Source organism: Kribbella sp. NPDC049584 (assembly GCF_040675555.1).
GTDB lineage: Bacteria > Actinomycetota > Actinomycetes > Propionibacteriales > Kribbellaceae > Kribbella.
The window spans coordinates 404054-458891 of the sequence record NZ_JBFAPF010000004.1 but is presented as its reverse complement, the minus strand read 5'-3'; the positions used below and the strand labels follow the sequence as shown (position 1 = coordinate 458891).

The window sequence follows — 54838 nt, the reverse complement described above, 5'->3', positions numbered from 1 at the left end:
CGGTCATCGGCCTGGTGATCTTCGCCGCGCTGACGGCCTTCGACTTCCAGCGCCTGCGCCGATCCACCGACATCGCCTCGGCGCCGCTGATGGCCGCCTCGATCTTCCTCGACATCCTCAACGTCTTCCTCTTCTTCCTCCAACTCTTCACCCGCAACAACCAGTCGTGAACACCGTTGTCGCCCCCGGCCTGACCCGCGTCAGGCCGGGGGCGGCGACTACGAATTCCAGATTTGGAATTCGGAGAGTTGGCCTGCCGGCCAGGTTGTGTTTGCGGTGAGGTTGAGGCGGATGTAGCGCTGGGTGGTCGGGCTGAAGGTGATGGTCACCGTGTTGTTGTTGCCGGGGGCAAACGAGTAGTTGGCGGAAGGTACGACGGTGGTGAACGTGCTGCCGTTGGTGCTGCCAACGACGGAGAGCGTCTCGGTCCGGGCTCCCCAGCCGGCGGGCAGCTGCAGCACGATCCGGCCGGCGCTGACGGCTGAGCCGAGGTCCACCTGGACCCATTGCGGGAAGGCGTTGTTGGCGCTCTCCCAGTACGTCGACTGGTTGCCGTCGGTCACGTTGCTGGACGGGTAGACGTCATTGTGGCTCGACTCGCTGGTGGGCTTACCCGCGGCGAGGTTGGTGTTGGTTACGCCGGCACCCGTGCCGGACAGCGCAACGGTGTTGCTGTTCACCGTCAGCGTTCCGGTGCGGGTGCCGGCGGCGGTCGGGCGGAAAGTGACGTTGACAGTGCAGGACGCGTTCGCCCCGAGAGTGCCGCAGTTGTTGGTCTGGCTGTAGTCACCGGTGATGCTGACGTTGACCGAGGTGGCTGCCGTGCCGGTGTTGGTCACGGTGACCGGCTGCGCCGCGCTGTTGGTGTTGAGCGCTTGCGAGGCGAAGGTGAGCGACGACGGGTTGGTGGTGAGCCCCGGAGCCGCACCGCCGCTCGGATACACCTCGAACTCCGACACCTGTCCGGCCGGCCAACCGCTGTTGGCCGTGATGTTGACCCGCACATAACGCGCGTTCGTGGCCGGCACGGTGATGTTCACGACGTTCGTCGGCGAAGTGAACGTGTACGTCGCGGACCCGACGACCGTGCTGTACGACGACCCGTCGGTGCTTGTCTGGACCGACAGCGTCTGCGTCCGCGTGCCCCATGCCCCCGAAGGCGGCAGCTTCAGCGTCACCTTGCCGATGCTCTGCGCCGTACCGAGGTCGACCTGCAACCACTGCGGGAAGGCGTTGTTCGCGCTTTCCCAATAGGTGTTCGCGTCGCCGTCGGTCGCCGTGGCCGGGGTCTGCGTGCCGTTGACCTGGCTGCTGGCTGATGCCGGCTTGCCGCGCGCGAGGTTGGTGTCGGTCCCGATGCCGTTACCTGTCAGGGAAATCGACGTCGGGCTGTTGTTGGCGTTGCCGCTCACCGCCACAGCGCCGGTGCGCGATCCGGATGCGGTCGGCCGGAAGGTCACCGTGACCGTGCAGGAAGCCCCGACGGCGAGCGTCGAGCAGTTGTTCGTCTGGCTGAAGTCGCCCGTAGCGGTCACGCCCGACACGGTCGCTGACGTCGTACCCGAGTTGGTTACGGCGACGGTCTGAGCCGACGAGGAGCTGCCGACCAGGGTGTCCGGGAAGGACAGGCTGCCCGGATTCGCGTTGATGATCGGACCGGGTGCGACGCCGGTGCCCGAGAGCGGGACAGTGTTCGTGATGCCGGAGGCGTTGACGGTCAGGTTCCCAAACCGGCTGCCCGCCGCCGTCGGCCGGAAGGTGACGTTGACCGTGCACGAAGCGCCGGCCGCGATGCTCGAGCCGCAGTTGTTGGTCTGACTGAAGTCACCGCTGGTGGCGATTGCGCTGACCGGCGCCGCCGCAGTACCGCTGTTCGTGACCGTGACGGCTTGCGGGGAGCTCGATCCGCCGGTCGCGACGGAGCCGAAGCTGAGGGCGGTCGGGCTGATCGAGATCTGCGAGCCGTTGTCCGGCAGGTAGGGCGGGAACGTCGGCGACGTGATGTTCTGGCACTGCGCCGGAGCGAAGATGCCCGAGTTGCCGCCGCCGTCGGTGAGGGTGAAACCGACGCCACAGCTGTAGATCGGTCCCGGCGCCTGCGTGCCGGTGGCGGTGCTGTTGGTGATCGTCGCCGATCCGCCGACCTGCTCCTGCACCACCCAGGTCCCGGTGTTCTGGATCGTCGCGTTGTTGATGTGGACGTTGCTGATGTTCGAGCCCGAGACGAACTGGATCGCCTCGAACGGGCTCTGCTGGATCAGGATGTTGTCGATGTTGGTCAGGCCGGACATCGCGCCGTCGCGGGCGTCGAACCACAGCGCGCCAACGCCGAACTGCCAGTTCGGGTCGAGGCTGCCGGAGCGGATGATCGTGTTCCGCAGTACGTCGGTGCGCCCGAGCGTCGTCGAGCCGAACCGCTGGGCGACGTGGATCCCGCCGCCCTGGGTGAGGCCGGCGTCGATCACCCGGTTGTCGGTGACGAAGTTGTCGTGGCCGCCGTAGATCGCGATGCCGTTGGCAAGGATCGGGTACTGCACGGTGTTGTGGTCGAACGAGTCGTTCGCGTCGGCGTTCTGCTCGGCCCAGGTCGCCAGGCCGTCGTCGCCGAGGTTGCGCAGATCGCTGTTGGTGACCTTGGAGTTGGTGACGCCGTTGTGGAAGTTCACGCCGTCGGCGGTGACGTTCCGGATCCGCAGACCGCTCATCACCAGGTTGGTGAACGGGCCGTCCATCCAGGCGCCGACCTTCTCGTGCTCGATCCACACCCGGTCCACCGTGGAGTTGTTCAAGGCACCGCCGATGCCGTTCACCTGTGCGCCGTCGTTACGCTCCTGGACGTCGCCGAAGATCGCGAAGTCGGCCAGGTGTACGCCGCTACTCGCGTTCGGCGCGTAGTTGCCGTAGAAGCCCGGCGCCGCACCGACGACCGTCGAGCGCCACATCCCCGCGCCCTTGATCGTGATGTTGTTCAGGATCAGATGGCCCGGGATCTTGAATGTCCCCTCCGGAATCCACACCGTGCCACCGGCGCCGGCCGCGGCGATCGCGGAGTTGAACGCGGCGGTCGAGTCGGCCGCACCCGTCGGGTCCGCGCCCTGGCTCGTCACCGAGACCGAGCCGGACGGCTGCGACAGCGCACCCGCGACGTTCTCGAAGTCGGCGAAGTCGATCGTGTACGACGAAGCGGTGTCCTCGGCGTCGACCTGCAGCCGGAACTTCGTGCCGGCCGGATAGGTGGTCGGGAACAGCCGGTGCACCTCGTCGTAGAAGTGGTGCGGGTTGCTCCCCGGCTGGTTCGTGAACGGATAGCCGCCGTAGTACCAGCTGTAGGCGTTGGTCAGGGTGAAGTTGGGCTGCTTGGTCCCGTTGACGTACAGGGACAGCTGCGGCGTGTAGACCGACCCGGACCCGGTGTCCGGGATGCTGTAACGGAAGACGATCGAGTTCGTCGCCGCGGGCGTCGTGAACTCGACGAACTTCCCGCTCCCCTGCAACGTGACGGCCTTCCGGTACGACGCCTCGGCCGCCAGCGTGTTGTACGCCGCGCTCGGGCCGATCACCGTCCCGTTCGTGGACGCGTTCTCGGCCTGCACTTCGACGTACGGCAGCGTGGCGCCGACACCACCGGACGCCGCGGCCCACGCGGGCGTGGATCCGAGGACGGCAAGGCTCGCGGCGACCAGCGCGCCGCAGACGGAGAGCACGCCGGCTCTCCAGGATTTCACTGACCGGATCATGCGCGACTCACTCTCAACGGGGCGGTTTGCGCCAGACCGTAACCCCGTAGACACGTGCACGCAATATCTCGATCGATTATTGCAAGAAGTAGACGACCAGCCGCGTGGGGATCGGATGTATCTGGTGGAGTTCGGAGCAGGTCCGTCCAGGTAAGAGCGCTCTGGTGAGTGGGGCGCCTACTTGGGGGGAACCCGAAATGACAGCAGATCCCAACTTCGACGGCCTCGCCGGTCTCGAAGGCTCGGTGACCGCGGTAGCGATCATCGATCACGACGGCAATCCGAACCGCGTCCTCGACGACGACTTCCCGTTCGACGTCACGATCCAGTGGACGGTCCAGCCGCCGGCCACGGCCGTGCTGCTCGACGGCAACTGGACCGTCAAGGCGTACGCCGAATCGATGGGCCCCGGTCCCGAGGTGCTCATCGGCAGCAAGGTCGTGCCGGCCAACGGCGGTCCGGCGTACGCCGCGAAGATCACCGTCCCGGCCAACACGCTGCGGCCGGACAAGGCGCCGGACTCCGGCGTGTACAAGCTCGTCGTGGTCATCACCTACCGCACCGCGCTGAACGTGCTGACGGAGATGGCCGCCTTCAGCGAGGGCCCGACGTTCCTGCTCCGCGAGCCCTGAGCCTGCGGACCCGGAACACCATGGACGCACGCCACCGCAGGGGGGATCGGTGGCGTGCACCCCTCGCGCCGAAGCATCACGTACCAACCCGGGAGCGGGAATGGAACAGGATGTCTCACCAGTCACCGCACTTGTGGTCACCGCGGCCGCGGGCGATCAACAGGCATGGCGGGAGCTCGTCGACCGCTATGCGCCCCTGCTCGTATCGGTCATTCGCGGGTTCCGGCTGACGCCGGCCGAGACCGAGGACGTCGCACAGACGGTCTGGCTGCGGCTCGTCGAGCACCTCGACAGCCTGCAGGAACCGCGAGCGATCCCCGGCTGGCTGGTCACGACCGCGCGCCGGGAGTCGATCCGCTATCTGTCCTCGCAACACCACCGGAGGATGAGTGACCCGTTGAACGCCGACCAGCCACCGGTCGCGGTCGAGGTTCCCGATCCGGACGAACGACTCGTCCGGTCCGAGCGGCACCAGGTGCTGCTCGCCGGGCTGGCCGAGCTACCGAGCCGGCAACGCGAACTGCTGTTGCTGCTGATGACCGACCCGCAGCCGTCGTACGACGAAATCAGGCGGCGGACCGGGATCCCGGTCGGCAGCATCGGTCCGACCCGGGCCCGTGCGCTCGAACGGCTGCGCAGAACGCCGGCCGTCAGAAGGTACGTCGCATCCGACCTGTCAGGAGGTGATCGGCATGACGCGGCATCGCTGGGATGACGATGACCATCTCCTCGAGGATCTCGCGGCGGCCGTCCGTGCCACCGAGCCGTTGGCACACACGATCGCCGAGCACGCCGAAGGCGCCCTGTCGTGGCGCACGATCGACGACGACCTGCTGCTGGCGAGCCTGACCTTCGACTCGTCGATGGCGTCGGCCGCGGAGGTCCGGGCCGAGTCGAACGCGGACCGGGTGCTGGTGTTCACCTCGACGCCGCTGTCCGTGGAGTTGGAGGTGGTGCGCTCCGAAGTCGTCGGTCAGATCCTGCCGCCCAGCGCGGCCGAGATCCGCGTCGAAACCGCGGACGGCACGACGTACGACATCGTGGTCGACGAATCGGGCTTCTTCGAACTGCCGACCCTGCCTGCCGGCGCGATGCGCTTGCGCTGTGACACGGCGACCGGCCGCGTCGTAACGGACTGGGTGCAGTTGTGACCGGCCCTCACGCGCCGAGAGCGATGAAGGACCGGGCGGTCGCGTCGTCCGAATCATGGGTCCGAGCGAGCGCTTCCGCGAGCCCGTCGCCGGCGCGCAGCTGTTCGTGCAGGCGCAGCATCAGCGGAACGGTCGCAGGGTCGGACACAGGTACGACGCTCGCGACGACTCCGGCCGATCCGAGCGCCACCAACGCGCTGACCAGACCCACGAGCTCGTCGGCACCGCTCGGTCCACCGAGCGCCGAGCTGCAACTGGACAGCACCATGCGGTGCGGCGCTCGCTTCAAGCGTTCGAAGTCGTACACCGTGAGTGGGCCGTCATCCAGCTCGATCGCGGAGAACAGCGGGCTGTCCGCGCGGAACGTGCCGTGCGCCGCCACATGCACCAGCGATGCCCCGTCGATCGCCTCCAGTACGGCGTCCGCCGTCGCGCTGCCGTCCGCGAGCACGACAGCATCCGGGTACAGCTCGGCAAGCCGTCGTACTTCGTCCCGGCCGGCCGTCAGGTGCGGTCCGCCGACCAGTACGACTCTGTCCGTGCCAGGAGGCTTCGCCCGCATCGCGCGTACCCACGCGGCGGCTGACGGGACCACCGACGTCGGACGGGTTCGCAACGAGGGCAGAAGACTCCAAGGAACCGCATGCAACCGGCCGGTCGGTACGACGACGACCGGTCCGTCGTCGAGGCGCTGCAACGTGTCGCCCAGCAGAGCCGATTCGAGCCGCGCCCCGATCGGGTCGAGCAGGAGCTCGTGCCGGCCGCGCCGGGCGTTCTCGCGGCGGAGGGCGAACAAGGCATGCGAGAGGGCATGAGTGGCCACCGAGGTCGGACCGATCGGCCGCAGGCGGACCTGCCGGTGCGAAGCCACCACGGCGTACAGCTGGTCCTCGAGGTCGACAAGTTCCACCAGCGTCCGGTCACCGAGCTGTTCGAGCAGCTCGGTGATCCGAAGCCGCTCGCGCCGTACGTCGAGTTGCCCCGGCGTCAGCAGAACCCGCCGTCGTACGGCGGACTCGAGCCGCTCGCGTTCGCGATGCTGGTGACTGGTGCCCGGCCCGCGATCGTGGCTCGACTCCATCCGCTGAGTGAGATCGCGCAGTGCGGCGAGATCCGCGACGAGTCCGTCATCAGCTGGCGGCCGCACCGGTGGTATCGCCAGCACCGTTGCGCGCCAACGCTCGCTCCACTCGAGCACTTGGCGACCGCTGCCGTGCTCGACGGCGTACCGAAGTGCCATGGCTGCGAGTTCCGCGCCCTGAGCTGTGGCGAGTGCGCGCAGTTCGGTCGCGCCCAGAGTCCGCACGTAGATCTCGATGAGGCTCAGGCCCTGGCGGCACGCGCCGAGCATGCCGCGCGACCGGCCGCTGTCCTGATGCAGCAGTGCTTGGGCGAGCCAGCCGGCACCGCGCGTTCGCAGGCCACGCTTGCGTGCCCTGGCCGCGATGCTCAGATGGCGTACCGCTTCGGCGCTGTCGTTGCGTGCGAGTGCGATCCGGCCGGTCAACAGGTGTGCCTCCGCGGCGAGATCCCGATCGAGCTCGTCGAGCAGCGCGCTGATGCGTTGGCCGGCGCGAAGCAGCGGCGCCGTCCGGCCGCCATTCGCAAAGCGGGTCTGCAGCAACGCGAGCTCTGCTCGTGCCGCCCACCAAGGACGCTGCTGCCGACGGAACAGCCTGATCGCATCGCGGTTGCGGCGTTCGGCCAAGTCGAACGCGCCGGCCGCGTGCGCCGCCAAACCGGCGCACAGCAACAGCTCCGCGTGCCGGGCCGACGAGCCACGCTGCGCCTCGATCCGTTCCAGCGCACTGTTGATCTCGACGAGGGCTTCGTGTGTCAGGCCGGCCGCCAGCAGCATCAAGCACTTGTTGGCGTACAGATCGGGCTCCAGCACGCCGAGCCGCTCGACGAGTTGCTGCGCGTCGTCCAAGAGCTGCATGGCGGTCGGCAGGTCCCCGCGGGCGAACGCTGCGGCACCGCGAGCCTGTCGCGCGTCGGCGTACTCGACCTCCTGGCCGGACTTCGCGAACAGCTCCTCGCTGCGGGCGAAGTCATTGTCGGCGCGATCGATCACGCCCATCGCGAGCAGCACCATTGCCCGCATCTGGAACGCGCGCGCCTCCCAGATCAGGTCCCCGGTGTCGGCCAGGGACTCGACCGCCTGTTCAGCATCCGCGAGGGCCTCGGCGTACCGCCCGAGCAGCGCTCCGAGGACCCAGGAACGCCGGATCAGCAACCGGCCGGCGAGCACTCCGGTCCGGCCGGGTACGACGGCGTCGAGCGCGGCCAGCCCGCGCTCGGTCTGACCACCCATCACCAGAGCCACGCCGAGCGTCGCGAGAATCTCGTCCTCGCGGTCGCGATCGGTCGTCCTGCGAATCGATCGGTACGCCGCCCTCAGCTCCGCGACCGCCTCGCGGATGTCGCCGAAATCGCGATGGACGAGACCTGCGGCGTGGTGGGCCGCCGCGGCCTCGGCGTCGGACGGCGTCCCTGCCAGCACCTCGTGAGCGATCCGCAGGGCCTCGGTGGGCCGCGACAAAGCAAGCGCATGCAAGTCGTCGGCGTCCATCGCAGCACCCGCCCTCCCAAACGCGGACAAGTCCGATCGTAGTACCGCAATTTCCATGGCAAGGGAGGGTGCAACATGTCAGAACAACAACGCCTCGAGGAAGCCGTCGACCTGATCCTGGAACGGGACGATCGAGCCGCCGCCTACCCGCCGAGCTGGCGCGAAGACGGGCGCGTCGAGTACTTCTACCGCCGCAACAGCATCCTGGTCCGCACGGCTGACGCCGAGCAGGTCCGGGAGACGCTGCGCGGGATCCTCTCGCAAGGCGACGAGAGCGCTCAGCGGGCCGAGGTCGGTCACGTGCCGGTGATCGCCGGCGTCGTCAAGCTGGAGTGGTCCGGCGACGACTTCTCGACGCCGGAGATCCTCGAACAGTTGGACGAGTTGCACGGAGTCGGAACGGCGACTCCGGTCCACGGCCTCTCGCTGTGTCCCAACAGCGGTCACCCCTGCCCGGCGACCGAGCCTGCCGTCATCGCCTCCAAGTCGTTCAGTCCGGTGCCGCCGGTGAGTGACGGGATCTGCTGCGGCACCCACGGTTGGGATGGTGATGGTGTCGTGGTGGGCGTCGTGGACGACGGTCTGTTCCAGGAGGCGCCGAAGATGTGGCCGTGGATGGCGGGTGTCTCCGGCGATCCCGAGAACCCGTACGACGCCAACAAGTTCATCGAGCCGTACGCCGGTCACGGGACCTTCGTCGCCGGATGCGTACGGTCCGTCGCGCCGCACGCGGCCGTCCAGGTGAAGCGGGCGGAGGAGCTCGCGGGGCTGGCGTACGAGGACGAGATCATCCGGCGGATGATCGAGGTGATGGACGGCGGTGCGGACGTCATCGTCTGCGAGTTCGACGGGATCACCCGGCTGCATCTGCCGATGCTCACCTTCAGCGCCTTCTACGACGAGTATCTGCGGCACGTGAACGTGGTCGTCGTCGCCCCGGCCGGCAACGACACGAGCCGGCTCCCGACGTACCCGGCGGCGTACTCGTGGGTGGTCGGGGTCGGTGCCCTGTCGGCGAACGCGACCTATCGGGCCGACTTCTCCAACTACGGCGGCTGGGTCGACGTGTACGCACCCGGCGTGGATCTCGTCAATGCCTTCGTGGTCGGCGAGTACAGGACCATCCACGAGCACCCGCAGCAGATCCGGCACTTCGACGGTCTGTGCAACTGGAGCGGGACGTCGTTCTCGGCCCCGTTGGTGGCCGGGATGATCGCGGCGCGGATGTCTGCGACCGGCGAGAACGCACCTCAAGCGGCCGACGCACTCCTGCGGTTCGCCCGCAGCCAGGCTGTCCCAGGAGTCGGACCGGTGTTGTTACCCGACCAGGTGTGCGGTACGCCGCAGGAACCCCGCCGGACCGGATGCGATTGCGCGTGTGGGTGAGCGGTGCTGTGATGAAGGATGGCCAGAACACATCGGATGGACTGCACGGTGAGCCCGGCCGGCTTGCTTTTCGAGTGTCTTGACGGCTGCGGCCGTCGCGTCGTGGTCGACGGGATGAGCGGAGACCTCACCATCATCGACCACGGTGACCGTACGGCGCTGCACCGGAGCTCGAACGGAGGCGTCGGACTGACCTCGACCCGCGTCGACTGAGGACCCGCGTCACGACCGCGTGGCGGACCGGAGCGACAGGCTCATCACGCCGTCGCCCTCGACGTGCACGTAGACATCGAGCCGCATTCCGTCGTCGACGTACACGCTGCCGTGTCCGGTGGCGTCCGCCTCCTGACGTACGCCGTCGGCGTCCAGCCAGGCAATCGTCCCGTCCAGCACGTAGTCGTAGTTCCCGGCCGACGTCGCCGTCACCTGCTGGGTCACGATCGGGTCGTCGACGCTCGCGTACAGCGAGGCGACCTTCGATCCCTCGAGTACGACGTCGATCCGCTCCTCCAGCGCACCCTCGGTGAGCTGGTCGGACAGGGTGAGGGCGACGTCCTGGGCAACCGGCGTCGACGACGGCGTCGAGCTCGGCGGAGTCTCGATACTCGAGCTGGACGGCTGCGTCGCCGGCTGGGTCGCCGGCTGGGTCGGCGGCTGGGTCGGGCTGACCTGGATGATCTTGCTGGCGCCGCCGGCATCGAACGCGTCGGTTGCCACCAACACCGGCACCAGAGCGCTCACCAGGCCGATCACCGCGGTCAGGATCTGGCCGAACGTCCCCAGCCGGCTCCACAGGCCCTCCGGCCGGTCGTCACCCCGCCTGGGTTCTTCGGTATTCACGGTGCCTCCTGCGGTCGACAAAGATGCTCTCTATCTCGGACCGCAGGTCGGCGGACGGTGATACCTCAGCTGTTGGCGATGAAACTGACGACCTCGGCACTGCCATCGGTGACGAAGAAGCCGACGTGGCGCGGGCCGGGGTCGTCGCAGCGGAAGGACAGGGCGACGCGGTTGTCGAGGATGGCCTGTCCGGTGGTGCCCCGGAGCAGGACTTGAAGAGTGTGGCGACCGGGCGGGAGCGGACACGGACGTTCGAGATCGACAGCGTGCGGGATGTCGCCGTCGACCTGCCACTGGGCGGGACCTGTGCGGCCTCGGGGCCAGGTGTCAAGGACGACCCGGTTCTGCTGGGGTTCCAGGCGGATGACGGTGGCCTGCTCGCCGTCGGCCGAGGCGTGCAGCAGCAGACCTAGAGATTGGGTGCCTGGGGCAACATCTACCGTCAGCTCGACGAGACAGTCGGCCGGGATCGGGTCGGCCATCCAGGCGGCGTACCGGTCGATCGCACCTTGGCCCGGCTCGGTGGCCGCGCCGTCGACCGGCTTCAACGAGACCTGCTGTACGTCGGCGTACGACGCGCGGAGCTCTTCAGGCAGTGTGAACGCGAGCGTGCCGTCGTCCTCCTGATGGGCTTCGAGTACGGCGAGGTCGCCGGCCCACTGCCATGCACCGTCCTGTTTTGTGGGGATCCAGCCTATGAAGAAGCGGCGGTCGTTGTGTTCGACGGACTTGGCTGCGTAGAACGCTCGACCGTCGACGGTGTCGCGGGCGGGGGCAAGCCAGGGGCCGTCCGGGTCGCGGGAGATGCGGTAGCGGGTCTGGAAGGCGTCGCTGAATTCGGAGTACACCAGGTACCACCAGTCGCCCCACTGGAAGACGTCGGGACATTCCTGGGTGATGTAGCGGTGCGGCTCCCACAGCGGTCGCGCCAGAGTCCATTGCTCCAGGTCGGTCGACGTCAGGCGGGCAACGACACCGCATCGACGGTCGGGTCGGTCGGCGTACCGGGCGGCGAGGACCATCTGCCATGGCTGATCCGGCGCCACCCTGTAAACAAAGGGATCTCGCCAGTCCTGCGGAACGTAACCATCGGGCGCGCCGAACGTGAGGTCAGGCAGCTTGGTCCAGCGCGTCGGGTCGCCCTCGCTGACGGCATGGCAGACCACCTGGAACGAGCCATCGGCATCCCCGCGCCGCGGATTGTGGCCCGTGTAGAACAGATGCAACTGCGAGCCGTCCGCGATCACGCTGCCCGTGTAGCAGTCGAAGTCGACGGCGTCGCGGTCGCCGGCAGGCAGTACGACGCCATGGTCGACGTACTCGACGAAGTCGGTCGTGGACACGAGCGCCCACGGCATGCCAGTCGGCTCATCCAATCGCTCGTCGAGCAAGTAGAACAACCAGATCCGGCCGTCATAGCTGAACGGAATGACGTCACCGACGTACCCGCTCATCGACGACGCCTCGGCGGCGCGGCGACCGAGTCGCGTTCGATCAGTTCACAGTCGACGACGATCCGTTCGGGTGCGTCCTCCGGCGAGCCGAGCACGAGTTCGCCGGCGCGACGGCCGAGCATCAGGTGCGGCAACGCCGCCGTGGTCAACCCCGGACGCACCTGGTCGGCGACATCGGGCTGATCATCGAAGCCGACGATGCTGACGTCCTTCGGGCAGTCCAGCCCGAGCGCATGCAGGGCAAGCAGCGCCCCGATCGCCATCCGGTCGTTGCCGCAGACCAGAGCGGTCGACCCGTGCTCGGTCACGACCTCGGTCGCCAGGTCGTAGCCCGACCCGATCTGGTAGTTGCCGTACCGATGCACGAGGTCGGCGGGACGGAGACCGGCCGCGCGGGCGGCGTCGTCGAACCCGCGCCGACGCTCCTTGCAGGCGTAGTCGTTGCGCATGCCGCCGAGGAACGCCACCTCGCGATGCCCGCGCTCGAACACCGAGGCCGCAGCGGCGCGACCACCGGCGTACTCGTCGGCCAGCAGGACGGTGTCGGCCTTGCCCTCCTCCGGCCAGCAGTTGACGAAGATCGTCCGGATCCCGTCGAGTCGCGGACTGCGATGGAGCGGCTTCGGCGAGAGTGATGCGTACACGATCGCGGCGACCCCCTGGCCCACCAGGCTGGCGACCGCATCGTCGCCCTCGCCCGGATCGCCGGTCGTGTCGACGACCATGCAGACGTAGCCGGCAGGCTGGACCACCTGCTGGAGACCGAGCACGATCAGACCGGCGTACGGCTGGGAGACGATGCCGCTGGTCACGACGCCCACCGTGAACGACTTGTTCGACCGCAGCAGCTGGGCCGCCCGGTTCGGCACGAAATCGAGCTCGGCCGCGGCCTCCAGCACGCGCCGCCGCGTCTCCTCGGCCACCGCGACGTCGCGGCGATCGTTGAGCACGAACGACACGGTGGGCTGGGACACCCCGGCGCGCCGGGCGACATCGGTCATCGTGACGCGCTTCGGGCCGCCGGCCGGCTGCTTCGCCATGGTCCCCCTTAACGGTGAGCGGCCGTGTGGCCGCAGCCAATTTTCTATCACAGTTAGACCCAATACGTATTGCGTCCCACCGTACACCGCTGCTACCGTCCCGAGTCAATACGTATTGGGTGGCTCGCCGGGCTACCCGAGCGGCCAAGGAGGAACCCCATGACAGGCATCCATCCCCCCGGTGGCCCGATCGCCCGCCGCACCGTGCTGAAGGCCGGGGCGGCCGGTGGACTCGGGCTCGCAGCGCTGGCCGACCTGGCCGCCTGCGGCAACAGCGGCGGCGGCTCGTCGTCGAAGTCACTGAAGATGCTGTACTTCGGAGAGCAGGCGGCGGCGACCCAGCTGCAGAACCGGTTGCAGCCGCAGATCTCCAAGCTCGACCCGAGCATCAAGTTCGAGATCTCGGCCATCAACGGCACCGACTGGAACGACTTCCTCGCGAAGGTCCTGACCCAGATCGCGGCCGGGACCCCGCCCGACATCATCAGCGTCGCGACCGAGGGCCTGCAGCTGATGGCGTCCAAGGAGCTCGCGATCCCGCTCGACGACTACGTCACCAAGGATCTGTCCGCGCTGAAGGAGTACTTCGCCGACATCCACCCCGCGCTGGTCGAGTCGATGATGTACCAGGGCCACCTGTGGGAGCTGCCGGACAGCTTCAACGCCGGGAACATGTTCTACAGCACCGAGCTGTTCCAGCGGGCCGGCGTCGTACCGCCGAGCGAGAACTGGACCCTCGACGACTTCGAGGCCGCGGCGACGAAGATCGCCAAGTTCAAGGGCATCAACGCCTTCGGCTGGGTGGTCCGCCTGTGGGGCAGCTGGACGTCGTTCATGTACGCCAACAACGCGAACCTGCTCGAAGAGGGCAAGTACGACGGCGGCGACTGGCTGTGGAACAAGGCGTACGCCGGTGATCCGGCCGCCGCGGGCCGCAAGGGTGGCTGGAAATGGGGCGCGCCGACCGCGAACTCCGAGGGCACCGTCGAGGCCCTGAACTACATGATCGAGCTGACCAAGAAGGGCCTGTCGCCGTCACCAGACGTCGGCGGGGGCGGCACGCTCCAGGGCCTGTTCGCCTCGAACCGGATCGGCATGTCGATCGGCGGCGGGTTCTGGGCCGGCGGGTTGACCAACGCCGGGATGAAGAACGGGAGCTTCGACGTACAGCTGTTCCCGAAGTGGAAGAGCCAGCGGCACCTGTTCGGCGCCGGCGGATACGCGATCTTCAAGTCGTCGAAGAAGAAGGATCTCGCCTGGGAGGTTCTGAAGCTACTGGTCAAGCCGGACACGTTCGACCTGGTCTTCCCGGGCAACGTGACCACGCCCGGCCGCAAGTCCCTGGTGACGGCCGCGCGCTACGCGAAGACGGGACCGAAGCACTGGTCGGTCTTCTACGACACGCTGACCAAGCACCCGGAGACGGCGCCGATCCCGGCCCCGCCGTACTACAACGCACTCGCGACCGCCCTCAACCAGCGCACGACGCAGGCGATCTCGTCCGGCGACGCGAAGGCTGCCCTGGACGGATTGCAGTCCGACCTCGAGAAGGCAGCGGGGGCGAGCTGATGTCCGCCGCCACCGCTGACGTGCCGGCTGCCCTCACCAAGCGCCGCCGGCACCCGTCGTCGCATCGGGAGGCTCCGTTCGGCTTCGCGATGATCGGGCTGTCGTGTCTGTTCGTCGCGGTCTTCACCGCGATCCCGATCGTCGCGTCGCTGGGGTTGTCGTTCTTCTCCTGGGACGTCATCTCGAGCCCGCAGTTCGTCGGGGTGGAGAACTACCAGCGGCTGTTCACCGACGGTCCGGTGCTCAAGTCGTTCGGCGTGACGCTGGGCATGGCGCTCGCCATCGTCGTACTCCAGCTGACCCTCGGTCTGGCGCTGGCAGTCCTCGTCAACCAACGCAAGCTGGTCTGGATCCGAACCCTCTTCCGTACTGCGTTCTACCTGCCGCTGCTCGCGTCGACGGCCGCCGTGTCGATCTTCATGGGCTACCTGTTCGACTACAAGTTCGGCGTCGTGAACTACTACCTCGGACTGCTCGGCATCCCGAACATACCGTGGCTGACCAGTGGTTTCGGAGCGGCCGCGACGATCGTGCTGATCGCGGTGTGGCAGCAGGTCGGATTCACGTTCGTGCTGTTCGTCGCCTCGTTGATGTCGGTACCGACCGATGTCCTCGAGGCCGCGCAGATCGACGGGGCCGGCCCGTTCCGAACGCTGTTCCGGATCAAGGTCCCGCTGATCAGCCCGACCATCCTGTTCGCCGCGGTCGTTGCCTTGATCAACGCGATGCAGCTGTTCGACCAGCCGTACATCATGACCAAGGGCGGCCCGGGTTCGGCGACCACCACAGTCACGATCTCCATGTACCAGAAGGGCTTCCAGAACCTGCAGTTCGGCTACGGCTCGGCGATCGCGATCGTGCTGCTGGTGGCGATCCTGATCATCACCGGGTTGCAGTTCCTGGCCGCACGGAAGTTGGTGTTCTACCAATGACATACTCCACCGGAACCCTCGCGCGGATCGGCCGGATCACCGGCATCGTCGTCCTGGTCCTCGCCGCAATGGTTGCTCTTGGCCCGCTTCTCTGGACGATCACGACCTCGCTGCGGACACCGGCCGAGGCGTTCAGCAACCCGCCGCAGTGGATCCCGCTGCACCCGGACTTCTCCAACTACAGCGCGGTGTTCGACAAGATCCCGATCGGCCGGTTCTTCTTCAACAGCGTGATCGTGACCGGGCTGATCGTGGTCGGCCAGACCATCACCTGCACGCTGTCTGGCTACGCGTTCGCGATGGTCAGCTTCCCCGGCCGCTCGGTGATCTTCGGGATCTTCCTGGCCACGATGATGGTGCCGCTGCAGACGATCATCATCCCGGTGTTCGTGATCATCCGGTACCTCGGCCTGTCGGACAGCCCGTTGTCGCTGGTGGTCTCGGCGCTGGGCAGTGCGTTCGGCACGTTCCTGATGCGCCAGTACTTCATGCAGATGCCTCGCGAGCTGGGTGAGGCCGCACGGATCGACGGCGCCGGGCATTTCCAGACGTTCCTGATGATCTACGCCAAGATGGCCGGCCCGGCGATCGCCACCCTCGCGATCCTGAACTTCTCCGGTTTCTGGGCGGAGTTCTACCGGCCGCTGATCTTCCTGCAGACCCAGGACAACTTCACGCTGCCGCTGGGCCTGGTCGGCCTGCAGGGAAACCTCGGCACGGGTTCGATCTCGGTGGTGCTGGCCGGCGTCGTGCTGGCGATCCTGCCGAGCGTAGTGCTGTTCATCTTCGCCCAGCGGTACTTCATCGCAGGCATCACGGCAGGAGCTTCACGGTGACCCAGACCCAACCTCAGATCAATTCTGGACACCGGTCGACCGGGACGGTGGCACACCTCCGCCCCGCGTACCACGTCCGGCCGCCCAGCGGATACCTCAACGACCCCAACGGGCCGATCGAGCACGGCAGCGACGTACACCTGTATTTCCAGTCGCGGCCGACTCTCGACCTGCAGGCCCCAGTCGAATGGGGGCATGCCACCTCGCCCGACTACGTGCGCTGGACGCTGCACCGGCCCGCGATGGCGCCGCAGCCGGGCGGGCCGGACACCGACGGCTGCTGGTCCGGAAATACCGTGCTGGATGACGGGCGGATCCGTGCCTTCTACTCGGGCCGGGTGGAGGGTAGCCCGTACCAGTCCGTTCTCACGGCCGTCTCGGACGACGGCGGCGCGTCGTTCGGGCCGGCGCACCAAGTCGTCCCGGATCCGGACGAGGCGGTCATGTTCCGGGATCCCTTTGTCTGGAAGGAGAACGGGACCTGGTGGATGGTCGTCGGCGCGGGGTACGTCGACCGCGGTGCGAGCATGGCGCTGTATCGGTCGCCGGACCTGTCGGAGTGGACGGCCGTCGATCCGCTCGCCGAGCTCCCTCGTACGCAGTCGGACGGGGAGGACACCGGGTCCGCGTGGGAATGTCCGCAGGTGCTCACGATCGACGGACGGCGGATCGCCGTGATTGCTTCGTGGTCGCCCGAGGGCGGCCCGGGCGAGGTGTTGTCATTCGATGTCGACGTACCACCGGCTCCGCAGCGGGTGGATCACGGCACCAACTTCTACGCGGCGTCAGCGTTGCGCGAGAGCCGGTTCGGTCCGCTGTTGTTCGGCTGGCTACCCGAAGGACGCGACCGACCGGGCTGGAACGACGGCTGGGCCGGGGTGATCTCACTCCCCCGCATGGTCTGGCTGGGCGCGGACTCGTCGCTGCGGAGTGCTCCGGTGCCGACGATGGACACCCTTCGATCGGGCTCGGCTTCGCCCACCGCGATCGGCGCCCAATGCGAGATCGTCGTACCGGAAGGGGTTGGAGACGTCACCCTGCACTTCGGGGAGCAGGAACGCCTGCACATCGAACTGACCGACACCACGATCACGATCGACCGCAGCCACGCCAGCCTCGCCCCGCATGCCCACGGCGGGCGAATGGTCGCGACCGACGCCTTCGATCCGTCGTCTGGCCGTCCCGCGGTGCGGATCTTCCTGGACGGTTCAGTCGTCGAGGCCTTCACCAGCGCGGGCCGTGTGCTCAGCACCCGCGTCTACCCGACCACCCCACCCCCGTGGCGCATCGAGGCCCCAGCAAACACGCAGTGCTGGGGCCTCGCTCGCTGATGGAACTACTACTCGCCGACCAGCTGGTCGTAGTGCGTGGTGAGCGAGACGTGGTCCACGCCGTTGAAGACAGCCCCCGGGACCTTGCCGTAGTTCGTCATGGCGGTCGCAGCGCCGTTGAACTTGCTGAACGCGTACTGGGTGGCGGTCTGCGTGGCGTTGTCGACGGCGGTCACCAGGGTGCCGTTGCGGGTGCCGCAGCCCTGGGCGACCAGCGACTCGTAGTCAGCGAAGCCCGAAGAGCGGATCAGTTTCATCACCGGCTTCGCGCCGGCCGCGATCGGGATGTGCGCTGTCCAGAGCGCACCGGCGGTGGTGGTCATCAGCAGCGTGTCGTACGTCGCGGACTCGCTGACCACCGTCATCGTCTTGAAGCCACGGAAGCCCGGGATGGGGCCGAGCGCCTTGAAGCCCGCGCCGACGATCTGGTAGCGGTACAGGCTGTTGTTGGTGTTCAGGCCGTACAGGTAGGCGTGCCGCGGGTTCGCGACGCTGTAGTTGGAGGTGGCGATGGACTTGAAGTTGGTCCAGCCCGTGCCGACCTTCTTGAACGTCGGGACCGGCGGCTTCTCGTCCGGCAGGTACGTCGTCTGGCGGTACAGGCTCGCGCCCTGCAGCATCAGGCCGTAGTAATAGTACTGCGTGCCGGCAGCGTTCACCGCGCCGTACCAGGTCGCGTTCGCGCGGGTGGAGACGTAGTTGAACGGCTCCCACGACACCGCGGACGGGTGCGTGCCCGGCGTCACGTCGATCTCCTGCATCGTGCCCGCGGCGGTCGGCACGCCGACGTAGTTGATGCACGGGCCACCGGCGGCCAGTGTCTTCACGGCCCCCGGATGGGCGACCTTGTCAGAGAAATGAGGCTTCGGGTCGGTCTTTCCGGCGAAGGCCGGAACCGACGAGACAGACGCGCCCAGCAGGCCGATCCCGGCCAGCGCGAGCGCAAAACGCTGCAACTTCATAAGGAGTTCCCCCTCCAGTGTGGTCCCGATCATCTCGAGATCGCGCCGACTATAGCCGAGGAAAGGGAGCAATAGTGCATATATTGCCGCTAGATGCAAATCACCCCGCTCCACCGCCCAGGTGATTTCCTGCCCGATAGTGCACCAGTTCGGCGCGCTTGCAGTACTACACGACGGGTGCTGCGGTGGCTTGTTCTACGTCGGTGCGGGTTACGCCGGGGGCTAGTTCGGTGAGGTGGAAGGTGTCGTGGGCGATGTCCAGGACGGCCAGGTTGGTGATGACTCGGTTGACGACGTGGCGGCCGGTGAGTGGGAGGGTGCAGGAGGTGAGGAGTTTGGGGGCGCCTTTGCGGGTGAGGTGTTCCATCAGGACGACGACGCGGCGGGCGCCGGAGACGAGGTCCATCGCGCCGCCCATGCCCTTCACGACGGCGCCGGGCACCATCCAGTTGGCCAGATCACCGGCCGCGGAGACCTGCATTCCGCCCAGGATCGCGACGTCCACATGCCCGCCGCGGATCATGGCGAAGCTGGTGGACGAGTCGAAGTACGACGCTCCCGGTACGACGGTGATCGTCTGCTTGCCCGCGTCGATCAGGTCCGGGTCGACCTCGTCGTCGTACGGGAACGGACCGACGCCCAGGACCCCGTTCTCCGCCTGCAGGGTGACGGACGAGCCGGCCGGCAGATGGTTGGGGACGAGCGTCGGCAGGCCGATGCCGAGGTTCACGTACTCGCCGTCGTTCAGCTCCGCGGCAGCGCGGGCAGCCATCTCGTCTCGGGTCCAAGACATCTCAGGCCTCCGGTCGCGGGCGGGTCGTGCGCTTCTCGATGCTCTTCGTCTCGGCCTGCTCAGGAGTGAGCGGTACGACGCGTTGGACGAAGACACCGGGCAAATGAATCGCGTCCGGATCAAGCGCTCCGACCTCGACGACCTGCTCGGCCTCGACGATCGTCAGGCGGCCGGCCATCGCGGCGACCGGGTTGAAGTTGCGCGCGGCGGCGTGGAACACGCAGTTCCCGGCGCGATCGGCGACCGCGGCGCGGACCAGCGCGACGTCGGTGACGATCGCCTCCTCGAGCACCATCTCCCGGCCCTGGATCATGCGAACCTCCTTGGCCGGAGACGCGACCGCAACGGTGCCGTCCGGTGCATACCGCCACGGCAACCCGCCCTCCGACACCAGCGTCCCCACGCCGGTCGGAGTGAAGAACGCCCCGATCCCCGAACCGCCCGCCCGCAGCCGCTCGGCGAGCGTGCCTTGTGGAGTCAGCTCGACCGTCAGCTCCCCCGCAAGGTACTGGCGCGCGAACTCCTTGTTCTCCCCGACGTACGACGCGATCACCCGACTGATCCGCCCTTGTTCCAGCAGCAGTCCGAGCCCCGCGCCGTCGACACCGCAGTTGTTCGACACCACTGTGAGGTCCCGCGCGCCCTGCTCGAGCAGCGCCCCGATGAGGAACCACGGGATGCCGGCCAAACCGAATCCACCGACCGCCAGACTGGTCTCGTCCGGGATGTCGGCGACCGCGTCGGCCGGTGTCGCGAAGACCTTGTCCACACTCATGCCTGGTCCTCCTGGAGGTGCGCGATGACGGCCGGCGTCACCACGTCGGGTCGTTCGGCGGCAGCCAGATGAGCGGCATCCGGTACGACGAGAAGCTTGCCATGGGCAACTGACGTGGCGATCCGCTCGAGCTGCCACGGCGGGGTCGCCGGATCATCCCCGCCCGCGATCGCGAGCGTCGGCGCGGTGATGGCGGGGAGATCCTCGATCAAATCCATGGTGGCGATCGCCTCGCAACACGCGGCATACCCGTCGGCCGATGTCGAGGCAACCATCTCTTCGCAAGCAGCCCGGACCTCGGGATGTTCGGCCAGCCAGCCCGGCGTGAACCACCGTCGTACGACGACCTCCGCCACGGCAGCGGCACCCTTAGCGCGGACGAGCTCGGCCCGATCGGTCCAGCCGCTCAACGGATCGAGGCGAGCCCCGGTGCAGAGTACGACGAGGTGGTCGATGCGGGACGGGTTGCGTGCGGCCAACCGCAGGCCGGTCATGCCGCCGAGCGAGAGTCCGACGAAGTGGGCGCGCTCGACAGCAAGGTCGTCCAGCAGCCCGACGACGTCGTCGGCGAGGTCGTCGATCGTGTACGGGCCGGGCGGCACCGGGGACCGCCCGTGGCCGCGGGTGTCGAAGCGGACGACGCGGAAGTGCTGCTCCAGGTCCGCGAGGTTCGCGTCCCACATTTCCCACGTTGAGCCGAGTGAATTCGCGAGTACGAGGACCGGGGCATCGGATCGGCCGCTGACGAGATGAGCCACCGTCATCTGACGGCCTCGAAGACTGCGGCGATGCCTTGCCCGCCGCCGATGCAGATGGTTTCCAGGGCGTAGCGGCCGTTGCGGCGGTGGAGTTCGTGGGAGAGCGTGGCGAGGATGCGGGCGCCGGTGGCGCCCAGCGGGTGGCCGAGGGAGATACCCGAGCCGTTGGGGTTGAGACGGTCGTCGGTCGGGTCGAGCTTCCATTCGCGCACGCAGGCGAGGACCTGGGCGGCGAAGGCTTCGTTGAGTTCGATCAGGTCCAGGTCGTCGAGCGTGAGGTCGGCGCGGGCGAGGGCTGCGGCGGTGGCGGGGACCGGGCCGATGCCCATCACCTCGGGTCCTACGCCGGCGACGGCCCAGGAGCGCAGGGCGACCAGCGGGCGGAGGCCGCGGCGCTCGGCCTCGTCCCGGGTGGTGACGACGCAGACCGCAGCCCCGTCGTTCTGCCCGCTCGCGTTGCCGGCGGTGACCGTGGCATCGGGGTCGCCCTTCAGCATCACCGGGCGAAGAGCCGCAAGTCCCTCGAGAGAGCTGTCAGCCCGCGGATGCTCGTCGACGGAGACCAGGGTTGTCTCCCCGCGGCGACCTGCAACCTCGAGCCCTACAATCTCATCCGTGAAGCGGCCCTCCGTTTGCGCGGCCACCGCGCGCTGGTGGGAGCGGAGGGCGAACTCGTCCTGTTCCTGGCGGCTGATGCCGTACTGCCGGCGCAAGTTCTCCGCGGTCTCAAGCATTCCGCCCGGGACCGGGTGGTACTTGCCGCCGGCGGTTTCGCGGGCGCGGATCAACCTGTCGTTCAGCTCGACGTTGCCGCGGACGCCGGTGCGCAGACCGAGCGCGTAGTGCTCGACCTGTGACATCGATTCGGTGCCACCGGCAACGACCACGCGGGCCGCGCCGGTCGCGACCATCCCGGCGGCGTACAAGACCGCCTGCAGACCCGAGCCACACCGGCGGTCGATCTGCACGCCCGGCACCGAAACCCCGAGCCCGGCGTCGAGCGCGGCGATGCGGCCGATCGCCGGAGCTTCACCGTTCGGGTAGCACTGGCCCAGGACGACGTCGTCGACATCACCTTCACCCAGACCGGTACGCCGTACCAGCTCCGTGAGCGCGGCGGTGGCGAGATCGGCGGCCGACAGCGTGGACAGTGCCCCGCCGAAGCGGCCCACCGGCGTACGGATCGGTTCGCAGATCACCACATCGCTCATGCCCTCGACGGTAGGCCGTGAGGACCGATATGGAGAAATACTCATTTACGCTCGATCAAGACTCTGAGAGTATGAATCGTGGAGCTGCGTCACCTGAGGTACTTCGTCGCCGTCGCCGAGGAGCGGCACTTCGGTCGCGCGGCGGCCCGCCTGCACATGGCCCAGCCGCCGCTGTCGCAGCAGATCCGGCAGCTGGAGAGCGAGCTCGGCCTGCAACTCCTCCGCCGTACGACGCGGCGAGTCGAGCTCACGCCCGCCGGTGAGGCCTACCTGGTCCGAGCCCGGCAGATCATCAGGGCGGTGTCGTCGGCGGCCGGTGAAGCGCAGCGGGTCGCCGCCGGACTGCAGGGACGCCTGACGATCGGATGCGTGGGCTCCGCGACGTACAGTCTGCTGCCGCAATTGGTGCGGACGCTGCGGGAGGAGCTTCCGGACGTCGAGGTTGCGGTGCAGGGCGAGATGCTCGCCCCGGACCAGGCCCGCGCGCTGGTGGACGGACGGATCGACCTCGGCCTGCTCCGGCCGCCGGTCGAGGACGATTCGCTGCGGGTCGAGGTGCTGCGGGCCGACCGGCTGATCGTGGCCGTGCCGGACGGACACCGCCTGGCTGCGCGACGGCGGGTGCGGCTCAAAGAGCTGGCCGACGAGGACTTCGTGATCCACGCCGGCGGTGGGCGGTCGGTGATGCACGACACCGTGCTCGCGCGCTGCCGGGCGGCCGGATTCGAGCCGCGGGTTCGGCACGAGGTCGCGGAGACGTCGACCTTGGTGACCTTCGTGGCGGCCGGCCTCGGGATCGCGGTGGTGCCGGAGCCGGTGGCGGAGCTGATGGTCCCGGGCGTCGCCTATCGGGCACTCAGCGGGCAGGCGACGGTCGAGCTAGCGGCAGCGACAAGGGCCGGCGACGAGGCGCCGCACCTGCAACGCGCGATCGCCGTGCTGGCCGGTCTGGTTCAGTAGAAGCCGTCGCGAGCCTGGGCGTCGAGGCGGCGCGTACCACCCAGCAGGCGGAGATCCTCGGCGATCGCCCTCGCGGTCTCCTGCATCAGCGGGATGACCCTCTCGACGATCGCGGCCGAGGTCATCCGCCCGACGGTCGTCGAGTACGCAAGGGCTGCGAGTACGGCGCCATCCGGCGTACGGACCGGGACAGCGGCGGACAAGAGCCCGTCCTCAAGCTCGGACTCGACCACGGCGTACCCGTCCTGCCGCACCTGGTGCAGCGCATCGCGGAAGGTCGTCGGATCGGTGATCGTGCGCTGCGCCAACCGCTTGAGGCCACCCTCGATGACGGCGTCGACGACGGATGCGTCCGCCCACGCGGTCAGCACCCGTCCCATCGAGGTCGCGTACGCCGGGACCCGGCTCCCCACGTCGACGGAGACCGCCATGATCCGGCGGACCTGGACACGGGCGACGTACACGACGTCGGTCCCGTCGAGTTGCGCGAGCGAGGCCGACTCCTGCGTCTCCTCCGCCAGCCGGAGCAGATGCGGTTGCGCGGTCTCCACGAAGGTGTGGGTCGCGGCGTAGTGCTGCCCGATCGTCAGGACCCGAGGCGTCAGTGTCCAGCGGCTCCCGACAGCGGCGACGTACCCCAGCTTCTGCAGGGTCAGCAGGATCCGGCGTACGGCGGGGCGTGAGAGCCCGGTCGCCGTCGCGACCTCGGCCAGCGTCGGGCTCGGCCGGTCGGCGTCGAACGCGAGCAGTACGGCGAACCCGCGCTCGATGCTCTGCACGTAATCGCGCTCGCTCCCCTCCCCAACCATGCGGGCCATCCTTCCACGAAAAGTTGTTGAGCCCTTGACAGTCGACGCCGAGAGCTCCAAGGTCTTGTCGTACGCCAAGCGTACTCAATGTACGCAGAGCGTACAGCTGAAAGAGGTGACGCAGATGGACTCGCGAGAACTCCGGAACGCGTTCGGCCAGTTCGCCACCGGCGTGACCGTGGTGACCTGCACCAGCGAGGAAGGCCGGCCGCACGGCGCGACCGTGAACGCCTTCACCGCCGTCTCGCTCGAGCCCGCGCTCGCGCAGGTCACGCTCGGCCGCACGTCGAAGGCGTGCCAGTACCTGGCTGGCCGGCCGTTCGCGATCAACGTGCTCGCCGACGACCAGCTCGACGTCGCCTGGCACTTCGCCGGGCGTCCCATCCAATCGCCAGGCCGCGCGCCCGGCTGGGTCGACGGTCCCCTCGCTCCGCTGCTCGAAGGCGCGGCCACGACGATCTCGTGCCGGCCGTGGCGGACCTACGACGGCGGCGACCACCTGATCGTGATCGGTGAGGTGGCCGCGGTCGAGATCACCGCCCGGGACCCGCTGCTGTTCCACGGCGGCCGGTTCCGCAACCTCGGTCCGGTCGAGACCCATTGGTCGGGATCGCTGGACTGCCCCGAGCGCGGCTGGTTCGACGCCGCGGCCGTCTTCACCCCGCTTGCCCTTGCCTGAAAGGACTTTCCATGACTACGACTGTCGAGCCGCAGACCACGACCAAGCGCCCGATGACGGGAGCGGAGTACCTGGACTCGATCCGCGACGACCGCGAGATCTGGATCTACGGCGAACGCGTCAAGGACGTCACCGAGCACCCGGCGTTCCGCAACCCGGCCCGGATGACCGCCCGGCTGTACGACGCCTTGCACGATCCCGCCACCAAGGACGAGATCACCGTCCCGACCGATACCGGCAACGGCGGCTACACACACGCCTTCTTCCGTACGCCGCACAGCGTCGAGGACCTGCAGAGCTCCCGCCGCGCGATCGAGCACTGGGCCCGGCAGACGTGGGGCTGGATGGGTCGCAGCCCCGACTACAAGGCCAGCTTCCTCGGCACGCTCGGCGGCAACACCGACTTCTACGCGCCGTACGAGGAGAACGCGAAGCGCTGGTACAAGGAGTCGCAGGAGAAGGTCCTGTACTGGAACCACGCGATCATCAACCCGCCGGTCGACCGCAACCTGCCGCCGGACGAGGCCGGTGACATCTTCATGCGGGTCGAGAAGGAGACCGACGCCGGCGTGATCGTGTCCGGCGCGAAGGTGGTGGCGACCGGTTCGGCGATCACCAACTACAACTTCATCGCGCACTACGGGCTGCCGATCAAGAAGAAGGAGTACGCGCTGATCTGCACGGTCCCGATGAGCGCTCCTGGTGTGAAGCTCATCTGCCGGCCGTCGTACACCATGCAGGCCGACGTGATGGGCAGCCCGTTCGACTACCCGCTGTCCAGCCGGATGGACGAGAACGACACGATCTTCGTCTTCGACAAGGTGCTGGTGCCGTGGGAGAACATCTTCCTGTACGGCGATGTCGACAAGATCAACGGCTTCTTCCCGCAGTCCGGGTTCATCCCGCGGTTCACCTTCCACGGCTGCATCCGGCTGTCGGTGAAGCTCGACTTCATCGCCGGACTGTTGCTCAAGGCCCTCGAATGCACGGGCAGCAAGGACTTCCGCGGTGTCCAGACCCGGGTCGGCGAGGTGATCGGCTGGCGCAACCTGTTCCGCTGCATGGCCGACGCGATGGCGCTGAACCCGGACCCGGGACCGAACGGGACCGTCCTGCCGAAGCTCGACTACGGCCTGATCTACCGGCAGTTCATGATCACCGGCTACCCCCGGGTGAAGGAGATCATCCAGCAGGATGTTGCCTCCGGCCTCATTTACCTCAACTCGAACGCGATCGACTTCAAGACGCCGGAAGTCCGGCCGTACCTCGATCGCTTCGTGCGCGGATCCAACGGGTACGACGCGGTCGAGCGGACCAAGCTGATGAAGGCGCTGTGGGATTCGGTCGGCACCGAGTTCGGCGGACGGCACGAACTGTACGAGCGGAACTACTCGGGGAACCACGAGAACGTGAAGGCCGAGATCCTGTTCGCCGCCGAGGCCCAGGGCGAGACCGCCGCGATGAAGGGGTTCGCCGAGACCATGCTCGCGGAGTACGACCTGGATGGCTGGACCGTCCCCGACCTGATCAACCCGACCGACGTCAGCCGGATCCGGAACCGCTGAAGGAGCGCATGATGACAACTGTGCAGGACTCACCCACCGCCGCGGGCTCCGGCGCCAACGCGAGCTCCAGCTTCAAGTCCGCCGCGCGATCCGGCGCGGAGGCTTCGCCGGAACGAGTCAGCGCGGTCGTGACGGCTGTGCTCCAAGGCGTGCACGCGGCGATCCGCTCGCATGCCGTCACCTATCCCGAGTTCCAGGCCGCCAAGGCCTGGCTGATGGAGGTAGGCGAGGTCGGCGAGTGGCCGCTGTTCATGGACGTGTTCGTCGAGCACGTCGTCGAGGAGGTCGCGGCCGATCAGCAGCACGGCACGAAAGGATCGATTCTCGGCCCGTACTACCTGCCGGACCAGGTGCGGTTGCCGTCGTCATGTGAGTTGCCGCACCGGGCCGGCGAGCAGGGCGAGCCGCTGGTGCTGTCAGGGCAGGTGCGAGACGTGGACGGTTCCCCGCTGGCCGGCGCCGAGGTGGACATCTGGCATGCCGATGCCGACGGCTACTACTCGGGGTTCGCGCCGGACATCCCGCTCGGCAATCTGCGCGGCGTGGTGACGACCGATGCCGAGGGCAAGTTCGAGATCCGCACGGTGCAGCCCGCGCCGTACCAGATCCCGACCGACGGGCCGACCGGCAAGCTGATCCAAGCGGCCGGGTGGCATCCGTGGCGGCCGGCCCACCTGCACCTGATGGTCCGGGCATCCGGGCACCGGACTGTGACGACCCAGCTGTACTTCGCCGGCGGCAAGTGGCTCGACTCCGACGTCGCCGAGGCAACCAAGCCCGAGCTGATCCTCGACCCGGTCGACGACGGCAGCGGCGTACGGCGGGTGTCCTACGACTTCGAGCTCGAGCAGGGCTGATGGATCTCACCATCGACCGGCTGGAGACGGTGATCATCGACGTACCCCTCCGGCGGCCGCACCGGTTCGCCCGCGTCGCGATGACCGCCCAGCCGGTCCTGCTGGCCTTCGTCCACACCCGCGACGGTGTCGTGGGTGTGGGCGAGGGCGTGGTCCCGGGCGGCCCGTGGTGGGGCGGCGAGTCGGTCGAGTCGATGAAGGTCACCCTCGACACGTACGTCGCTCCGCTGCTGCCCGGCCGCTCCGTCGCCGACATCGCGGGACTGTGGTCCGACATCTCGGATCGGATCGGCGCCAACCTCTACGCCAAGTGCGCCGTCGAGGTCGCGCTGCACGACGCGTGGGCGCGGTCCCTCGGCGTACCCATGCATGTGCTGCTCGGTGGTCTCGCACGCACGTCGGTTGACGTGACCTGGGCGCTGGGCGCCGAGCCCGAGGAGGTCGTGGTCGAGGAGGCATTGACGAAACTGCGCGCCGGGCATCGCACGTTCAAGCTGAAGATGGGCGCGTTGCCTCCGGACGAGGACACCCGCCGGGTGTGCGCGATCGCGGAGAAGCTGACCGGCACAGCCGGAGTCCGCGTGGATCTGAACGCCCGCTGGGATTTCCTCACCGCACGGACCTATCTCCCCCGCCTGGCCGCTGCCGGAGTCGAGCTGGTCGAACAACCGGTGCCGGGCGAACAGGTCGAAGCACTGGCCGAGTTGAACAGCCTGCTTCCCATCCCGGTGATGGCCGACGAGTCGCTGCGAACACCTGTCGACGCGCTCCGCCTGGTCTCGCTCCGAGCCGCTGATATCTGGTCGATCAAAACCACGAAGCTGGGCGGCCTCCGTCGCTCCCGCGACATCGTCGGAATCGCTGCCGCAGCCGGGATCCCCTGCCACGGCGGCACCTCGATCGAAACCGGCATCGGCACCGCAGCTTCTCTTCAGCTCGCCTGCGCGGCCCCCGGCGTGACCTGGGGCAGTGAACTCTTCGGCCCGCTGCTGTTCATCGAGGAGATCCTGCGTACGCCGCTGTCGTACGTCGACGGCGCCCTGCAACTCCCCGACGGACCCGGTCTCGGCGTAGAACTGAACCCTGACGCAGTAACCGCCCTCCGCCGGCCCCACCTGACCAAGGAGACCTGATGTTCTTCCACGTCCGCATGGACGTCCAGCTCCCACCCGACCTGGACCCGGCCGTACGCGCTGAGCTGCTCGGACGGGAACGAGACCGCGCGATCGAACTGCAGAAGGCGGGCGTCTGGCCCGGGCTGTGGCGGATCGTCGGCGAGTACGCCAACATCAGCATCTTCGACGTCCCCTCGAACGACGAACTCCACGACATCCTGTCGAGCCTGCCGCTGTTCCCCTACATGAAGCTCCAGGTAACTCCGCTGGCCACGCACCCCTCGAAGATCTAGGTGGCCGCGAGGGTCAGTTCTACCTGGTTGCGGCGGATGGTGAGGTGGCCGCCGGTTGCTTCGGCGTAGCGGCGGGCTATGTCCAGTCCGAGGCCGGTGGAGCCTCGGTCGGAGCGGCCGCGTTCGCCTGCGCCCAAAGGGATCCCGGGGCCCTCGTCGGCGACAGTGATGTGGATATGAGAGGCAGCGCGAGTCAACGTGATGTGCGTCGGAGTGCCATCGGGGGTGTGCGCGACGACGTTCTCCACTAGGGCGTCGAGAGCCGCGGCCAGATCCTCGGACGACGAGCGGATCATCGCCGCATTCGTTGGTAGGTCCAACGTCAGGTCCCGGCCCTGGTCCTCGAAGAGTGGCTCCCAGAAGGCGGCTCGGGCGCGGGTCACCTCGACAGCGTCGCAGTGCGGGACGCGACCTTCACGTTGCGGCCGCCGCGCGGCACTGATGACTGCGGTCAGCGTGCGCTCCAAACTCGTGACCTGCGTGTTCAGTTCCTCAGCACTCTCACGATCGGCGAGCGCCTCCACCTGCAGCCGCAGCGCGGTCAGCGGCGTACGCAACCGATGCGACAGATCGGCCACGGCCTCCCGTTCAACGGCGATCACCTCGTCGATCCGGTCCGCGAGACCGTTCAGCGCGGCCCCCACCTTCGCCACCTCGGCCGGACCGGTCGTCGGAGCGCGCGCTTCCATGTCGCCGGCAGCCAGGCGTTCCGCCGTACTCGCCGTCTCCTCCAGCGGCCGCGCCAACCGCCGCGACACCAACTCCGCGCCGACGATGCTGAGCAGCAACACCAGCAGACTCGCGCCGATGAGGATCAGCAGCCGTGGGACCAGTCCCTCGTAGAGCTCCTCCGCGGTCAGATAAAGACACACCGACGCGGGCCCGGCAGGAGTGTCGACGGCGACGTCGACAGCCATCCCGCCGTTCAGATCGCGATAGTCCGCGTCGCCCAGCTTCGGCGGTCCCTTGCCGTCGCCGTCGTCGTCGTTGTAGTCGTCCGGTAGCGACTTCGGCGTCGGCACTCCGCCCGGCGGCGGGTCGCCCAGCGTCGTACCGTCCGGCATCCGCACCGAGATGTTGCCCGGGCCGTCCCTCAAGCCGTCGATGTACGCCGTGATGTCGTCGGCCGTGTGCTCCCTGTCGCCGACGTAGTACGCGACGGTCTCGGCCCGGTACAACGCCTTGTCCTTCGCCTCGCTGGCCGTCGTCGTACGGAGCAGAATCACCAGCGGTACGGCGAACGCGAGCACGACCAACGTGGTCATGCCCACGGAGAGCAGGAGGATGCGGCGCCGCATGCTCACCCGTCCGCCGCGAGCTTGATCCCGACCCCGCGAACGCTGTGCAGGAACCGCGGCTCGGCCGCCGTCTCGCCGAGCTTCCGCCGCAACCACGACAGATGTACGTCGACAGTCCGGTCACCACCGCCCCACGGCAACCCCCAGACCTCCGCGAGCAGCTCCCGCTTCGTCACCACCGCACCCGGCCGCCGTGACAACGCCAGCAGCAGATCGAACTCCTTGCGGGTCAGCTCCACCGCCGCCCCGTCCACGGTCACCTCGCGGCTTCGCGGATCGATCCGCAACCCGCCGACCTCGACGGTCGACTCACCTTGCTGGTCCTGCCCGAGACGTCGCAGTACGGCGCGAATCCGCGCGTCCATCTGCGCCGCGCTGAACGGCTTGATCACGTAGTCGTCCGCGCCCGCATCGAGCAGCCGCACCACGCTCGCGTCGTCGTCCCGCGCGGTCGCCACAATCACCGGTACGTCGCTGACCGACCTCACCATCGCCAGCACATCCCGCCCGTCCAGATCCGGCAGGCCGAGGTCGAGCAACAGCACTTCGGGCTTGTCGCGGGCCACGGCAGCCACCCCGTCGGCGCCTGCCGCGACTGCGGAGACGACATGTCCGGCCGCCGTCAGGGCCTTGCCCAACGACGTCCGAATCGCATCATCGTCCTCGATCAGCAGCACCCGCGCCATGCCACTGAGCGTAGCTTCAGGCCCGTCAAGAGATCGTCAAGCGGCAGTTAAGGCATGTCTGGTGATCCAGCGCCGTGGCGAGGAGGTGCTCGGTGCGGTGCATCGGCGCGCGGGGGCGAAGGGGTCGATGCGGAGCATCGTTCCCTTTGCACCCGTGCGGCGAGGTGCCGTGCCGAGTGCCCCGCAGTAGGCGCTGGATCACCAGACATGCCTTACGTGGGTGGTTTGATGCCGTTGGAGCGGAGTTCGAGGGTGGCGAGCTGGGCGATGACGGTCTGGTCGCGGTCCCGCCAGGCGGTGACGGGGTCGTCGGAGATCTTCGCGAGTTTGTGCATCGGCTGATTGGCCATGGCACGCAGGGCGAACAGGTCCAGGTCGGCGGCACTGTCGATGAACCGCTGCGCCGCCGTCGCCCGCCGCGAGAACCGGATCCGCCGCGGAAGCCAGATCAGTACTGCGAACAGCACGGGCAACGCGATCGTCACGCCCGCCAGCACATAGGCCAACTGCTCCACCGCATGCGCCATATCCCGGCCCGCCTGCGCCATCTGCCCCGCAGCACCCGCGGCGCCATCGATCGGCGACCGCAGCTGATCCCCGACCGCCGGCACCTTCCCGATCGGATCCGACAACCGCCGCAACTGCCCCGCCAAACCGTCGCCCGCCGAAGCCGCCTTCCGCCCCGGCAACCCCAACGCGTTGGTGATCTTGAAGACGATCAGCCCCAGCTCCACACACACCAGGACCCAGGCGACGAACACCAGGTCCCCCACGAGCTGCCCGACCCGCTGCACCCCGACATCCGAGTAGAGCTTCACGCCCCAGACCCCTCCTCCACGCCAACCCACACACCCGTGCGACGCGACCCTAGCGGTGGAGGTGACTGTCCACGAGGTTTCCGGACACTTTTCGTCACCAGGTGCCCAATTGTTTCCGGAAAGAGCTCAGAGAGTGGTGCGGAGGTTCCAGAGAAGGGGGTAGTAGCGGAGGTCCAGGCGGCTTCTCAAGTAGTTGGCGCCGGACGAGCCGCCGGTGCCTGGTTTGGTGCCGATCATGCGTTCGACCATGACGACATGGCGGGCTCGCCAAGCGGCGGCCAGTTCGTCGTGCTGGAGGAGGGCTTCGGCCAGCTCCCAGATAGCGGCGTACTGCGAGCGGTCGCCGGCGACCTGCCGGAGAGCCTGGCGGATAGCGTCCTCGGTGTCGGTGTCGAAACCGGCCTTCCGGAGTACTTCGAGGAACGCGTCCCACAGCGTCGGCTCGTCCAGCCGGCGGCGCAGGCGTTCTTGTTCCGCCTCGGTCAGCCCGCGGAAGCGTCGTACGAAGGAGGGATCCTTCGCCCCGGACAGGAACTCGATCTCGCGGAACTGCACCGACTGGAACCCGGACGCGGGCGACAACCTGTGCCGGAATTCGCCGAAGTCCTGCGGCGTCATCGTCTCCAGGATGTCGACCTGCTGGGTCTGCACCCGCTCGATCGTGTGCACCCGCCGCAGTAGGTGCTCGGCCAGCCACAGCTCCCCGGCGAGCATCGCGTCACGCGAGGCGGTCAGCTCGTGCAGCACCTGCTTGAACCACAGCTCGTAGACCTGGTGGATCGTGATGAACAGCAGCTCGTCATGCGCCGGCGGATCGGACTCGAGGCGCTGCTGGTCGAGGAGCTGCGGCAGGCGCAGATAGCTGCCGTACGTCAGCCGCCCGCCGTCCTCACCGAAATGCACGTCGGTCCCGCCCCACTGCCCCACAACCCCGTCACCAGTGCTCATGACACGGAGACTAACGGACCAGTTCGTGACTGGTCAGTGATTCGTTCGTTGGACCTGGAGTACGCCGAGTTGAGGAGTTGCATGTCCGCCACGATCGAGACCCCGATCGTCCCGGGTCCGATTCAGGGCCCGACCAGGGAAGAGCCGTTGGTCGAGGCGTTACTGCTCGACGATTACCGGTCGCTGGTCCACCTCGCCTATCTGATCCTCCCGCCTGCGATCAGCCGGGCGAGGCGGGTGGCGGCGGCGCACGCGGTCGTCCAGCGCGCGATCCCGCCTGGCCTGGAGCTCCCGACCTCCCAGTCAGCTGTCGCCGTTCCCGCCACCCGGCACCGCGAGTTCCTGCGGCGCCGCGTCGTACAGGAAGCGACCCGGCAGGCTGCCGAGCGTTCGCTGCTCGCGCGGCTCGGCAGCGTGATCGCGCCGGCCGACGGCCTCGAGTTCGACCCCTGCTCGATCCGTCCCGACCGCACGGCGATCCACCGCCGCTGCGCCCGCGGCCGCCGGCTGGCGATCGCCGCCACGCTGCTGCTCACCGCCGGCATCATGGCCGCCCTGCTCACATCTTGACGGACTGAAGCCGGACACCTACCTTCGGTGACACCGCTCTCTTCCTACCGCCCCAGGGGAGATCTCCGATGTCCGTTGGAATCGTTTCCAGTCTTGCCGTGCTCATCGCACCCCTCGGCGCGCCCCCACCGGCGCCAGCTACGCCGGAGGTGAATATGTCCGTCCAGGCAACGATCTGCAACAAGTACTGCGACGCCCGCGATCCCGCCCTCGCACCGAAAGATCGCACCCCCGTCTCCACCTCCCTCTTCGGCCGCACGATCACCCTGCACATCGACGACGACGACGCGATGGGCTGGGCCTCGATCGACAACGGCAACCCCGGTGACGAGGTCTGGCTCGACCGCTCGATGGACGGCGGCCGCACCTGGTCCGCCGGCAGCCGCCTCGGCAACACCGCGATCCCCGCCGGACAACGTGGCTGGCGCACGCAGATGTACAACGTCGACGACTGGAACAACCTCGGTGTCGGCGCCCTCCGCGCGTGCGGCAAGGCCGGCGACCGCGCCGATATCGCCTGTACGCCGTGGGCGCGGGCAACGTGGAACGCCTGGGACCGTCGTACGGCAGCCGCGACCGCGCTCATGCAGGACTACAACTTGTCGACCGGCCTGTTCGACACCACGGGCTGGTGGAACTCCGCGAACGCGCTCAACGCGCTGATCGACAACATCCGGGTCAGCGGCATGCACAGCTACGAATACGCGATCGCACGCACGTACGACCTGAACCTCAACATGGCGGAAGGCCAGTTCCGCAACGACTACATCGACGACACCGGCTGGTGGGGTCTCGCCTGGGTCGCGGCGTACGACCTGACCGGCGATGCCCGCTACCTCCAGACGGCACGCGCCGACGCCGACCACATGGCGGCGTACTGGGACAACACCTGCGGCGGCGGGGTCTGGTGGAGTGAGGCGAAGACCTACAAGAACGCGATCTCGAACTCGCTGTACATCCAGCTCAACGCGCAGCTCCACACGCGGGTCGCGGGTGACTCGACGTACCTGCAACGCGCGCAGGCCGGCTGGACCTGGTTCCAGCAGACCGGGATGATCAACGGCTCGAACCTCGTCAACGACGGTATCGACCTGTCCACGTGCAAGAACAACGGCGACACCGCGTGGACGTACAACCAGGGCGTGCTGATCGGCGCGCTCACCGAGTTGTCCAAGGCAACGAACAACTCGGCGTACCTGACCTCCGCACGCCAACTCGCCGACGCGTCGACAACCGCCGCCTCGCTCCACACCGCAGACGGCATCCTCCGCGAGCCCTGTGAGAACGGCGACTGCGGTGGCGACGGACCGTCCTTCAAGGGCGCACACGTCCGCGGTCTCGGCAAGCTGAACGCGGCCCTCCCGGACCACCCGTACACGTCGTACCTGCAACGCCAGGCCGACCGCGCCTTCACAGCCGACCGGACGCCGATGGACCAGTACGGCCTGCGCTGGTACGGCCCCGTCGACAAGCTCGACGCGGCCCGCCAGCAATCCGCCCTCGACCTCCTCAACGCTTCGCCCTGATGACCGATGAGTGATGCCATGATGAGGGCATGGAGCTGAAGTTGTCGGCGTCGTACGACGCCACCCCCGAGGAAGTGTTCGCAATCGTCACGGACACCACCTTCCGCGAGCAGGCCTGCGAGAAGACGAAGGCACTGTCGTACGACGTCCAGGTGAGCACGTCCGGCGCCGACACGATCGTCCGGGTGAGCCGGAAGATGCCGGCCGTCGACATCCCCGACATGGCGAAGAAGTTCGTCGGCGACACGCTGACCGTCGTACAGACCGAGACCTGGCACGCGCCCGCGGCCGACGGCTCGCGGAAGGCGGACGTGTCGGGCGAGATCGCCAACACGCCGGTCACGCTGAAGGGCACCGCGAGCATCGCGCAGAACGGGTCGCAGACCGTCCAGGCGATCGACCTGGACGTGAAGGTCGCCGTACCGCTGATCGGGAAGAAGCTCGAGCCGACCGTCGTCGACGCGATCCGGGCCGGTCTGGTCAAGGAGCACGACCTCGGCCGCGAGTGGGCTGCGAAGTAACCGTGTCGCTGCGGTGAGCGGGTCACCTCCGGTGGCAACCTGAGATGAAGGTTGCACCGGAGGTGACTCGTTTCATGCGAAGTTCCAAGCCGAAGACCCCGCCCGTTACCGAGGTCGAGCAGTTCTGTGTGTTCTGCGCGACCACGATGCCGTTCGAGTGCATCGAAGCGGCGGATCATCTGGTCGATGAGCCGGACGAGTGGATCTGCGTACAGTGCGGATCCGCACTCCTGGTCGACCCACCACTGCAGCAGGCCGGCCGCACCGCCTGATCTACACCTACAGCGGGGGACCGAACGCGCAGATCACCCGGCTCGCGTGGGCCGGGTCGAGCGCGTTGGCGACCAGCTGAGCGACGGTCGGATCAAAGGCCAGGCCGACATGTCCGACCGGATCCAGCGGGCAGCTGTCCTGCACGTACTCGTTCGTCACGCCCGGCTCGCGGATGAACGACGTCTCGTGCGGAGTCACCAGCGCGTCGAAGCGCGAAGCAATCACCGTGTACTTCGTCCCGGGCTGAGCGATCGGACCGGTGGTCAGCGTCTTCACGGCCGACCCACCGACGATGAGCTCGTCGCAGGCCGCGCATCCGAACCGCTGCAGCACCTGGTCGACGAGCGGCCCGAGCCCGAGGTAATCCCCAACGCTCACGAGCCCGGCGAACGTCGTACCGTGCGTCGGCGGCGCCAGCGCTACCACCTTGCCGACCTGACCGGCATACCCGCGGACCTTCGGACCGTAGATGCTCTGGAACCCGCCCTCGGAATGACCGACGATGTCGACCTTCGCGGCGCCGGTCGCCGTGCGGACCCGCTGCACGAAGGATGCGATCTCGACCGACGACTGCGCGATCGGGACCGTGCCGCCGACCGGGATGTTCGGGTCGGCCTGGCCGTACGTGAGCGTGAACGCGCAGTACCCCTTCGCGGCCAGGAACGGACCGAGGTACGAGTAGTTGCCCGGACCGTTGCCGCCGAGTCCGTGCAGCAGGACGAGCGGGTCGGGGTGGGCGGCCGACGGCTTGCAGGACCAGTCGTCGAACCCGGATGACGGTGCCGCACTTGCCGTGGTTGCGGAGGTGACCGAGGCGGCCAGCAGGACGGCGGCGAACAGGCCGGCGGCCGTCCGCCGGAGGCGATTGCGCATGACATGCTCCCCGTGATGGTTTCAGTCGGTGACCAGTGAACCACGGTTAGTGGAGCATGTCCGCTAGTTACAAACAAGAGCTCGGGTTCGAAATAAGTTCTCTTCGGTTATGACCCGCGTACCCGGGGTAGTGTCCAGCGCATGAGCAGGACCATACGGGGACTCGACGCCGAGCAACGCCGGGCCGAACGACGCGAGCAGCTGCTGGACGCAGCGCTCAAACTGTTCGCCGCCGAGGGCTATCTCGGTACGTCGATCGAGCAGATCTGCAGTACTGCGTTCATCGGGACGAAGAGCTTCTACGAACTCTTCGCCAGCCGGGAGGAGTGTTATCTCGCGCTGCTCCAGCGGACGTCCGAGCGCCTCGAGGAGCGGATGGCCGGGGCGGCCGCGATGGCCACCGGCAACGAGCGGCAGGAAGCGCCGCGGCTGCTGGCGACCTTCGTGCACGCGCTGGTCGACGACCCGCGGATCACGAAGGTCACCTTCGGCATGGCGTCGGGCATCTCGGCCGCGGTCGAGCGCCAGCGGCGGACGAACCGTCGCTGGGCCGCCGGCTTCCTGGTGCAACTCTGGGACCGGTACGACGGGCCGCAGCCGGAGGAGCAGCGCGCCGTCCGGCACAGTGTCGCGATCGGGCTGGTCGGCGGAATGTTCGACCTGATCTCGGACTGGCTGCTGGAGGCGAACCTGTCCGACCAGGGCCAGATCGAGGCCCTGGTCGACGACCTGACGACCTTCTACATCACCGTCCGCCGAGGCCTACTCCGCTAGCCCTGGTGGGGGTACCGGTAGTCGGTCGGCGGGGTGAAGGTCTCCTTCATGGAGCGCGGGGATGCCCAGCGGATCAGGTTCCACATCGAGCCGGCCTTGTCGTTCGTACCTGACGCGCGCGCCCCGCCGAACGGCTGCTGCCCAACGACGGCACCGGTCGGCTTGTCGTTGACATAGAAGTTGCCCGCCGCGAACCGCAGGTACTCTGAGGCCTCCGCGATCGCGTGCCGATCCTGGGCGATGACCGCCCCGGTCAGCCCGTACGGCGCGGAGTGCTCCATGCCGCGCATCACCGCGTCGTAGTCCGCGTCGTCGTACACGTGGACGCCCAGGATCGGGCCGAAGTACTCCGTCGTGAAGATCTCGTCGGTCGGGTCGTCGGAGACCAGCAGCGTCGGGCGGACGAAGTACCCCTCGCTGTCGTCGTAGGTGCCACCGGCAACGACCTGGATCGAGTCGGTCGCGTTCGCCCGGTCCAGCGCGGCCTTGTGCTTGGCGAACGCGCGGTCGTCGATCACCGCGCCGATGAAGTTCGACAGGTCGCTGACGTCGCCCATGGTCAGCGAGTCGGTCTCCGCCACGATGTCGTCCTTGATCAGGTTCCACACCGAGCGCGGGACGTAGGAGCGCGACGCCGCCGAGCACTTCTGGCCCTGGTACTCGAACGCGCCGCGGACCATCGCGGTCTTCAGCACCGCCGGGTCCGCCGACGGGTGCGCCAGGATGAAGTCCTTGCCGCCGGTCTCGCCGACCAGCCGCGGATAGGTCTTGTACGCCGAGATGTTCGCGCCGACCGTGCCCCACAGGGACTGGAAGGTCTTGGTCGAGCCGGTGAAGTGGATGCCGGCCAGATCCGGGTGCGTGAGCGCGGCCTTGCTGACCTCGATGCCGTCACCGGTGACGAGGTTGATCACACCGGCCGGCAGGCCCGCGGCCTCGAGCAGCCGCATCGTCCAGTGCGCCGCGAACTGCTGCGTCGGCGACGGCTTCCAGACCACGGTGTTGCCCATCAGCGCGGGCGCGGTCGGCAGGTTGCCGGCGATCGCGGTGAAGTTGAACGGCGTGATCGCGTAGACGAAGCCCTCGAGCGGCCGGTAGTCGACCCGGTTCCACACGCCCGGGGACGAGATCGGCTGGTCGCTGACGATCTGCCGCGCGAACGCCACGTTGAACCGGAGGAAGTCGATCAGCTCGCAGGCCGCGTCGATCTCGGCCTGCTGGATCGTCTTCGACTGGCCGAGCATGGTGGCCGCGTTCAGGGTGTCGCGCCACGGGCCGGCCAGCAGATCGGCGGCCTTCAGGAAGATCGCGGCGCGGTCGTCGAACGAGAGCGAGCGCCAGGACGGAGCCGCCGCGAGAGCCGCGACGACCGCCGCACGGCCGTCCGCCTCCGTCGCGTTGCCGAGCGTGCCGAGCACGTGCGCGTGCTTGTGCGGCTGCACCACGTTGATCGGCGCGCCGCCGCCGAGCTTCTGCTCGCCGCCGATCGTGCAGGTCAGGTCGATCGCGCCCGCCGCGTTGAAGTCCTTGAGCTTCGCCTCGACGCTCGCGCGCTCGGCCGACCCGGGCGCATACCCCTTGACCGGCTCGTTGGCGGGCGTCGGGACCGCGGTGACAGCATCCATTCTGCGAAGCTCCTCTGCTGGCTGGGGGCCGGTGTAGGTGGGCGGCCTGCCCATCGGTGACACAAGCATGGTGCCATGACTCACCACCGGAAACGAACCTGACGACAAACCTGACCACCGCACCGAGTGGTCCACTCAGGAAGTGCCGACCCCGTGCCACACCATCTGTAGCATACGTTTCACCCGACCGGGCTCGGCCGCGGCCATCCCGGCGCACAGGACCAGCAGGTCAAGGGGGGCCACGTCCGCCCTCAACCGCCCGTCCCGCTGTGCGCGTTCGACCAGCCGCGCAGCCGTCTCCACCATCGACGCATGCCAGGCGTCATGCAGCTCCGACCGCCGCGTGGACGGCTCCAGGGTGCGAGCCAGATCACCCTTCTCGGCCACATGCCGGACGAAACGCTCCAGCCAGTCGAACAGGTCCACGCCGTCGTCGACCGCACACAGCTCGGCCACCTCCTCGGCGTACACCGCGACGATCAGGTCGTCGCGGGTCGGGAAGTGCCGGTAGAGCGTGGCGTTGCCGATCCGGGCCCGCCGCGCGATCTCGTCCAGCGGCGCCTGGGTGCCGAGCTCGCCGAAGACGATCCGGGCGGTCGCGACGAGCTGGTCGCGGTTGCGCCGGGCATCGGCTCGCAACGGCTTGGGTGACGGCACGCCTGTTAGGCTAGCGCGTAAACGGGGATCTCCCCACTTAGGAGCGCCGATGGACCTCGAGGACCGCATCGCGATCACCGAACTGATCTCCCTGCACGGGCATCTGGTCGACGCGGGCGACCCGCCGGACCGGTTGTTCACCCCGGATGTCAGGTACGACGTCTCGGACCTCGGCGGCGGGGTGCTGATCGGTCCGGAGGCTGTGTGGCAGGCCGGCCTCGCTCTCGGCGAGGGGAACCCCGTCGGTCACCACGTCACGAATGTCGTGCTGACCGAGGTGGGTCCGGACGAGGTCGCGAGCCTTTCCAAAGGGATCGGCGTGATGGCGGACGGCAGCTGCGGCAGCGCTACCTACGAGGACACCGTCGTACGAACGCCGGCAGGCTGGCGCATCAGCCGCCGCAAAGTCATTCGCCGTCGTCGGCCGCTGGGGCGCTGAGGGGCTCAGCGCCGCCAGGGCATGTGTTGCAGGGCCCAGGTGTTGCCGTCCGGGTCCTCGAACCAGGCGTAGAACACCCCGCCCAGATCCTCGGTCTCACTGACCTCGACGCCCCGGCTGATGAGCTCGGCGCGGGACGCCTCGATGTCCTTCACCACGAGATGCAGGCCGCGCAGCGTGCCGGCCGGCATGTCGAGCTGCGGCAGCCCGGTGACGAGCGTGATCGAGCAGAACGAGCCGGGCGGCGTGAGCTGGACGATGCGTACGCCGTCGGCCGGCGACACGTCCACGTCGACGTGAAATCCGGCCTGCTCGGAGTAGAACCGCTTGGCCCTGTCGACGTCCGTCACCGGGACTGGGACGAGCTCCAGCAGGTACGCGCCCGGCTTGACCTCCGCCGCGGTCGGGTCGTCGGGGATCTCGGACGCGTCCGCAGGGATCTCGGTCGTCGTCGGTGGCAGGTCGCTCATCCAAGCCTCCTCAGGCCGACTTCTTGGTGGCCTTCTTGGCCGTCTTCTTGGCCGGAGCCTTCTTGGCAGCTGCCGCCTTCTTGGCCGGGGCCTTCTTGGCGGCGGCCTTCTTCGCCGGTGCCTTCTTCGCCGGCTCGGACCCGCCGGCGCCACCGCCTGCCCGCCGGGCCTTGGCCGCCTCGACAGACGCACGCAAAGCGGCCACCAGGTCGACGACCTCGGCGCCCTCGGTCTCTTCGTCCTCGGACTCCGGCAGCGGCACGCCTTCGGCCTTCGCCTGGACGACCTTCTCCAGCGCCTCGCGGTAGTCGTCGTGGTACTGCTCCGGGTCGAACTCACCCCGCAGCGTGTCGATGTACGACGACGCCATCGCCTTCTCCTGCGTCCGGATCTCGACGTCCTCGGGCGGGGCCGCGAACGACTTGTCCCGGATCTCGTCCGGCCACAGCATCACCTGCAGCACGAGTACGTCGTCGACGGTCCGCAGCAGCCCGAGGCTCTCCCGCGACCGCAGCGCGACCTTCACCAGCGCATACAGCTCGGAGCCCTCGAGCGCGTCGCGGAGCAATACGTACGGCTTGGCGCCCGGGCCGCCGTCAGCAGCGAGGTAGTACGACTTGCCCAGGTAGAGCGGGTCGACCTGGTCGGCGGGCACGAACTCGAGGACGTCGATGACCTTCTTGCTGGACAGCGGCAGGTCGGCGAAGTCGTCGGAGTCGAGCACGATCATCCGGCCGTCGGGCATCTCGTAGCCCTTGCCGATATCGGAGTACGGCACCTCTTCGCCGTCGATCGAGCAGACCCGCTTGTACTTGATCCGCCCCCCGTCGGCGACATGCACCTGGCGGAACGAGATGTCCTTTTCCTCGGTCGCGGAGAACACCTTGATCGGGATCGTCACCATCCCGAACGAGATGGCCCCCTTCCAGATCGCCTGCATCGCCATCAGCTCCCGTCAGTTCGATCCGTTCGACCCGTTCCGGCCCCGCGGCCCCTCCGCCGCGAGCAGGTCGGGAATCTCTTGCGTCGCGTACCACAGCAGGTCTTCACCCTCGCACGAATCGAGGGCGAACACCGCGTCGTCGTCACCGTTCTGCGCGGCCTCCCAGAGGTCGGCCGCCTTCCGGACCACCGGGATCGCGTCGGTCCCGTCCATGTGGACGGCAGCCACCGCACGCCACGGAACCACCACATGCAGCTCCAGCCGGGCGTCACCCAGCTCCACCGACCCGTCGGCCGGCGGCACCGCGCTCACCTCGGCCGCGATCACCACTCGTCTGCGCGAGATCCCTGGATCGGCGGCGAGCAGGCCCACCGAGGCGCGCGCCGCCTGCGCCATCGCGGCGTACTCCAGCTCCTCGTCGTCGCCCTCGGCGTACCACTCGCGCAAGGCCGGCGTCACGGCGTACACCGTCAGCGGGGCCGGCCCGATCTCCCCCGCGTTGCAGGCCACGCTCAGCAACCGGAGCGTGGATGGGATGTAGACCCTCATGAACCCGCCTTCTTGGGCTGTGCGTTTTTCGGGGTTTGGCTGCGGGGTTTCTTCCGTCCCCGGGAGGCCCGGTTCCGGCTGCCCTTCGTGGTGTCCAGCAGTTCGTCGAGCGCGTCGGTCACACATTGGGCGAAAACAGCGAGGTCCGGCATCGCGGTGCGGTCCGCATTCAGACCGTAATACACCTTCCCGTCGTACGACGTGACTCCGACGGACAGGCCCTGCCCCGGCATCAACGGGACCACCGGGTACGACGCGAGCATCGGCGCACCCTGCGCGTACAGCGGGAACTGCGGACCGGGGACGTTGGTGATCACGACGTCGTCGATCGGGCGGACCGTCGTGGTCGCGACCCGGGCGGCGAGGGCATGCAGCGTGGTCGGCGCGAACCCGGCGATGCCGACCAGCGAGCGGGCGCTGACGGCGCGACCGGTGTCCTTGTGCACCTTGGTCTGGTACGAGATCTGGTGCAGCCGCATGACCGGGGAGTTCTCGCCGACCGGCAGGTTCACGGTCGAGGCGATCACGCGGGAACCGAGCGAAGTCGGCTCCTCGTCCTCGTCGTCGCGGATGCTGACCGGGATCACCGCCCGCACACTCCGGGTCGGACCGACGCCCTCGCCGCGGGTCATCATCCAGGCCCGGAACGCGCCGGCGACCACGGCGAGGATCACGTCGTTGACCGTGCCGCCGTGCGCGGCGCGGACCGTCCGGTAGTCCTCCAGATCGGTCTGCACGGTGGTGAACCGGCGCTGGCCGGACGTCTTCACATGCAGTGAGCTCTCCTGCGCATGCCGCTGCGCGGCCAGCGAGCCGACCACGTCACCGAGCACCTCGCGGACCGAGGTGGAGCCGGTCAGGCTGGCCATCTCGGCGCGGGCAAGCTCCAGGACCGCGGTCGGATGCTTGGTCGCGTCGAAGAAGACCCCGGCGAGCAGCTGAAGTGCGGACGGCGGGTGCGCCGGCTGCCAGGTGTCGGTCGGCGTCTCGCGCGGGTGGGCGGTCGAGTCCAGGACGACCTGGCCGATATCGACCGTGCTGTTGCCGTCGACAAGCGCCTGGTGCGACTTCGCGATGATCGCGAACCGGTCACCTTGGAGGCCCTCGACCAGATACATCTCCCACAGCGGCCGGGCGCGGTCGAGGCGCCGGGACATGATCCGGGCGACCAGCTCGAGCAGCTGCGCGTGGGTCCCGGGCCGGGGCAGGGCAGAGCGCCGTACGTGGAAGGTGATGTCGAATTCTTCGTCGTCGACCCAGACCGGACCCGCGAATCGGCCGGGCACCTGCTGCACCCTCTGCCGGTACCGCGGGACGAACGCGATCCGGTCCCGGATCAGCGCGACCAGGCTCTCGTAATCGAAGCCCTCGTCGCCGTGCACCGGCGGCTCGAAGATGTCGACCGTCCCGACGTGCATCGGGGTGGCCGGTGACTCTGCCTTCAGGAAGGTGAGATCCAGCGACGTCAGCCGGTCAGGCATCCGGTTCACCTTCCTCTCTCTACAGGTTGCTTCACCCTAGCGGCCGCCGCCGACAGTGGGCTGCGACACTGGCCGTACGGGAACACTGCGGTATTCGTGTTCGTCAGGCAAGAGGGTGTGTCCCGCACCCTGAGAAGTTCACCACCCCTCGAAAGGCTTCAGGACCGATGCGTTCGACGCTCACTCGCGGTGCCGCCACCGCTCTCCTGCCCACCCTCGGCATGCTCGTCCTGGCCGGCTGTGGTGGAGGCGACTCCGGCAGCGGCTCGAGCACCCCGTCGCCGAGCGCCCCGGCCAGTACGCCGACGTCGACCCTGCCGACGACCTCCGCGACCCCGGGCAGCCCGAACACCAGCTCCCCGTCGAACACCGCGGACCCGTCCGGCGAGCAGGCCGACGTGACCATCGACGTCACCGTTGCCAATGGCAAGGTCAACCCGAGCGGCGCGACGATCAAGGTGAAGGCCGGCCAGACCGTGCTGGTCAAGGTGATCAGCGACGCCGACGACGAGCTGCACATCCACGGCTACGACAAGGAGCTCGAGCTCAGCCCGGGCAAGCCCGCCTCGGTCAAGTTCACCGCGAACATGAAGGGCACCTTCGAGGTCGAGACCCACAAGAGCGGCAAACTGGTCGCCAAGCTCGTCGTCTCGTGATGATTCCTCTTCACGGGATTGGCGGTCGGCAGGATCTGCCGGTTCCGTTCGGGCTGGCGGTGGGTGGTGCCGCGGTCGCGGTGGCGCTCTCGTTCGTCGTGCTCGGCCTGGCGTGGCGGAGTCCGAAGTACCGCGGCAATGCGTCCGGGAAGCCGTTGCCTGCCGCAATCACCCGGACGGTCGACGCGGGCTGGTTCCGGTGGATCGTCCGCGTGGTCGGGCTGGCGGTCTTCCTGTACGCGATGGTGTCGCTGATGTTCGGCGTGGACCGGCTGACGAACCCGATCTTCGGCTTCATCTACATCCTGGTCTGGGTCGGGCTGGTACCGATCTCGATCGTGTTCGGTCCGGTCTGGCGGACGCTGAACCCGCTGCGCACGCTGCACCTCATCCTCTCGAAGGCCCTTCGCCAACCGCCGTCGAAGGGGCTGCTCGAGCTGCCCGCGTGGGTAGGCCTGTGGCCGGCCGCGCTCGGCATCTTCGCGTTCACCTGGCTCGAACTGGTTGCACCGGACCGCGCGACGATCCCGGTGCTACAGGCCTGGATCGCGCTGTACGTCGTGATCACGATGTTCGGGGCGATCCTCTTTGGCGACCGCTGGTTCGCACAGGGCGACCCGTTCGAGGTCTACGCCACGCTGATGTCGCGGTTGTCCCCGTGGGGTCGTCGCACCGACGGCGCCCTCGTCGTCCGGCGTCCGCTCGAAAACCTCGACGGGCTGAAACCGCAACCCGGCCTCGTCGGCATGGTCGCGGCTCTGCTCGGCTCCACGGCGTACGACGGATTCTCGAACTCGTCGACATGGATCGGCTGGGCGCAGAACCAGGACATCTCGATGACGTGGCTCGGGACGGCCGCGCTGATCGTCTTCATCCTGTTCGTCCTCGGCACCTACTCCGGCGCCACTGTCCTCGCGGGCCGGTTGTCCGACAGTTCGCGGACATCGCTTCCCGGCCTGTTCGCGCACTCCGTCGTACCGATCGCCTTCGGGTACGTCGTCGCGCACTACCTGACGCTGTTCATCCTGGAAGGGCAGCGGACGCTGATCTACCTGAGCGACCCGCTCAGCAACGGCGCGAACATCTTCGGGACCGGCCTCCTCGCCGTCAACACCGGCATCACCAATCACAGCACGGCGATCGCGGTCACCCAGGTCCTCGCCGTGGTCTGCGGACACCTGCTCGGGGTCATCTCGGCCCACGACCGCGCGGTCGCGCTGTTCCCGCGCGCCAAGGCGCTGGCCGGCCAGATCCCGCTGCTCGTCGTCATGGTCGGCTACACGTGCGGCGGCCTGCTCCTACTGTTCTCTTCGTGATGTACACCCCCGCCGACCGCTCGGCCCTGCGCGATGCACTGATCGCGCGAGGCCGAGCGGATGCGCGGATCACCGGCGCCGCGCTGACCGGATCCGCGGCAGTCGGCGCGGAGGACGAGTGGTCGGACATCGATCTGGCCTTCGGCCTCGCAGCCGACGCGGACCAGTCCGGCACAGTCGCTGACTGGACCTCGACGATGTACGCCGAGTACGGCGCCATCCACCACACGGATGTGTGGTCAGGCCGAACGATCTACCGAGTCTTCCTGCTCGACTCCACCCTCCAGGTGGACATCGCCTTCGCCCCTCGCGAGGCATTCGGGGCCCTCGGTCCCACCTTCCAACTGCTTTTCGGTTCAGCAGTCGAGCAGCCGGCCCGCAGTACACCGAAGCCGGTCGACCTGATCGGGATGGGCTGGCTGTACGCCTTGCATGCGCGCTCGAGCATCGCCCGCGGCAAGGCGTGGCAGGCGGAGTACATGATCAGCGGAGTACGGGATCACGTGCTCATGCTGATGTGCCTGCGCCACGGCGTACCGCACTCAGAGGGTCGCGGTCTGCATTTGTTGCCTGCGGCCACCACTTCGGCGGTCGAGCCGACCTTGGTGGGATCACTCGAGACGGCCGAGTTGCGGCGAGCCTTCCGCGCAAGTGTCGACGTACTGCTGTCCGAGATAGCCGAGGTCGACCCCGAGTTGGCCGTCAGGCTGACTCGGACGCTGCGGGAGCTGACGACTTAGGCAGGCTGCGGCTGGTGACGGCGAGCAGGATGAACGCGATCATGCCGACAATCAGGTGCGAGTTGCCCGGGATCGACTGCCAGAAGGTCCAGCTGAGCTCGCGGTCGTCGCGGTACGGGACCCACCAGATCGAGCGCAGTACGAACAATCCGTAGAACAGGACGCCGGTGACCACGGCGGGGTTCAGGCCCCAGACGCGGTTGACGCCGCGGATCAGGCTGACGCCGAGCGGGATGATCCAGACCCAGTGGTGGCTCCACGAGATCGGCGACGCGTACAGGACCGCCAGCGCCATCACCGAGATCGCGGTGACGCGCTCGTCTGCCAACCAGTAGCGCCGGGCCAGCCACAGCACCAGCAGACCGAAGACGACCGAGATCACGAACCACGTCGGCTGGACCCAGCCCGCGTTGTTGCCGATGCGGTGGAGGAAGCCGTTGAACGATTGGTTGCCGGTGTAGGCGATCCCGCCGACGCGGTTCGCGTCGAGGATCACGTCGGTCCAGTACCGCCACGACTGGTGCGGCACGATCGCGAACCCGATCGCCATCGTCGCCAGCAGCCCCAGTACGGCGTTGCGCAGCGCCCGCCACTGCTTCGTCACCACGAGCAACGCGAGGAATGGCAGCGGTGTCAGCTTGACGCCGATCGCCACGCCGACCCAGAACCCTCGCAGCCGCGTGTTGTTCGGCCGGACCAGATCCAGCAGGATCATTGCGGTCAGCAACAGGTTGATCTGGCCGAACTGGATCGTCTGCCAGACCGGCTCGAGCAGCAGCGACAGGATCGTCAGTGCGATCAGCACGGCGGTGCGCTTGCGCTGGGTGACGAACGCCCAGAACGTCTTCGGCAGGCTGGCCCGCCACAACGCGGTGATGCACAGCACCGAGATCGTCGTCCAGGTCACCAGCGCGACCGCCCACGGCACGGCGGCCAGCGGGACCATCGCGATCGCGGCGAACGGCGGATACGTGAACGGGAGACCGGATCCGCCGGGCAGCTTCGCGTCGTACAGCGAGTCGCCGTGCAGCAGCACCGAGCCGCCCATCCGGTAGACGCGCAGGTCGATCATGCCGTCGTACAGGTTGCCGACCCAGGCGCCGAGCGCGACGAGCACGGCGCAGGCCACGATCGCGACGATGACGCGACGGCTGGCCGAACGGGCTGGGGAGGAGGGAGGGGTGGTCACGGTCACGTCAGGTCGGCTCCGAACAGGGTTTCCAGCGCTCGCCGGGTCTCGTCGTACTCGGTGTGAAGAATCGCGGTCATGCCGACCGCGCGGGCGCCGTCGACGTTCAGTTGCAGATCATCGATGAAGACGCACTCCGACGGCTTCAGGTTCAGCCGGCGGGCGGCGAGCAGGAAGATCTCCGGCTCGGGCTTGCGCAGCCCGACCTCACCGGAGATGACGATGTCGTCGAACATCCCTTCCCAGGTGTCGCGGGGATAGGTGTTGCCCCAGGAGTTCGACAGCAGGGCGGTCTTGATCCCGCGCTCGTTGGCGCGGCGGACCAGCCCGGACATCGCGGGCTGGTGCTCGAAGTGCGCGAACATCCGCTCGATCAGGCCCTCGGCCGGCACCGGCGTACCGTCGCGGCGGACGAGCATCGAGGCCAGCTTCCGCTCGAAATCGGGTACGGCGATCTGGCCGCGCTCGAGCGCGTGTACCGGGTTGAGCTCCGCCTCCGCGGCGGCGTCCTCGGGCGACTGGGCGGGCAGCCATTTCAGCACTGCTTCGAGATAGGAGTCGAAGTCGAAATCGTCCACCTCGGCCCAGCGCCGCAGCGCCGCTTCCAACCCGGAGGTGAGCACGCCGCCCCAGTCCACCAACAGACCACGCGGCACCACCTGCACCTCAACCATGCCCGCAAGCGTACTCAGGCGGGGGCCGTCATCACGCTTCCGGCCCCGGCCCTCACTCCCCGTGGTCAGTGGTTGTACTCGATGGTGACGTCGCCCGAGGAGGTCTTCGCCTGGATGGTCCGAGTTGCGTTCGGGTCGATCTTCACGTTGGCCGACTCGTCGCCGGAAGACGTCTTGGTGTCGACCTTGTAGGCCTCGTCACCGGACGGGATCCGGATCGACACGTCCCCTGAGCTCGACTTGGCCTCGACCGACTGCGGGGCGACGGAGAAGTCCAGTGAGGCGCTGCCGGAGCTGCTGTGCGTCGTCACGGACGTCGCGGTCAGTCCGTCCGCCTCGACATCTCCCGAGCTCGACTCGAGCTGCAACGGTCCCCCGACGTCGTGCACGTCGATGTCGCCGGAGCTCGTCTTCACCTCGGCGCCGCCGGAGAACCCGGAGACCGTCACGTTCCCGCTGCTGCTCTCGACGGTGAGCTTCAGATCCCGCGGCACGGTGAGCACGTAGCTGGTCTTGCAGCCGAACGACAGGAACCCACACCCGCCGCTGTTCAGCTCGAGCTTTCCCTCGTCCGCGTGGTACTTCTCCTTCGGGTCCGAGCCGAACACGTTCCGCTCGAACTGCCGATCGATCTTCACCTCGGTCCCGTCACCGGGCCGGACTTCGACCTCTGCCGCGCCGCCTTTGACCAGCAGCGAGTCGCCCTGCACCGGGTAGCTCTCCTGGCTGGACTTGGTGCCCTCGGTCAGCCCGGTGAGCGCCCAGTACGCGCCGCCGAGGATGAGGGCGACCGAGATCGCAATCCCGTAGCGACGGTTCGTGCTCATCGAGCTCGGCGGCCGGCCCTGGACATCGGACATGACTCTCCCTGCGGGTCGAAGTACTGCCCACCCTGGCACATCGTCGGCGGGCTGTCGGCGGGGTGATCCCCTGGTTCCCCACCGATCCGACCCTGACTTCCGGGGCGCCGGCTCAGGCCGGCACGAGGTCCTTGACGACGGTGGTCGCCAGTTGCTGGAACGACTTGCGGAGCTTGCTGGACTTGGCCGCTTCCGCGAGGCTGCGGCCGTGGGACATGGCGGTGTCGACCGCGTTCAAGTCGTACGGCAGGAGGGCGGCGGGCTCGATCCCGGCGTACTGAGCGAGGGCCTCGGCGGCGGCGGCTCCGGGTGATCCGCCGAGCGCGCCGGAGCGGAGCCGGTTCACCACGACTCGGACGTTCGTCGACGGTACGACGGTGCGCACCTCGTGGACCGCGCGGATCAGCCGCGTCAGCCCGACCGGATCCGCCGTACCGACGATCAACACCTCGTCGGCCTGCTCCAGCGTCGCGACCGTCGCACCGTTGCGCCGCGGGGCCAGCGAGTCGAACGAGATCTCCTCGTCGGTCTCGATGCAGAACCCGACGTCGACCACCGTGACGGGCGCGAGCTCGCGGGCCGTCGACCAGATCGCCTCGATCGCTGCCGGTCGCAGCTCCGTCCACCGGTCGGCCCGGCTGAGCCCGGTGAGCACCAGCAGGTGCGGCGCGACCTGGCGCGCGTACTTCGCGAGCGTGATCATGTCGAGCGAACCGTTCGACGCCGAGCGGGCCGCGGCGGCCAGCCCGGACGTCTCGTCGAGCATCCCGAGCATCTGCGCGACGGTCCCGCCGTACACATCCGCGTCAGCGAGCAGTGTGGGCACGCGCTTCGCGGCCAACTCGGACGCGAGGTTGACCGCGACCGTCGTCCGGCCCGGCGCACCGGTCGGGCCCCAGACGGCGATCAGCCGGCCGGCGCCCTGGGAGTACGGCGGGGGGTCGTAGTTGACGGCATTCTCCGGGGTGAGCGGCACGAAACCGCCGGAGAAGTGCGCGGTCGAGATCTCCGGGCCGGACTCGACGGCCTCGGTCACCGCGCGACCCAGGTCGGTCGGACTGACGTCGGCGGGCAGGATCCGCTCGATCCCCATCCGGCTGAGCCTGTCCTCGGGGCCGAAGGGCGCACCGCTCTCCGTCGGGTCGACCAGGGCGAGCACGGCGATTCCGCGTGCGTGCAGAGCGGCGACGGCGTCGGCGGACAGCCGGGCCAGGGCGTCGGCCAGCAGCACGGCGCGGGCCTGACCGCTCGCGGCGGCAGCCATCACGTCGGCGATGTCGACACACCGCCGTACGACCTTGATCCCTGGGGCGCGCTCGGTCCGCTGGACCACATCGGCCTCCCAGGGCGCGCCGGTGACGGCGAGCAGGACCGGGATCGACATCAGCCGGCCTTCCGGACCAGAGTCGGCTCACCGGCGCCGAGCGCTGTCAGCGCGGCCGGGATGCGGGGCAGGTCGGCCGCGGTCAGCCCGATCAGCACCTGTCGTCTGGCGGTGCTGCCGGCAACGCCCTTGACCGAGTCGATCTGCAGCACGCGAACACTGCTCCACAACGGTCTCGCGGGCTGGCCCTCCTCCTTCGGCACCACCCAGACGTCGACGATGTCGCCGACTGCTGTGTCGGACGGGAGACGGCCGGTCGCGACCGACAGCGGGAGCTCGGTGCGGTCCTGGTCGGACTTGGCGACGGCCGCGTCCTTCGGCAGGAACTCGCCCTGGTCGATCGCCCGGCCCACGACCAGGCCCTTCACGTCGGCGTCGGCCGCGAGATACCGCTCGGAGTCGTTGGTGCTGGTGAAGCGGACCCGGACCGTGGTGAGGTCGTCGTCGGTCAGCGGGACGCCGACCTTGAGGTCGTGTTTGGCGGCCCAGATCGTCGTGGTGTCGTCGGCCGACGAGAGCAGCCTGGCGCCGGCCAGCGCGGTGACCGCGACGAGCAGCACGCCAAGGACCAGGCGACCGTCCTTCCACCGGGCCTTGCGGTTGCGCTGGGCCGGGGCGGACGGCGCCCCGAATCCACTTCGCACGGCTGTCTCGACCACGTCGTCTCCCCAGTCAATCGATCGTTCTCGGGCGACATTCTGCCTGGTTCGCGATCGCGGCGTGAACGGTCATCCACAGGCAGTCACAGGCTGGGGACAAACCCGCTCATCCATCCGCCAACCGTGGCAAACTGAAACAACCAGCCACTATGTGAAGGAGTCCGACGGATGCCGGGTCCCCGCTTCCTCCAGCTCGCCGACGTCGCCGAGGTGCTCAACATCTCCGCCAACCAGGTCTACGCGCTGGTCCGCCGCGGCGACATCCCCGCAGTCAAGATCGGCGGCCGCGGCCAGTGGCGCGTCGAGTCGACCGAGCTCGAGAAGTACATAGAACGCCTCTACACCGAAACCAAGGACTTCATCGAAGCCCACCCCTTCGGCGAAGAAGCCGAAACCCCAGAGGACGCCCAGCTCTAACCGTCAGCCGCACCAGCGAGCTGGCGCTGTGTGCGACTTGAGTTTTACCGGCGGCGGAGGGCTCGGAGGGATTGGGTGGGGACGAGGCGGACGTTGTAGACCTCGGAACGGCGGCGCGGGGCATCTAGTGGGTGCTCGGCGAGTTCGAGGAAGTCTGCGCCGACGCGGTCGATGGTGCCGGTGACGGGTCCGCCGCCGCTGCAGAACAGGGTGACCGGTGAGCGGTCCCGGGCGATTCCCCGGAGCAGATGGGCAAGCCCGAGCTTGCCCTCGACGGACCCGGCCGGCTCGGCCCACGGGCCCAATCGGTGTACGGCGACGAGTGCGGTGACCGGGATCAGCCACTCCTCGTAGCGCTCGGTCTCGAGCAGCAGGCAGTCCTTCCCGACCCGGCTGAGCATGCCGCGGACGGGCTCGGCGTCGTTCAGTTCGACGCGTACGACGGTGTTCACCGCGCCGCGGAGCCGGTCGAGGACGGTGATCTTCCCGACCTCGGTGCGAATCCGGTCGGCCACTTCGCCGTACAGATCTGTGTCCTGGAGCGCCTCGAACTGCGACTCCAGGTCCGCGAACAACGCATCCCACCGCATGACCGCGAACCTACCGGTCCCGGGGGTGCTGTCGCGCCGGTCCGCCGTCACCCTCTGCACAGCAAACCGACGCTGAGTGAGTTAAGGACTTGCAAAGCGCACCTAGAACCGGTCTATAGTGGTCAAGCCAAAGCAAACTAAAGCAAACTCATAGGTCGGGAGCGAAGCGGGATGAACGCGATGATCCGGGCACTGAAAGGCATCCTCGCCGTACTGGCGCTGGCCGGTGTCGGCGTGCTGCTGCGGTGGGTGACCGCCGGGTCGATCAGCGGCGCGCGGACCTACGACCTGGACTCGCTGACCGTGCTCGCGGTCGGGACGGTCGCGTGGATCGCGTACGTGTGGCTGGCTCTGGCGGTCGTCACGACGGTCCTCGAGCAGATCCCCGGCGTGGTCGGCGAACTCGCCGGCGCGGTCGCCGGACGGATCACCACCAAGACAGCGCGGGCCCTACTGCGCTCCGGCCTCGGGGTCGCCGCCGTCACACCCCTCACAGTCGGCGCAGCTCAAGCCGCCCCCGGGCCCAGCTCCCACATCCTCCAGTGGAACCAGCCCGACCCCACCTCCACCATCCACCTCACCGACTCCAACTGGCGCCCCACCAACCCCCGCCCCACCCGCCAGTCCGGCGCACCCACCTCGGAGCTGCAGATCCGGTTCGGCGACGCCCGCGGACCAGCAGCTGCCCAGCCGGGCTCCGCAAAGTCTCGCCAGGCGTCGGCCCAGTCCCACCAGGACTCCACCAACACCTGGCGCGCAGCAGAGCCTGCCTCGGACCTGCAGATCGGCGCCGACACCCACTGGACAGCCGCCACCGAGCCGGACAATGCCCAGTCCCGCCAGGACTCCACAAGTACCTCGCGAGCCACCGAGCCCACCTCGGACCTGCAGATCGGCGACGACGCCCACAGGACAGCCGCGGCCCAGCCAGCCTCTGCCCCATCCCAGCAGGACTCCACCAGCACGTGGGGATCGATGGAGGCCGCCTCCAACCTGCAGATCGGCGGAACCGACGCGCCGAGGACAACCGCGGCCCGACCGGGCTCCACCCAGTCCCACCACGAGTCGGCCATGCCCGTGCAGGAGCCGGCCAAATCTCAGCAGGACTCCACCAGCACCTGGCGCTCGACCGAGCCGGCGTCGGGCCTGCAGATCGGCGCCGCCGGGCAGCACGGGACAACCGCGGCCCAGCCGGGCTCGGCCCAACCCCAGCCGGGCTCCGCCCAATCCCAGCAGGAGTCGGCCAAGGCCTTGCAGGAGTCGGCCAAATCTCAGCGGGACTCCGCCAGCGCCTGGCGGTCGACGGAGCCGGCCTCGGAGTTGCAGATCGGTGGGGCCGACGCGGCGAGGACAGCCGTGGGCCAGCCCGCCTCCGCGCAGTCCCAGCAGGAGGCTGCCAAGGGTCAGCAGGGCTCCACGAAGTCTGACCAGGACTCCGCCGACACCTGGCGAGCTACCGAGCCCGCCTCGGAGTTGCAGATCGGTGGCGCCCACGCGGCGAGGACAGCCGTCGCCCAGGCGGGCTCCACGCAGTCACAGCAGGAGTTTGCCAAGGGTCAGCGGGGCTCCAGGAAGTCTGACCAAGACTCCACCGACGCCTGGCGAGCTACCGAGCCTGCCTCGGAGTTGCTGATCGGCGGTGACGACGCGGCGAGGACAGCCGTCGCCCAGCCGGCCTCCACGCAGTCCCAGCAGGAGTCGGCCAAGTCCCAGCCGGGCTCCGCGCACTCACAGGAGGAGTCGGCCGAGGCCCTGGAGGGCTCCAGCCAGTCTGGGCGGGACTCGACTGATACCTGGCGAGCTACCGAGCCTGCGTCGGGGCTGCAGGTTGGGGTGGAGCAGGGCGTCAAGGCGTCTGGTCGGGGTGCTGTGAGTGGGCGGATGCGGGTGGGGGTGCCGGATCGGCCTACTGATGGGGCTCCTACTCGGTACACCGAGGTGCGGGCCGGCGGGGCGGTGCGGGTCGTCGTACGGGAAGGGGACTCGCTGTGGGGTCTCGCTGCTCGTGAGCTCGGGCCTAGCGCCACGGATGAAGCGATCGCCGGGCGGTGGCCGGATTGGTACGCCGTGAATCGGCAGGTCATCGGTGACGACCCCGACCTGATTCTTCCCGGGCAGGTACTCCGCGTGCCGCCCGCGTCCACCGGCCACCTCCCGCCCACCCATCAGGAGCCGTGACATGAGCCAGTCCCCGAACCTCGCCACCACGAACTCGACCTCAGCACCGGAACCGATGGAGGCTCCCATGGCCGTCACCAACCCGACGTCCGCGGCGAACGAACGCACCGCGACCCCGGATGTGCTCGCTTCTGTTGCGCGGCCGCGGCTGCGGTCGGTGCGTGGCGAGCATGTCGTCCCGGCGACGGCGCGGTACGCCGCTGAGCTGACCGATGGCGCGCTGGCACTGCGGTTGCAGGCGATCACCCGGCTCGGCGTCACGGACGCATCGCGGCGGTCGTCGAGCATCGCTGCATTCACCACCCACCAACCGCAGGCCCGCAGCCTCACGGTGGTGCCGGCCGACAAACAAACGGCTGGGCAACCTGACGATGCTCAGCCGCCGCACGCCGCGAAGCCCACCAGCCCCACCGCGATCGCCCGCACCAGCCAGGTCGCCCAGCCCAGCAAGGTCGCCGCGTCCAGCGAGGCCGCCCGGTCCAGCAACGTCGGCGGGCCTAACACGGTCGCCAGTTCCAGCGAGGTTGCTCGGCCCAGCGAGATGGCCCGACCCAGCGATGCTGCTCGGTCCAGCGAGTTCGCCGGATCCAGCGAAGGCGGTGGGCCCAGCGAAGTCGCCCGACCCAGCGAGGTTGCCCGGCCCGGCGAGGTTGCCCGGCCCGGCGAGGTTGCTCAGCCCAGCGAGGTCGCTGCGTCCAGCAAGGTCGCCGCGCCTAGCGCGGTCGCCCGGCCCGGTGAGATTGCTCGGCTCGGGGAGGTTGCTCAGCCCAGCGAGGTTGTCCGGCCCGGCGAGGCCGTCCCGTCCAGCAAGGTCGCCGGGCCTAGCGCGGTCGCCCGTTCCAGCGAGGTTGCTCGGACCAGCGAGGTCGCCCGGCCCGGCGACACCGCCCGGTCCAGCGAGGTCGCCCGGCGCGGTGAGATCGCTCGGCCCGGTGAGATCGCTCGGCCCGGTGAGATGGCCAGGGCCGCCGACGCCGCCCGGGCCAGTGAGGTTGGTCGGGAGGGTGGGGTTGGGGTTCGGGTGCCGGGGGCTCGGGCTTGGGGTGGGCGGTTGGCTCAGGCTGTGGCTGAGGTGTTGGCGGGGGATCGGCCGATCTCGCAACTGGTGCGGTATACCGACGACGAGGTGTTTATGGAGTTGAACCGGCGGGTTCGGCTGCTTGGGATGAACACGACGGCGATGACGCGCGGGGCGAAGGAGAAGAGCGCGGTGCAGTCGGTGCGGGTGTTCATGCCGGAGCCGGCGATCGCGGAGGTGGCGGCGCATGTACGTCGTGGCGACCGGTCGCGGGCGATCGCCCTGCGGATGGAGATCCGCCGCAACCGCTGGGTCTGCACGGCCCTCGAGATCGGCTGAGATCCGAACTCCTGGCTGTTGTCCGGTGGGTTGCACGGCCTCGAGATCGGCTCGCACCCGACCCCCTGGCCGTTGTCCGCTGGGACCGCACCGCCCTCGAGATCAGCTCG

The 54838-nt window shown here is 68.4% G+C and carries 56 protein-coding genes (1 of these 56 only partly in view); 28 read left to right on the top strand and 28 right to left on the bottom strand.

Annotated features, from left to right (window positions below; translation table 11 throughout):
- On the top strand, nt 1–170 hold the 3' end of the coding sequence (locus AB0J62_RS18455) for a Bax inhibitor-1 family protein (RefSeq protein ID WP_363871782.1). The gene continues 493 nt to the left of window position 1, outside the view; the window shows 170 of its 663 coding nt (coding positions 494–663); the start codon falls outside the window, past its left edge; its stop codon occupies nt 168–170.
- Between the two features lie 48 nt (nt 171–218).
- Here AB0J62_RS18455 and AB0J62_RS18450 read toward each other — a convergent pair whose 3' ends face one another.
- Nucleotides 219–3725, bottom strand: a complete 3507-nt coding sequence (locus AB0J62_RS18450) for a choice-of-anchor D domain-containing protein (protein WP_363871779.1) — start codon at nt 3723–3725, stop codon at nt 219–221.
- 209 nt (nt 3726–3934) lie between these two features.
- Between AB0J62_RS18450 and AB0J62_RS18445 the strand changes: the two genes are divergently transcribed.
- The 3 genes from AB0J62_RS18445 to AB0J62_RS18435 all read left to right on the top strand — a co-directional run bounded on the left by AB0J62_RS18445 (nt 3935) and on the right by AB0J62_RS18435 (nt 5520).
- Entirely contained in the window at nt 3935–4369 is a 435-nt protein-coding gene (locus tag AB0J62_RS18445; protein ID WP_363871776.1) for a hypothetical protein, read from the top strand.
- A 100-nt stretch (nt 4370–4469) separates the two neighbouring features.
- A complete protein-coding gene (locus tag AB0J62_RS18440) occupies nt 4470–5084 on the top strand; it encodes a sigma-70 family RNA polymerase sigma factor (protein ID WP_363871773.1) in 615 nt (204 codons plus the stop codon).
- Complete coding sequence (locus AB0J62_RS18435; RefSeq protein WP_363871770.1) at nt 5062–5520, top strand: hypothetical protein; 459 nt, start codon at nt 5062–5064, stop codon at nt 5518–5520. The genes AB0J62_RS18440 and AB0J62_RS18435 overlap by 23 nt, the downstream gene beginning before the upstream one ends.
- 7 nt (nt 5521–5527) lie before the next feature.
- On the opposite strand, the gene AB0J62_RS18430 is transcribed toward AB0J62_RS18435, so the two are convergent.
- Nucleotides 5528–8092 (bottom strand): CHAT domain-containing tetratricopeptide repeat protein, encoded by a 2565-nt coding sequence (locus AB0J62_RS18430; RefSeq protein WP_363871767.1) that lies wholly within the window; start codon nt 8090–8092, stop codon nt 5528–5530.
- Between the two features lie 75 nt (nt 8093–8167).
- Between AB0J62_RS18430 and AB0J62_RS18425 the strand changes: the two genes are divergently transcribed.
- Both AB0J62_RS18425 and AB0J62_RS18420 read left to right on the top strand, forming a co-directional pair.
- Nucleotides 8168–9478 (top strand): S8/S53 family peptidase, encoded by a 1311-nt coding sequence (locus tag AB0J62_RS18425; RefSeq protein WP_363871764.1) that lies wholly within the window; start codon nt 8168–8170, stop codon nt 9476–9478.
- Nucleotides 9479–9496: 18 nt separating this feature from the next.
- Nucleotides 9497–9691, top strand: coding sequence for a hypothetical protein (locus AB0J62_RS18420; RefSeq protein ID WP_363871761.1), 195 nt, complete (start codon nt 9497–9499; stop codon nt 9689–9691).
- Between the two features lie 9 nt (nt 9692–9700).
- On the opposite strand, the gene AB0J62_RS18415 is transcribed toward AB0J62_RS18420, so the two are convergent.
- The 3 genes from AB0J62_RS18415 to AB0J62_RS18405 form a co-directional block, all read right to left on the bottom strand.
- Complete coding sequence (locus AB0J62_RS18415) at nt 9701–10318, bottom strand: hypothetical protein (protein ID WP_363871758.1); 618 nt, start codon at nt 10316–10318, stop codon at nt 9701–9703.
- Between the two features lie 65 nt (nt 10319–10383).
- Nucleotides 10384–11772, bottom strand: coding sequence for a glycoside hydrolase (locus AB0J62_RS18410; RefSeq protein WP_363871755.1), 1389 nt, complete (start codon nt 11770–11772; stop codon nt 10384–10386).
- Nucleotides 11769–12812 carry a LacI family DNA-binding transcriptional regulator gene (locus tag AB0J62_RS18405; protein ID WP_363871752.1) on the bottom strand — a complete coding sequence of 348 codons (1044 nt, stop codon included), beginning with the start codon at nt 12810–12812 and terminating at the stop codon, nt 11769–11771. The genes AB0J62_RS18410 and AB0J62_RS18405 overlap by 4 nt, the downstream gene beginning before the upstream one ends.
- A 159-nt stretch (nt 12813–12971) precedes the next feature.
- Here AB0J62_RS18405 and AB0J62_RS18400 point away from each other — a divergent pair, with 159 nt between their 5' ends.
- Genes AB0J62_RS18400 through AB0J62_RS18385 form a run of 4 tightly spaced genes read left to right on the top strand, consistent with a single transcriptional unit; the run spans nt 12972 to nt 17480 of the window.
- Nucleotides 12972–14381, top strand: a complete 1410-nt coding sequence (locus tag AB0J62_RS18400) for a sugar ABC transporter substrate-binding protein (protein WP_363871748.1) — start codon at nt 12972–12974, stop codon at nt 14379–14381.
- A complete protein-coding gene (locus AB0J62_RS18395) occupies nt 14381–15313 on the top strand; it encodes a sugar ABC transporter permease (RefSeq protein WP_363871745.1) in 933 nt (310 codons plus the stop codon). Before AB0J62_RS18400 ends, AB0J62_RS18395 begins: the two co-directional genes overlap by 1 nt.
- Nucleotides 15310–16149 carry a carbohydrate ABC transporter permease gene (locus tag AB0J62_RS18390; RefSeq protein WP_363871742.1) on the top strand — a complete coding sequence of 280 codons (840 nt, stop codon included), beginning with the start codon at nt 15310–15312 and terminating at the stop codon, nt 16147–16149. Before AB0J62_RS18395 ends, AB0J62_RS18390 begins: the two co-directional genes overlap by 4 nt.
- Nucleotides 16146–17480 carry a glycoside hydrolase family 32 protein gene (locus tag AB0J62_RS18385; RefSeq protein WP_363871739.1) on the top strand — a complete coding sequence of 445 codons (1335 nt, stop codon included), beginning with the start codon at nt 16146–16148 and terminating at the stop codon, nt 17478–17480. The genes AB0J62_RS18390 and AB0J62_RS18385 overlap by 4 nt, the downstream gene beginning before the upstream one ends.
- An 8-nt stretch (nt 17481–17488) precedes the next feature.
- Here AB0J62_RS18385 and AB0J62_RS18380 read toward each other — a convergent pair whose 3' ends face one another.
- The 5 genes from AB0J62_RS18380 to AB0J62_RS18360 all read right to left on the bottom strand — a co-directional run bounded on the left by AB0J62_RS18380 (nt 17489) and on the right by AB0J62_RS18360 (nt 21979).
- Nucleotides 17489–18442: a hypothetical protein gene (locus AB0J62_RS18380; RefSeq protein WP_363871737.1), complete on the bottom strand. Its 954-nt coding sequence runs from the start codon at nt 18440–18442 to the stop codon at nt 17489–17491.
- A 166-nt stretch (nt 18443–18608) separates the two neighbouring features.
- Nucleotides 18609–19235, bottom strand: a complete 627-nt coding sequence (locus tag AB0J62_RS18375) for a 3-oxoacid CoA-transferase subunit B (RefSeq protein WP_363871735.1) — start codon at nt 19233–19235, stop codon at nt 18609–18611.
- 1 nt (nt 19236) lies between these two features.
- Nucleotides 19237–20010 carry a CoA transferase subunit A gene (locus AB0J62_RS18370; protein WP_363871732.1) on the bottom strand — a complete coding sequence of 258 codons (774 nt, stop codon included), beginning with the start codon at nt 20008–20010 and terminating at the stop codon, nt 19237–19239.
- Complete coding sequence (gene pcaD, locus AB0J62_RS18365) at nt 20007–20774, bottom strand: 3-oxoadipate enol-lactonase (protein ID WP_363871729.1); 768 nt, start codon at nt 20772–20774, stop codon at nt 20007–20009. Before pcaD ends, AB0J62_RS18370 begins: the two co-directional genes overlap by 4 nt.
- On the bottom strand, nt 20771–21979 hold the full coding sequence (locus tag AB0J62_RS18360; RefSeq protein WP_363871726.1) for an acetyl-CoA C-acetyltransferase: 1209 nt from the start codon (nt 21977–21979) through the stop codon (nt 20771–20773). Before AB0J62_RS18360 ends, pcaD begins: the two co-directional genes overlap by 4 nt.
- A 78-nt stretch (nt 21980–22057) precedes the next feature.
- Between AB0J62_RS18360 and AB0J62_RS18355 the strand changes: the two genes are divergently transcribed.
- Nucleotides 22058–22939, top strand: a complete 882-nt coding sequence (locus tag AB0J62_RS18355; protein ID WP_363871723.1) for a LysR family transcriptional regulator — start codon at nt 22058–22060, stop codon at nt 22937–22939.
- Here the strand turns inward: AB0J62_RS18355 and AB0J62_RS18350 are convergent.
- Nucleotides 22933–23748, bottom strand: a complete 816-nt coding sequence (locus AB0J62_RS18350) for an IclR family transcriptional regulator C-terminal domain-containing protein (RefSeq protein ID WP_363871720.1) — start codon at nt 23746–23748, stop codon at nt 22933–22935. The two genes, AB0J62_RS18355 and AB0J62_RS18350, sit on opposite strands and share 7 nt — an antisense overlap.
- Nucleotides 23749–23872: 124 nt before the next feature.
- On the opposite strand from AB0J62_RS18350, the gene AB0J62_RS18345 reads away from it, so the two are divergent.
- The 5 genes from AB0J62_RS18345 to catC are packed head-to-tail and all read left to right on the top strand — an operon-like array spanning nt 23873 to nt 28257.
- Nucleotides 23873–24427 carry a flavin reductase family protein gene (locus tag AB0J62_RS18345; RefSeq protein ID WP_363871717.1) on the top strand — a complete coding sequence of 185 codons (555 nt, stop codon included), beginning with the start codon at nt 23873–23875 and terminating at the stop codon, nt 24425–24427.
- A gap of 11 nt (nt 24428–24438) precedes the next feature.
- On the top strand, nt 24439–25992 hold the full coding sequence (locus tag AB0J62_RS18340; RefSeq protein ID WP_363871714.1) for a 4-hydroxyphenylacetate 3-hydroxylase N-terminal domain-containing protein: 1554 nt from the start codon (nt 24439–24441) through the stop codon (nt 25990–25992).
- A gap of 11 nt (nt 25993–26003) precedes the next feature.
- Nucleotides 26004–26849, top strand: coding sequence for a catechol 1,2-dioxygenase (gene catA, locus AB0J62_RS18335; protein WP_363871711.1), 846 nt, complete (start codon nt 26004–26006; stop codon nt 26847–26849).
- Complete coding sequence (locus AB0J62_RS18330; RefSeq protein WP_363871708.1) at nt 26849–27982, top strand: muconate/chloromuconate family cycloisomerase; 1134 nt, start codon at nt 26849–26851, stop codon at nt 27980–27982. Before catA ends, AB0J62_RS18330 begins: the two co-directional genes overlap by 1 nt.
- Nucleotides 27982–28257, top strand: a complete 276-nt coding sequence (gene catC / locus AB0J62_RS18325; RefSeq protein WP_363871705.1) for a muconolactone Delta-isomerase — start codon at nt 27982–27984, stop codon at nt 28255–28257. The genes AB0J62_RS18330 and catC overlap by 1 nt, the downstream gene beginning before the upstream one ends.
- Here catC and AB0J62_RS18320 read toward each other — a convergent pair.
- The 4 genes from AB0J62_RS18320 to AB0J62_RS18305 all read right to left on the bottom strand — a co-directional run bounded on the left by AB0J62_RS18320 (nt 28254) and on the right by AB0J62_RS18305 (nt 32007).
- Entirely contained in the window at nt 28254–29522 is a 1269-nt protein-coding gene (locus tag AB0J62_RS18320) for a HAMP domain-containing sensor histidine kinase (protein WP_363871701.1), read from the bottom strand. The two genes, catC and AB0J62_RS18320, sit on opposite strands and share 4 nt — an antisense overlap.
- Nucleotides 29523–29557: 35 nt before the next feature.
- The gene (locus AB0J62_RS18315; protein WP_130444600.1) at nt 29558–30241 is read right to left on the bottom strand and encodes a response regulator transcription factor; all 684 of its coding nucleotides are present in this window, start codon (nt 30239–30241) and stop codon (nt 29558–29560) included.
- Between the two features lie 212 nt (nt 30242–30453).
- Entirely contained in the window at nt 30454–31059 is a 606-nt protein-coding gene (locus AB0J62_RS18310) for a hypothetical protein (protein WP_363871697.1), read from the bottom strand.
- 126 nt (nt 31060–31185) lie between these two features.
- The gene (locus AB0J62_RS18305; RefSeq protein WP_363871694.1) at nt 31186–32007 is read right to left on the bottom strand and encodes a tryptophan 2,3-dioxygenase family protein; all 822 of its coding nucleotides are present in this window, start codon (nt 32005–32007) and stop codon (nt 31186–31188) included.
- Nucleotides 32008–32088: 81 nt separating this feature from the next.
- On the opposite strand from AB0J62_RS18305, the gene AB0J62_RS18300 reads away from it, so the two are divergent.
- From AB0J62_RS18300 to AB0J62_RS18285, 4 genes are all read left to right on the top strand, one after another.
- Nucleotides 32089–32577 carry a hypothetical protein gene (locus tag AB0J62_RS18300; RefSeq protein ID WP_363871691.1) on the top strand — a complete coding sequence of 163 codons (489 nt, stop codon included), beginning with the start codon at nt 32089–32091 and terminating at the stop codon, nt 32575–32577.
- A gap of 68 nt (nt 32578–32645) precedes the next feature.
- A complete protein-coding gene (locus tag AB0J62_RS18295; RefSeq protein ID WP_363871688.1) occupies nt 32646–34103 on the top strand; it encodes a glycoside hydrolase family 76 protein in 1458 nt (485 codons plus the stop codon).
- A 29-nt stretch (nt 34104–34132) separates the two neighbouring features.
- Nucleotides 34133–34624: a DUF2505 domain-containing protein gene (locus tag AB0J62_RS18290; protein WP_363871685.1), complete on the top strand. Its 492-nt coding sequence runs from the start codon at nt 34133–34135 to the stop codon at nt 34622–34624.
- Between the two features lie 74 nt (nt 34625–34698).
- The gene (locus AB0J62_RS18285) at nt 34699–34896 is read left to right on the top strand and encodes a hypothetical protein (RefSeq protein ID WP_363871682.1); all 198 of its coding nucleotides are present in this window, start codon (nt 34699–34701) and stop codon (nt 34894–34896) included.
- Nucleotides 34897–34903: 7 nt separating this feature from the next.
- Here AB0J62_RS18285 and AB0J62_RS18280 read toward each other — a convergent pair whose 3' ends face one another.
- Nucleotides 34904–35770 carry an alpha/beta fold hydrolase gene (locus AB0J62_RS18280; RefSeq protein ID WP_363871679.1) on the bottom strand — a complete coding sequence of 289 codons (867 nt, stop codon included), beginning with the start codon at nt 35768–35770 and terminating at the stop codon, nt 34904–34906.
- Between the two features lie 141 nt (nt 35771–35911).
- On the opposite strand from AB0J62_RS18280, the gene AB0J62_RS18275 reads away from it, so the two are divergent.
- Nucleotides 35912–36544, top strand: a complete 633-nt coding sequence (locus AB0J62_RS18275) for a TetR/AcrR family transcriptional regulator (protein ID WP_363871676.1) — start codon at nt 35912–35914, stop codon at nt 36542–36544.
- On the opposite strand, the gene pruA is transcribed toward AB0J62_RS18275, so the two are convergent.
- Nucleotides 36541–38169 carry an L-glutamate gamma-semialdehyde dehydrogenase gene (gene pruA, locus AB0J62_RS18270; protein ID WP_363871673.1) on the bottom strand — a complete coding sequence of 543 codons (1629 nt, stop codon included), beginning with the start codon at nt 38167–38169 and terminating at the stop codon, nt 36541–36543. The genes AB0J62_RS18275 and pruA overlap by 4 nt on opposite strands.
- A 135-nt stretch (nt 38170–38304) precedes the next feature.
- Nucleotides 38305–38826, bottom strand: a complete 522-nt coding sequence (locus tag AB0J62_RS18265) for a TetR family transcriptional regulator (RefSeq protein WP_363871670.1) — start codon at nt 38824–38826, stop codon at nt 38305–38307.
- 49 nt (nt 38827–38875) lie between these two features.
- Between AB0J62_RS18265 and AB0J62_RS18260 the strand changes: the two genes are divergently transcribed.
- On the top strand, nt 38876–39265 hold the full coding sequence (locus AB0J62_RS18260) for a nuclear transport factor 2 family protein (RefSeq protein ID WP_363871667.1): 390 nt from the start codon (nt 38876–38878) through the stop codon (nt 39263–39265).
- 5 nt (nt 39266–39270) lie between these two features.
- Here the strand turns inward: AB0J62_RS18260 and AB0J62_RS18255 are convergent, their stop codons facing one another.
- Genes AB0J62_RS18255 through AB0J62_RS18240 form a run of 4 tightly spaced genes read right to left on the bottom strand, consistent with a single transcriptional unit; the run spans nt 39271 to nt 42708 of the window.
- Nucleotides 39271–39735: a VOC family protein gene (locus AB0J62_RS18255; protein ID WP_134105119.1), complete on the bottom strand. Its 465-nt coding sequence runs from the start codon at nt 39733–39735 to the stop codon at nt 39271–39273.
- Between the two features lie 10 nt (nt 39736–39745).
- Nucleotides 39746–40675 (bottom strand): Ku protein, encoded by a 930-nt coding sequence (locus tag AB0J62_RS18250; RefSeq protein ID WP_134105120.1) that lies wholly within the window; start codon nt 40673–40675, stop codon nt 39746–39748.
- 15 nt (nt 40676–40690) lie between these two features.
- Nucleotides 40691–41227: a hypothetical protein gene (locus AB0J62_RS18245; protein ID WP_363871662.1), complete on the bottom strand. Its 537-nt coding sequence runs from the start codon at nt 41225–41227 to the stop codon at nt 40691–40693.
- Nucleotides 41224–42708, bottom strand: coding sequence for a wax ester/triacylglycerol synthase family O-acyltransferase (locus AB0J62_RS18240; protein ID WP_363871659.1), 1485 nt, complete (start codon nt 42706–42708; stop codon nt 41224–41226). Before AB0J62_RS18240 ends, AB0J62_RS18245 begins: the two co-directional genes overlap by 4 nt.
- Nucleotides 42709–42875: 167 nt before the next feature.
- Here AB0J62_RS18240 and AB0J62_RS18235 point away from each other — a divergent pair, with 167 nt between their 5' ends.
- The 3 genes from AB0J62_RS18235 to AB0J62_RS18225 are packed head-to-tail and all read left to right on the top strand — an operon-like array spanning nt 42876 to nt 45420.
- Complete coding sequence (locus tag AB0J62_RS18235) at nt 42876–43364, top strand: cupredoxin domain-containing protein (RefSeq protein WP_363871656.1); 489 nt, start codon at nt 42876–42878, stop codon at nt 43362–43364.
- Nucleotides 43364–44680, top strand: coding sequence for a hypothetical protein (locus tag AB0J62_RS18230; protein WP_363871653.1), 1317 nt, complete (start codon nt 43364–43366; stop codon nt 44678–44680). Before AB0J62_RS18235 ends, AB0J62_RS18230 begins: the two co-directional genes overlap by 1 nt.
- Nucleotides 44680–45420: a nucleotidyltransferase domain-containing protein gene (locus AB0J62_RS18225; RefSeq protein WP_363872009.1), complete on the top strand. Its 741-nt coding sequence runs from the start codon at nt 44680–44682 to the stop codon at nt 45418–45420. The genes AB0J62_RS18230 and AB0J62_RS18225 overlap by 1 nt, the downstream gene beginning before the upstream one ends.
- On the opposite strand, the gene AB0J62_RS18220 is transcribed toward AB0J62_RS18225, so the two are convergent.
- From AB0J62_RS18220 to AB0J62_RS18200, 5 genes are all read right to left on the bottom strand, one after another.
- On the bottom strand, nt 45383–46615 hold the full coding sequence (locus AB0J62_RS18220) for a glycosyltransferase 87 family protein (RefSeq protein WP_363871650.1): 1233 nt from the start codon (nt 46613–46615) through the stop codon (nt 45383–45385). The two genes, AB0J62_RS18225 and AB0J62_RS18220, sit on opposite strands and share 38 nt — an antisense overlap.
- On the bottom strand, nt 46612–47283 hold the full coding sequence (locus AB0J62_RS18215) for an HAD family phosphatase (RefSeq protein WP_363871647.1): 672 nt from the start codon (nt 47281–47283) through the stop codon (nt 46612–46614). Before AB0J62_RS18215 ends, AB0J62_RS18220 begins: the two co-directional genes overlap by 4 nt.
- Before the next feature lie 65 nt (nt 47284–47348).
- Nucleotides 47349–48143 carry a DUF4097 family beta strand repeat-containing protein gene (locus tag AB0J62_RS18210; RefSeq protein ID WP_363871644.1) on the bottom strand — a complete coding sequence of 265 codons (795 nt, stop codon included), beginning with the start codon at nt 48141–48143 and terminating at the stop codon, nt 47349–47351.
- Nucleotides 48144–48255: 112 nt separating this feature from the next.
- Nucleotides 48256–49527 carry a P-loop NTPase gene (locus AB0J62_RS18205; RefSeq protein ID WP_363871641.1) on the bottom strand — a complete coding sequence of 424 codons (1272 nt, stop codon included), beginning with the start codon at nt 49525–49527 and terminating at the stop codon, nt 48256–48258.
- Nucleotides 49527–50186 carry an SAF domain-containing protein gene (locus AB0J62_RS18200; protein ID WP_363871638.1) on the bottom strand — a complete coding sequence of 220 codons (660 nt, stop codon included), beginning with the start codon at nt 50184–50186 and terminating at the stop codon, nt 49527–49529. The genes AB0J62_RS18205 and AB0J62_RS18200 overlap by 1 nt, the downstream gene beginning before the upstream one ends.
- Nucleotides 50187–50354: 168 nt before the next feature.
- Between AB0J62_RS18200 and AB0J62_RS18195 the strand changes: the two genes are divergently transcribed.
- Nucleotides 50355–50603: a helix-turn-helix domain-containing protein gene (locus AB0J62_RS18195; RefSeq protein ID WP_134105129.1), complete on the top strand. Its 249-nt coding sequence runs from the start codon at nt 50355–50357 to the stop codon at nt 50601–50603.
- A gap of 44 nt (nt 50604–50647) precedes the next feature.
- On the opposite strand, the gene AB0J62_RS18190 is transcribed toward AB0J62_RS18195, so the two are convergent.
- Nucleotides 50648–51193, bottom strand: a complete 546-nt coding sequence (locus AB0J62_RS18190) for a hypothetical protein (RefSeq protein WP_363871634.1) — start codon at nt 51191–51193, stop codon at nt 50648–50650.
- A 171-nt stretch (nt 51194–51364) separates the two neighbouring features.
- Here AB0J62_RS18190 and AB0J62_RS18185 point away from each other — a divergent pair, with 171 nt between their 5' ends.
- Complete coding sequence (locus AB0J62_RS18185) at nt 51365–53371, top strand: hypothetical protein (protein ID WP_363871631.1); 2007 nt, start codon at nt 51365–51367, stop codon at nt 53369–53371.
- Between the two features lies 1 nt (nt 53372).
- Entirely contained in the window at nt 53373–54728 is a 1356-nt protein-coding gene (locus tag AB0J62_RS18180; RefSeq protein WP_363871628.1) for an Rv3235 family protein, read from the top strand.
- The last annotated feature ends 110 nt before the right edge of the window (nt 54729–54838 follow it).

Excerpts from the sequence above, each read along its gene's own strand:
- AB0J62_RS18445 (WP_363871776.1), top strand. The coding sequence starts at position 3,935 with ATGACAGCAGATCCCAACTTCGACGGCCTCGCCGGTCTCGAAGGCTCG.
- AB0J62_RS18440 (WP_363871773.1), top strand. The coding sequence starts at position 4,470 with ATGGAACAGGATGTCTCACCAGTCACCGCACTTGTGGTCACCGCGGCC.
- AB0J62_RS18435 (WP_363871770.1), top strand. The coding sequence starts at position 5,062 with ATGACGCGGCATCGCTGGGATGACGATGACCATCTCCTCGAGGATCTC.
- AB0J62_RS18430 (WP_363871767.1), bottom strand. The coding sequence starts at position 8,092 with ATGGACGCCGACGACTTGCATGCGCTTGCTTTGTCGCGGCCCACCGAG.
- AB0J62_RS18425 (WP_363871764.1), top strand. The coding sequence starts at position 8,168 with ATGTCAGAACAACAACGCCTCGAGGAAGCCGTCGACCTGATCCTGGAA.
- AB0J62_RS18420 (WP_363871761.1), top strand. The coding sequence starts at position 9,497 with ATGGCCAGAACACATCGGATGGACTGCACGGTGAGCCCGGCCGGCTTG.
- AB0J62_RS18410 (WP_363871755.1), bottom strand. The coding sequence starts at position 11,772 with ATGAGCGGGTACGTCGGTGACGTCATTCCGTTCAGCTATGACGGCCGG.
- AB0J62_RS18405 (WP_363871752.1), bottom strand. The coding sequence starts at position 12,812 with ATGGCGAAGCAGCCGGCCGGCGGCCCGAAGCGCGTCACGATGACCGAT.
- AB0J62_RS18400 (WP_363871748.1), top strand. The coding sequence starts at position 12,972 with ATGACAGGCATCCATCCCCCCGGTGGCCCGATCGCCCGCCGCACCGTG.
- AB0J62_RS18395 (WP_363871745.1), top strand. The coding sequence starts at position 14,381 with ATGTCCGCCGCCACCGCTGACGTGCCGGCTGCCCTCACCAAGCGCCGC.
- AB0J62_RS18390 (WP_363871742.1), top strand. The coding sequence starts at position 15,310 with ATGACATACTCCACCGGAACCCTCGCGCGGATCGGCCGGATCACCGGC.
- AB0J62_RS18380 (WP_363871737.1), bottom strand. The coding sequence starts at position 18,442 with ATGAAGTTGCAGCGTTTTGCGCTCGCGCTGGCCGGGATCGGCCTGCTG.
- AB0J62_RS18375 (WP_363871735.1), bottom strand. The coding sequence starts at position 19,235 with ATGTCTTGGACCCGAGACGAGATGGCTGCCCGCGCTGCCGCGGAGCTG.
- AB0J62_RS18370 (WP_363871732.1), bottom strand. The coding sequence starts at position 20,010 with ATGAGTGTGGACAAGGTCTTCGCGACACCGGCCGACGCGGTCGCCGAC.
- pcaD (WP_363871729.1), bottom strand. The coding sequence starts at position 20,774 with ATGACGGTGGCTCATCTCGTCAGCGGCCGATCCGATGCCCCGGTCCTC.
- AB0J62_RS18360 (WP_363871726.1), bottom strand. The coding sequence starts at position 21,979 with ATGAGCGATGTGGTGATCTGCGAACCGATCCGTACGCCGGTGGGCCGC.
- AB0J62_RS18350 (WP_363871720.1), bottom strand. The coding sequence starts at position 23,748 with ATGGTTGGGGAGGGGAGCGAGCGCGATTACGTGCAGAGCATCGAGCGC.
- AB0J62_RS18345 (WP_363871717.1), top strand. The coding sequence starts at position 23,873 with ATGGACTCGCGAGAACTCCGGAACGCGTTCGGCCAGTTCGCCACCGGC.
- AB0J62_RS18340 (WP_363871714.1), top strand. The coding sequence starts at position 24,439 with ATGACTACGACTGTCGAGCCGCAGACCACGACCAAGCGCCCGATGACG.
- catA (WP_363871711.1), top strand. The coding sequence starts at position 26,004 with ATGACAACTGTGCAGGACTCACCCACCGCCGCGGGCTCCGGCGCCAAC.
- AB0J62_RS18330 (WP_363871708.1), top strand. The coding sequence starts at position 26,849 with ATGGATCTCACCATCGACCGGCTGGAGACGGTGATCATCGACGTACCC.
- catC (WP_363871705.1), top strand. The coding sequence starts at position 27,982 with ATGTTCTTCCACGTCCGCATGGACGTCCAGCTCCCACCCGACCTGGAC.
- AB0J62_RS18320 (WP_363871701.1), bottom strand. The coding sequence starts at position 29,522 with ATGACCACGTTGGTCGTGCTCGCGTTCGCCGTACCGCTGGTGATTCTG.
- AB0J62_RS18315 (WP_130444600.1), bottom strand. The coding sequence starts at position 30,241 with ATGGCGCGGGTGCTGCTGATCGAGGACGATGATGCGATTCGGACGTCG.
- AB0J62_RS18305 (WP_363871694.1), bottom strand. The coding sequence starts at position 32,007 with ATGAGCACTGGTGACGGGGTTGTGGGGCAGTGGGGCGGGACCGACGTG.
- AB0J62_RS18300 (WP_363871691.1), top strand. The coding sequence starts at position 32,089 with ATGTCCGCCACGATCGAGACCCCGATCGTCCCGGGTCCGATTCAGGGC.
- AB0J62_RS18295 (WP_363871688.1), top strand. The coding sequence starts at position 32,646 with ATGTCCGTTGGAATCGTTTCCAGTCTTGCCGTGCTCATCGCACCCCTC.
- AB0J62_RS18290 (WP_363871685.1), top strand. The coding sequence starts at position 34,133 with ATGGAGCTGAAGTTGTCGGCGTCGTACGACGCCACCCCCGAGGAAGTG.
- AB0J62_RS18285 (WP_363871682.1), top strand. The coding sequence starts at position 34,699 with ATGCGAAGTTCCAAGCCGAAGACCCCGCCCGTTACCGAGGTCGAGCAG.
- AB0J62_RS18280 (WP_363871679.1), bottom strand. The coding sequence starts at position 35,770 with ATGCGCAATCGCCTCCGGCGGACGGCCGCCGGCCTGTTCGCCGCCGTC.
- AB0J62_RS18275 (WP_363871676.1), top strand. The coding sequence starts at position 35,912 with ATGAGCAGGACCATACGGGGACTCGACGCCGAGCAACGCCGGGCCGAA.
- pruA (WP_363871673.1), bottom strand. The coding sequence starts at position 38,169 with ATGGATGCTGTCACCGCGGTCCCGACGCCCGCCAACGAGCCGGTCAAG.
- AB0J62_RS18260 (WP_363871667.1), top strand. The coding sequence starts at position 38,876 with ATGGACCTCGAGGACCGCATCGCGATCACCGAACTGATCTCCCTGCAC.
- AB0J62_RS18255 (WP_134105119.1), bottom strand. The coding sequence starts at position 39,735 with ATGAGCGACCTGCCACCGACGACGACCGAGATCCCTGCGGACGCGTCC.
- AB0J62_RS18250 (WP_134105120.1), bottom strand. The coding sequence starts at position 40,675 with ATGCAGGCGATCTGGAAGGGGGCCATCTCGTTCGGGATGGTGACGATC.
- AB0J62_RS18245 (WP_363871662.1), bottom strand. The coding sequence starts at position 41,227 with ATGAGGGTCTACATCCCATCCACGCTCCGGTTGCTGAGCGTGGCCTGC.
- AB0J62_RS18240 (WP_363871659.1), bottom strand. The coding sequence starts at position 42,708 with ATGCCTGACCGGCTGACGTCGCTGGATCTCACCTTCCTGAAGGCAGAG.
- AB0J62_RS18235 (WP_363871656.1), top strand. The coding sequence starts at position 42,876 with ATGCGTTCGACGCTCACTCGCGGTGCCGCCACCGCTCTCCTGCCCACC.
- AB0J62_RS18230 (WP_363871653.1), top strand. The coding sequence starts at position 43,364 with ATGATTCCTCTTCACGGGATTGGCGGTCGGCAGGATCTGCCGGTTCCG.
- AB0J62_RS18225 (WP_363872009.1), top strand. The coding sequence starts at position 44,680 with ATGTACACCCCCGCCGACCGCTCGGCCCTGCGCGATGCACTGATCGCG.
- AB0J62_RS18215 (WP_363871647.1), bottom strand. The coding sequence starts at position 47,283 with ATGGTTGAGGTGCAGGTGGTGCCGCGTGGTCTGTTGGTGGACTGGGGC.
- AB0J62_RS18210 (WP_363871644.1), bottom strand. The coding sequence starts at position 48,143 with ATGTCCGATGTCCAGGGCCGGCCGCCGAGCTCGATGAGCACGAACCGT.
- AB0J62_RS18205 (WP_363871641.1), bottom strand. The coding sequence starts at position 49,527 with ATGTCGATCCCGGTCCTGCTCGCCGTCACCGGCGCGCCCTGGGAGGCC.
- AB0J62_RS18195 (WP_134105129.1), top strand. The coding sequence starts at position 50,355 with ATGCCGGGTCCCCGCTTCCTCCAGCTCGCCGACGTCGCCGAGGTGCTC.
- AB0J62_RS18190 (WP_363871634.1), bottom strand. The coding sequence starts at position 51,193 with ATGCGGTGGGATGCGTTGTTCGCGGACCTGGAGTCGCAGTTCGAGGCG.
- AB0J62_RS18185 (WP_363871631.1), top strand. The coding sequence starts at position 51,365 with ATGAACGCGATGATCCGGGCACTGAAAGGCATCCTCGCCGTACTGGCG.
- AB0J62_RS18180 (WP_363871628.1), top strand. The coding sequence starts at position 53,373 with ATGAGCCAGTCCCCGAACCTCGCCACCACGAACTCGACCTCAGCACCG.